General features: G+C 41.3%; 60 protein-coding genes (2 of these 60 only partly in view). 20 read left to right on the top strand and 40 right to left on the bottom strand.

Going from position 1 to position 57,050, the window contains the following annotated elements; all coding sequences use genetic code 11:
* The 6 genes from ACHUFA_RS03500 to tmk form a co-directional block, all read right to left on the bottom strand.
* Positions 1–341: the 5' portion of a GNAT family N-acetyltransferase gene (locus ACHUFA_RS03500; RefSeq protein WP_394404924.1), read on the bottom strand. The gene continues 241 nt to the left of window position 1, outside the view; the window shows 341 of its 582 coding nt (coding positions 1–341); it begins with the start codon at positions 339–341; its stop codon lies off the left edge, out of view.
* 2 nt (positions 342–343) lie between these two features.
* The gene (gene serC / locus ACHUFA_RS03495) at positions 344–1,435 is read right to left on the bottom strand and encodes a 3-phosphoserine/phosphohydroxythreonine transaminase (protein ID WP_222347428.1); all 1,092 of its coding nucleotides are present in this window, start codon (positions 1,433–1,435) and stop codon (positions 344–346) included.
* 197 nt (positions 1,436–1,632) lie between these two features.
* Complete coding sequence (gene rsmI, locus ACHUFA_RS03490; RefSeq protein WP_394404923.1) at positions 1,633–2,505, bottom strand: 16S rRNA (cytidine(1402)-2'-O)-methyltransferase; 873 nt, start codon at positions 2,503–2,505, stop codon at positions 1,633–1,635.
* A gap of 1 nt (position 2,506) precedes the next feature.
* A complete protein-coding gene (gene yabA, locus ACHUFA_RS03485) occupies positions 2,507–2,821 on the bottom strand; it encodes a DNA replication initiation control protein YabA (protein ID WP_222347362.1) in 315 nt (104 codons plus the stop codon).
* Positions 2,822–2,832: 11 nt separating this feature from the next.
* Positions 2,833–3,732 carry a DNA polymerase III subunit delta' gene (locus tag ACHUFA_RS03480; RefSeq protein ID WP_394404922.1) on the bottom strand — a complete coding sequence of 300 codons (900 nt, stop codon included), beginning with the start codon at positions 3,730–3,732 and terminating at the stop codon, positions 2,833–2,835.
* Positions 3,729–4,364: a dTMP kinase gene (gene tmk, locus ACHUFA_RS03475; protein ID WP_222347360.1), complete on the bottom strand. Its 636-nt coding sequence runs from the start codon at positions 4,362–4,364 to the stop codon at positions 3,729–3,731. The genes ACHUFA_RS03480 and tmk overlap by 4 nt, the downstream gene beginning before the upstream one ends.
* A gap of 164 nt (positions 4,365–4,528) precedes the next feature.
* Between tmk and ACHUFA_RS03470 the strand changes: the two genes are divergently transcribed.
* Positions 4,529–5,395 carry a YitT family protein gene (locus tag ACHUFA_RS03470; RefSeq protein WP_222347359.1) on the top strand — a complete coding sequence of 289 codons (867 nt, stop codon included), beginning with the start codon at positions 4,529–4,531 and terminating at the stop codon, positions 5,393–5,395.
* 15 nt (positions 5,396–5,410) lie between these two features.
* On the opposite strand, the gene argH is transcribed toward ACHUFA_RS03470, so the two are convergent.
* Positions 5,411–6,799, bottom strand: a complete 1,389-nt coding sequence (gene argH / locus ACHUFA_RS03465) for an argininosuccinate lyase (protein WP_394404921.1) — start codon at positions 6,797–6,799, stop codon at positions 5,411–5,413.
* 631 nt (positions 6,800–7,430) lie between these two features.
* Entirely contained in the window at positions 7,431–8,621 is a 1,191-nt protein-coding gene (locus ACHUFA_RS03460; protein ID WP_222347357.1) for an argininosuccinate synthase, read from the bottom strand.
* Positions 8,622–8,800: 179 nt separating this feature from the next.
* Here ACHUFA_RS03460 and ACHUFA_RS03455 point away from each other — a divergent pair, with 179 nt between their 5' ends.
* On the top strand, positions 8,801–9,610 hold the full coding sequence (locus tag ACHUFA_RS03455; protein ID WP_394404920.1) for a transporter substrate-binding domain-containing protein: 810 nt from the start codon (positions 8,801–8,803) through the stop codon (positions 9,608–9,610).
* A gap of 36 nt (positions 9,611–9,646) precedes the next feature.
* On the opposite strand, the gene ACHUFA_RS03450 is transcribed toward ACHUFA_RS03455, so the two are convergent.
* Positions 9,647–10,303, bottom strand: a complete 657-nt coding sequence (locus ACHUFA_RS03450) for a CBS domain-containing protein (RefSeq protein WP_222347355.1) — start codon at positions 10,301–10,303, stop codon at positions 9,647–9,649.
* Positions 10,304–10,511: 208 nt separating this feature from the next.
* Between ACHUFA_RS03450 and ACHUFA_RS03445 the strand changes: the two genes are divergently transcribed.
* The 4 genes from ACHUFA_RS03445 (at position 10,512) to ACHUFA_RS03430 (ending at position 13,115) form a co-directional block, all read left to right on the top strand.
* Entirely contained in the window at positions 10,512–10,901 is a 390-nt protein-coding gene (locus tag ACHUFA_RS03445; RefSeq protein ID WP_394404919.1) for a hypothetical protein, read from the top strand.
* Between the two features lie 6 nt (positions 10,902–10,907).
* Positions 10,908–11,231, top strand: coding sequence for a hypothetical protein (locus tag ACHUFA_RS03440; RefSeq protein ID WP_394404918.1), 324 nt, complete (start codon positions 10,908–10,910; stop codon positions 11,229–11,231).
* A gap of 38 nt (positions 11,232–11,269) precedes the next feature.
* Positions 11,270–11,959, top strand: a complete 690-nt coding sequence (locus ACHUFA_RS03435; RefSeq protein ID WP_394404917.1) for a response regulator transcription factor — start codon at positions 11,270–11,272, stop codon at positions 11,957–11,959.
* A 514-nt stretch (positions 11,960–12,473) separates the two neighbouring features.
* Positions 12,474–13,115, top strand: a complete 642-nt coding sequence (locus ACHUFA_RS03430) for a sensor histidine kinase (protein WP_394404916.1) — start codon at positions 12,474–12,476, stop codon at positions 13,113–13,115.
* Between the two features lie 48 nt (positions 13,116–13,163).
* Here the strand turns inward: ACHUFA_RS03430 and ACHUFA_RS03425 are convergent, their stop codons facing one another.
* From ACHUFA_RS03425 to ACHUFA_RS03395, 7 genes are all read right to left on the bottom strand, one after another.
* Complete coding sequence (locus tag ACHUFA_RS03425; RefSeq protein WP_394404915.1) at positions 13,164–13,874, bottom strand: ABC transporter ATP-binding protein; 711 nt, start codon at positions 13,872–13,874, stop codon at positions 13,164–13,166.
* Entirely contained in the window at positions 13,874–14,638 is a 765-nt protein-coding gene (locus tag ACHUFA_RS03420; RefSeq protein ID WP_394404914.1) for an ABC transporter ATP-binding protein, read from the bottom strand. The genes ACHUFA_RS03425 and ACHUFA_RS03420 overlap by 1 nt, the downstream gene beginning before the upstream one ends.
* On the bottom strand, positions 14,639–15,586 hold the full coding sequence (locus ACHUFA_RS03415; protein ID WP_394404913.1) for a branched-chain amino acid ABC transporter permease: 948 nt from the start codon (positions 15,584–15,586) through the stop codon (positions 14,639–14,641). It abuts the gene before it with no gap.
* Between the two features lie 2 nt (positions 15,587–15,588).
* Positions 15,589–16,476 (bottom strand): branched-chain amino acid ABC transporter permease, encoded by an 888-nt coding sequence (locus ACHUFA_RS03410; protein WP_222347348.1) that lies wholly within the window; start codon positions 16,474–16,476, stop codon positions 15,589–15,591.
* Between the two features lie 352 nt (positions 16,477–16,828).
* Entirely contained in the window at positions 16,829–18,007 is a 1,179-nt protein-coding gene (locus ACHUFA_RS03405; RefSeq protein WP_222347347.1) for an ABC transporter substrate-binding protein, read from the bottom strand.
* A 112-nt stretch (positions 18,008–18,119) separates the two neighbouring features.
* Positions 18,120–18,368 carry a DUF2129 domain-containing protein gene (locus ACHUFA_RS03400; protein WP_222347346.1) on the bottom strand — a complete coding sequence of 83 codons (249 nt, stop codon included), beginning with the start codon at positions 18,366–18,368 and terminating at the stop codon, positions 18,120–18,122.
* Between the two features lie 68 nt (positions 18,369–18,436).
* Entirely contained in the window at positions 18,437–19,039 is a 603-nt protein-coding gene (locus tag ACHUFA_RS03395; RefSeq protein WP_318530329.1) for an ATP-dependent Clp protease proteolytic subunit, read from the bottom strand.
* A gap of 186 nt (positions 19,040–19,225) precedes the next feature.
* Here ACHUFA_RS03395 and ACHUFA_RS03390 point away from each other — a divergent pair, with 186 nt between their 5' ends.
* From ACHUFA_RS03390 to ACHUFA_RS03380, 3 genes are read left to right on the top strand one after another with little or no spacing between them, the layout of a single operon-like run.
* The gene (locus tag ACHUFA_RS03390; protein WP_222347344.1) at positions 19,226–19,552 is read left to right on the top strand and encodes a PadR family transcriptional regulator; all 327 of its coding nucleotides are present in this window, start codon (positions 19,226–19,228) and stop codon (positions 19,550–19,552) included.
* Positions 19,539–20,306: a DUF1700 domain-containing protein gene (locus tag ACHUFA_RS03385; protein ID WP_394404912.1), complete on the top strand. Its 768-nt coding sequence runs from the start codon at positions 19,539–19,541 to the stop codon at positions 20,304–20,306. The genes ACHUFA_RS03390 and ACHUFA_RS03385 overlap by 14 nt, the downstream gene beginning before the upstream one ends.
* The gene (locus tag ACHUFA_RS03380) at positions 20,303–21,340 is read left to right on the top strand and encodes a DUF4097 family beta strand repeat-containing protein (protein WP_222347342.1); all 1,038 of its coding nucleotides are present in this window, start codon (positions 20,303–20,305) and stop codon (positions 21,338–21,340) included. The genes ACHUFA_RS03385 and ACHUFA_RS03380 overlap by 4 nt, the downstream gene beginning before the upstream one ends.
* 52 nt (positions 21,341–21,392) lie before the next feature.
* Here the strand turns inward: ACHUFA_RS03380 and upp are convergent, their stop codons facing one another.
* The 8 genes from upp to ACHUFA_RS03340 form a co-directional block, all read right to left on the bottom strand.
* Complete coding sequence (gene upp / locus ACHUFA_RS03375; protein ID WP_222347341.1) at positions 21,393–22,022, bottom strand: uracil phosphoribosyltransferase; 630 nt, start codon at positions 22,020–22,022, stop codon at positions 21,393–21,395.
* 75 nt (positions 22,023–22,097) lie between these two features.
* Complete coding sequence (locus ACHUFA_RS03370) at positions 22,098–23,696, bottom strand: glycoside hydrolase family 13 protein (protein WP_394404911.1); 1,599 nt, start codon at positions 23,694–23,696, stop codon at positions 22,098–22,100.
* Between the two features lie 4 nt (positions 23,697–23,700).
* Complete coding sequence (locus ACHUFA_RS03365) at positions 23,701–24,270, bottom strand: sugar O-acetyltransferase (RefSeq protein WP_222347339.1); 570 nt, start codon at positions 24,268–24,270, stop codon at positions 23,701–23,703.
* A gap of 149 nt (positions 24,271–24,419) precedes the next feature.
* Positions 24,420–25,868 (bottom strand): sucrose phosphorylase, encoded by a 1,449-nt coding sequence (gene gtfA / locus ACHUFA_RS03360; protein ID WP_222347338.1) that lies wholly within the window; start codon positions 25,866–25,868, stop codon positions 24,420–24,422.
* 106 nt (positions 25,869–25,974) lie between these two features.
* Positions 25,975–26,805: a carbohydrate ABC transporter permease gene (locus ACHUFA_RS03355; protein WP_222347337.1), complete on the bottom strand. Its 831-nt coding sequence runs from the start codon at positions 26,803–26,805 to the stop codon at positions 25,975–25,977.
* A gap of 10 nt (positions 26,806–26,815) precedes the next feature.
* Entirely contained in the window at positions 26,816–27,688 is an 873-nt protein-coding gene (locus tag ACHUFA_RS03350; protein ID WP_222347336.1) for a carbohydrate ABC transporter permease, read from the bottom strand.
* A 355-nt stretch (positions 27,689–28,043) separates the two neighbouring features.
* Entirely contained in the window at positions 28,044–29,288 is a 1,245-nt protein-coding gene (locus tag ACHUFA_RS03345; RefSeq protein WP_394404910.1) for an ABC transporter substrate-binding protein, read from the bottom strand.
* Between the two features lie 9 nt (positions 29,289–29,297).
* Positions 29,298–31,445: an alpha-galactosidase gene (locus ACHUFA_RS03340; protein WP_394404968.1), complete on the bottom strand. Its 2,148-nt coding sequence runs from the start codon at positions 31,443–31,445 to the stop codon at positions 29,298–29,300.
* 156 nt (positions 31,446–31,601) lie between these two features.
* Here ACHUFA_RS03340 and ACHUFA_RS03335 point away from each other — a divergent pair, with 156 nt between their 5' ends.
* The gene (locus ACHUFA_RS03335) at positions 31,602–32,441 is read left to right on the top strand and encodes an AraC family transcriptional regulator (protein WP_222347334.1); all 840 of its coding nucleotides are present in this window, start codon (positions 31,602–31,604) and stop codon (positions 32,439–32,441) included.
* 17 nt (positions 32,442–32,458) lie between these two features.
* On the opposite strand, the gene ACHUFA_RS03330 is transcribed toward ACHUFA_RS03335, so the two are convergent.
* The 4 genes from ACHUFA_RS03330 to ACHUFA_RS03315 all read right to left on the bottom strand — a co-directional run bounded on the left by ACHUFA_RS03330 (position 32,459) and on the right by ACHUFA_RS03315 (position 35,437).
* Positions 32,459–33,622 carry a MalY/PatB family protein gene (locus ACHUFA_RS03330; protein WP_222347333.1) on the bottom strand — a complete coding sequence of 388 codons (1,164 nt, stop codon included), beginning with the start codon at positions 33,620–33,622 and terminating at the stop codon, positions 32,459–32,461.
* Between the two features lies 1 nt (position 33,623).
* Positions 33,624–34,715 (bottom strand): cystathionine gamma-synthase, encoded by a 1,092-nt coding sequence (locus ACHUFA_RS03325; RefSeq protein ID WP_394404909.1) that lies wholly within the window; start codon positions 34,713–34,715, stop codon positions 33,624–33,626.
* A 132-nt stretch (positions 34,716–34,847) separates the two neighbouring features.
* Positions 34,848–35,102 carry a hypothetical protein gene (locus tag ACHUFA_RS03320; RefSeq protein ID WP_394404908.1) on the bottom strand — a complete coding sequence of 85 codons (255 nt, stop codon included), beginning with the start codon at positions 35,100–35,102 and terminating at the stop codon, positions 34,848–34,850.
* Positions 35,103–35,170: 68 nt separating this feature from the next.
* Entirely contained in the window at positions 35,171–35,437 is a 267-nt protein-coding gene (locus ACHUFA_RS03315; RefSeq protein ID WP_222347330.1) for a YiaA/YiaB family inner membrane protein, read from the bottom strand.
* A 149-nt stretch (positions 35,438–35,586) separates the two neighbouring features.
* Here ACHUFA_RS03315 and ACHUFA_RS03310 point away from each other — a divergent pair, with 149 nt between their 5' ends.
* The 5 genes from ACHUFA_RS03310 (at position 35,587) to ACHUFA_RS03290 (ending at position 40,912) form a co-directional block, all read left to right on the top strand.
* Positions 35,587–37,035, top strand: a complete 1,449-nt coding sequence (locus ACHUFA_RS03310; RefSeq protein ID WP_222347329.1) for a UDP-N-acetylmuramoyl-L-alanyl-D-glutamate--L-lysine ligase — start codon at positions 35,587–35,589, stop codon at positions 37,033–37,035.
* Between the two features lie 98 nt (positions 37,036–37,133).
* On the top strand, positions 37,134–37,922 hold the full coding sequence (locus tag ACHUFA_RS03305; protein ID WP_394404907.1) for an ABC transporter ATP-binding protein: 789 nt from the start codon (positions 37,134–37,136) through the stop codon (positions 37,920–37,922).
* 18 nt (positions 37,923–37,940) lie between these two features.
* Positions 37,941–38,867 (top strand): iron-hydroxamate ABC transporter substrate-binding protein, encoded by a 927-nt coding sequence (locus tag ACHUFA_RS03300; protein ID WP_222347327.1) that lies wholly within the window; start codon positions 37,941–37,943, stop codon positions 38,865–38,867.
* 24 nt (positions 38,868–38,891) lie between these two features.
* A complete protein-coding gene (locus ACHUFA_RS03295; protein ID WP_394404906.1) occupies positions 38,892–39,914 on the top strand; it encodes a FecCD family ABC transporter permease in 1,023 nt (340 codons plus the stop codon).
* Entirely contained in the window at positions 39,911–40,912 is a 1,002-nt protein-coding gene (locus tag ACHUFA_RS03290) for a FecCD family ABC transporter permease (RefSeq protein WP_394404905.1), read from the top strand. The genes ACHUFA_RS03295 and ACHUFA_RS03290 overlap by 4 nt, the downstream gene beginning before the upstream one ends.
* Positions 40,913–40,934: 22 nt before the next feature.
* Here ACHUFA_RS03290 and ACHUFA_RS03285 read toward each other — a convergent pair whose 3' ends face one another.
* A complete protein-coding gene (locus ACHUFA_RS03285) occupies positions 40,935–41,657 on the bottom strand; it encodes a pseudouridine synthase (protein WP_394404904.1) in 723 nt (240 codons plus the stop codon).
* Between the two features lie 421 nt (positions 41,658–42,078).
* Complete coding sequence (locus ACHUFA_RS03280; protein WP_222347324.1) at positions 42,079–42,780, bottom strand: glucosamine-6-phosphate deaminase; 702 nt, start codon at positions 42,778–42,780, stop codon at positions 42,079–42,081.
* 109 nt (positions 42,781–42,889) lie between these two features.
* Between ACHUFA_RS03280 and ACHUFA_RS03275 the strand changes: the two genes are divergently transcribed.
* Genes ACHUFA_RS03275 through ACHUFA_RS03265 form a run of 3 tightly spaced genes read left to right on the top strand, consistent with a single transcriptional unit; the run spans position 42,890 to position 44,582 of the window.
* Positions 42,890–43,060 (top strand): hypothetical protein, encoded by a 171-nt coding sequence (locus ACHUFA_RS03275; RefSeq protein WP_394404903.1) that lies wholly within the window; start codon positions 42,890–42,892, stop codon positions 43,058–43,060.
* An 8-nt stretch (positions 43,061–43,068) separates the two neighbouring features.
* A complete protein-coding gene (gene queA / locus ACHUFA_RS03270) occupies positions 43,069–44,097 on the top strand; it encodes a tRNA preQ1(34) S-adenosylmethionine ribosyltransferase-isomerase QueA (protein ID WP_222347322.1) in 1,029 nt (342 codons plus the stop codon).
* Between the two features lie 11 nt (positions 44,098–44,108).
* The gene (locus ACHUFA_RS03265; RefSeq protein WP_222347321.1) at positions 44,109–44,582 is read left to right on the top strand and encodes an arginine repressor; all 474 of its coding nucleotides are present in this window, start codon (positions 44,109–44,111) and stop codon (positions 44,580–44,582) included.
* A gap of 233 nt (positions 44,583–44,815) precedes the next feature.
* Here the strand turns inward: ACHUFA_RS03265 and ACHUFA_RS03260 are convergent, their stop codons facing one another.
* The 10 genes from ACHUFA_RS03260 to ACHUFA_RS03215 all read right to left on the bottom strand — a co-directional run bounded on the left by ACHUFA_RS03260 (position 44,816) and on the right by ACHUFA_RS03215 (position 55,959).
* On the bottom strand, positions 44,816–46,156 hold the full coding sequence (locus ACHUFA_RS03260) for a dipeptidase (RefSeq protein ID WP_394404902.1): 1,341 nt from the start codon (positions 46,154–46,156) through the stop codon (positions 44,816–44,818).
* 36 nt (positions 46,157–46,192) lie between these two features.
* Positions 46,193–47,698: a YfcC family protein gene (locus ACHUFA_RS03255; protein ID WP_222347319.1), complete on the bottom strand. Its 1,506-nt coding sequence runs from the start codon at positions 47,696–47,698 to the stop codon at positions 46,193–46,195.
* Between the two features lie 197 nt (positions 47,699–47,895).
* A complete protein-coding gene (gene arcC / locus ACHUFA_RS03250; protein ID WP_394404901.1) occupies positions 47,896–48,843 on the bottom strand; it encodes a carbamate kinase in 948 nt (315 codons plus the stop codon).
* A 183-nt stretch (positions 48,844–49,026) separates the two neighbouring features.
* A complete protein-coding gene (gene argF, locus ACHUFA_RS03245) occupies positions 49,027–50,040 on the bottom strand; it encodes an ornithine carbamoyltransferase (RefSeq protein ID WP_222347317.1) in 1,014 nt (337 codons plus the stop codon).
* A 50-nt stretch (positions 50,041–50,090) separates the two neighbouring features.
* Complete coding sequence (locus ACHUFA_RS03240; protein ID WP_222347316.1) at positions 50,091–50,522, bottom strand: GNAT family N-acetyltransferase; 432 nt, start codon at positions 50,520–50,522, stop codon at positions 50,091–50,093.
* A 2-nt stretch (positions 50,523–50,524) separates the two neighbouring features.
* Positions 50,525–51,754 carry an arginine deiminase gene (gene arcA, locus ACHUFA_RS03235; RefSeq protein ID WP_394404900.1) on the bottom strand — a complete coding sequence of 410 codons (1,230 nt, stop codon included), beginning with the start codon at positions 51,752–51,754 and terminating at the stop codon, positions 50,525–50,527.
* Positions 51,755–51,991: 237 nt separating this feature from the next.
* On the bottom strand, positions 51,992–52,687 hold the full coding sequence (locus ACHUFA_RS03230; protein ID WP_222347426.1) for a Crp/Fnr family transcriptional regulator: 696 nt from the start codon (positions 52,685–52,687) through the stop codon (positions 51,992–51,994).
* Between the two features lie 130 nt (positions 52,688–52,817).
* Complete coding sequence (gene sodA / locus ACHUFA_RS03225; protein WP_394404899.1) at positions 52,818–53,423, bottom strand: superoxide dismutase SodA; 606 nt, start codon at positions 53,421–53,423, stop codon at positions 52,818–52,820.
* Positions 53,424–53,499: 76 nt separating this feature from the next.
* Positions 53,500–54,534, bottom strand: coding sequence for a DNA polymerase III subunit delta (holA, locus tag ACHUFA_RS03220; protein WP_394404898.1), 1,035 nt, complete (start codon positions 54,532–54,534; stop codon positions 53,500–53,502).
* Positions 54,535–54,603: 69 nt separating this feature from the next.
* The gene (locus tag ACHUFA_RS03215; RefSeq protein ID WP_394404897.1) at positions 54,604–55,959 is read right to left on the bottom strand and encodes a DUF1958 domain-containing protein; all 1,356 of its coding nucleotides are present in this window, start codon (positions 55,957–55,959) and stop codon (positions 54,604–54,606) included.
* Between the two features lie 214 nt (positions 55,960–56,173).
* Between ACHUFA_RS03215 and ACHUFA_RS03210 the strand changes: the two genes are divergently transcribed.
* Both ACHUFA_RS03210 and ACHUFA_RS03205 read left to right on the top strand, forming a co-directional pair.
* Positions 56,174–56,767 carry an MptD family putative ECF transporter S component gene (locus tag ACHUFA_RS03210; protein ID WP_394404896.1) on the top strand — a complete coding sequence of 198 codons (594 nt, stop codon included), beginning with the start codon at positions 56,174–56,176 and terminating at the stop codon, positions 56,765–56,767.
* Positions 56,764–57,050 carry the 5' end (the start) of an energy-coupling factor transporter transmembrane component T gene (locus tag ACHUFA_RS03205; protein ID WP_394404895.1) on the top strand. It continues 412 nt past the right edge of the window, so only the first 287 of its 699 coding nucleotides appear in the window; it begins with the start codon at positions 56,764–56,766; its stop codon lies off the right edge, out of view. Before ACHUFA_RS03210 ends, ACHUFA_RS03205 begins: the two co-directional genes overlap by 4 nt.

Below are 57,050 nucleotides of genomic sequence, written 5' to 3'. Positions count from 1 at the left end.
CCTTCTAAAAATGCTTGCGCCAGCTGTTGGCCCGTAAACTCCTTAGCAACCGCCACACGGTGGAAGGTCACATAGAGATAATTATCATGTTTCCACTTGCCATCGTAAATGGCTGTGTACTCAGCTTGGTTGCCTAGGTAAACAGCTGCATAGGCTGCAATTTCCCCATCTACAATCCCAACATAAGCACGATTTTCCAAGATGTCTTCAATCACAATCTCTGAATTTGGATAGCCATTTTGCCACTGGGGACTTCCTGCTGCTGCAAGAGTTTTCTTGGCATCTTCTAGAATATCCATGATTGGCTCAACTTCATTTGGATGAGCTAGTCGTATGTCCATGTTTACTTGTTCTCCGCTTCAAATTTTTCCATAAAGGCAATGAGATCTACCACACCCTGACGTGGAAAGGCGTTGTAAAGACTTGCTCGCATACCACCTACACTGCGGTGTCCTTTGATGTTCTTGAAGCCAAGAGCATCTGCTTCTTTTACAAATTTTGCATCCAATTCCTTGCTTGGTGTCACAAATGGGATATTGGCAACAGAGCGATCAGCTGGATTTTTAACAGGACTAGTATAGAAATCAGATTTTTCAATAAAGTCATAGAGCAAACCAGACTTCTCACGGTTGATTTCTTCCGTCTTTTCTACACCGCCAAGTGCTTTCACATGTTCAAAGACCAATTTAGCCATGTAAATACCAAATGTTGGTGGAGTATTGTAGAGAGAGTCATTATCTGCTTGAATACGGTAATCCAACATGCTTGAAAGAACAGGTTCCTCATTAAGCAAGTCTTCGCGGATAATCACAATGGTCACACCAGCTGGACCAATATTCTTTTGAGCACCAGCATAAATCATGCCGAAATCTGCTACATTGTATTTGACTGCGAGAATGTTAGAAGACATATCCGCTACGATTGGCACACCATTTGTATCTGGCAAGCCATAGATAGATGTTCCTTCAATCGTATTATTGGTCGTGATGTGGACATAGGCTGCTTCAGGATCAATGTCTGCTGGATCAAAACTTGGAACATAATCATAGACTGATTCTTCAGATGAAGCCAAAAGAATTGGTTCAAAAGCAATGGTCTTAGACAGTTTTACAGCTTCAGTGTAGGCTTTTTTGCCCCATGAACCTGCCACCAGATAGTAGGCTTTCTTGCCAACTGCTAGATTGAGCGGAAGCATAGAAAATTGTGTCGATGCCCCACCTTGCAAGAAAAGAACCTTATAGTTATCTGGAATAGCCATCAGTTCACGCAAAAGATTTTCAGCATCTTTAATAATGTCATCAAATTCTTTGGAGCGATGGGACAATTCCATTACACTCATGCCGGAGTTGGCATAATCCAAAAATTCTGCTTGTGCTTTTTTGAGCACTTCTTGTGGCAATACTGCAGGTCCTGCAGAGAAATTGTAAATTGTCATCATTTACCTCCAAAATTTATTTTGTCCATTATAGCATAAAAATGACCGAATAACACACTTATTTACAATTTTCTGAATATTTATTCCAGTCACCTCTTTATATAGATATATATATACATGTTTTTATAAATCATATCAAAATGATTCCGCTTTCCTATAAACTATTGTCAAAAAAACTAATCCTGCACTGAGCAAGATTAGTCTTCTTTTATATTATGGTAGAGGGCATAAACCTCTTGGCGATTGAGACCAAATTCCTTGGCAACCTGTTTAATAGCCTGATTGGGCTTGAGACCACCAGCAATAGCTACTGCTACACGACTAGGAATATCAACTTCTTCGGCAGACAGGCTTTCCTCTTGACCATCATAGCCCGCTACGATGATCAGGCACTCGCCCTTGAGTGGATTTTCTTCGATATAAGCCAGAATCTCTGAGACGCTCCCGCGTTGGTACTCTTCATAAAGCTTGGTCAGTTCCCGTACTACCGTTACTTGACGGTCCCCGTAGACAGCCAATAGATTTTCCAAGGTATCCGCTACACGATAGGGAGATTCATAAAAAATCTGCGTTTCAGGATAGGATTTCTTTTTCTCGAAAAAACTGCGCTGTTGACCAGATTTTCGTGGTAAAAAACCATAGAAAACATGCGGTTGAGGCGCTAAACCACTGGCAATCAAAGCTGTAATCCCCGCAGAAGCTCCTGGCAAAGCCACTACCTGAATCTCCTCCGCAATGGCTGCCTTGACCAAGTCATGACCAGGGTCTGAAATAGAGGGCATGCCTGCATCTGATACCTGTGCCAAGGATTTTCCTTCACGCAACAAGTCTAGCAAATCAGGAATTTTTTCAAAAGCATTGTGCTCGTGGAAAGAAATTTGCTTGGTGTCTACCTCAAAATGTTTGAGAAGAACGCCTGTATTCCGTGTATCCTCTGCACAAATAAAATCAACTGTTTTCAGTATCTCAACTGCACGAAAGGTCATATCCTGCAGATTTCCAATTGGCGTCGGAACCAAATAAAGAGTTCCCGTCACCTTTTCTTCCTTAAATGATTTCTGTACTTGCATCTTACTCTCGATTCAATAGTTCTAAACAGAACATGCAGTCCTCGTCATTGTCACGACGTTGCCCATAAGAAAATGTACAAATATGGAAACCATCCTCATAGATATTCTCTAAATTGACTTTCCCAAAATTTGTCTTGGTATTTTCCTTGTCATCTTTTTCCAAACGCTCACGCAATTTGGAATTTTCTAATCTCAGTGCAGTATTTTCATCAATGACTGCTTGAAGATGCTTTTTAATCGCTTCAACCTCAGCCAAGGTCATTAAAATATTCTGTGAAAAATCTTCTAATGCGTCAAAAATCTCTTTCTTATCCATACTCGTCCCTTCTATTTTTTCTTAGTAAGCCTTAATACCCAACGTTCCAGCGCATTTTGAAAGCTAACATTACTCATCCACATCTGTCGAGCTTCAAGGAGACCTATCAGTGCCTTTCTTCCTTCTTCTTGGACCAAACTTTCTGACAAGTAGAGTCCTAAGAGATCAAACATCCTTCCCTGTTCAACCTTTTCACTTGCTAATTGAACCAAGCTCCCAACGGATAAGTAAGCTTTTGGGGGTTGTTGGAGGACGGTATCTGTAAATTTTTTAGCTACCGAAAGACTTTCCAATACACCTTTTTGTTGTGACAGCTCTTCCGCTTCTGTCAAACTAGTAGCCAACTGAGCCAAGAGACGAGCTTGCTTTTTCAGTAAGCCTTTTTCTTCTAAATAACGCTCCATGTAAGCCGTATTTTTAGGAAAAGTGATCAGTTGCGTCCGACTTTTTATGGTCGGCAACACCGCCTCTTCTTGGTTAGTTAACAGAAAAATATGAATATCTGATTGCGGTTCTTCAATTGCTTTCAAAAGGGAATTAGCCGCATTGGGATGCATTTTTTCCGCATCACGAATAATAAAAACCTGACGATTTGTTTCAAATCCAGACTGAGAAAAATCTTTGACAAGCCCACGCACCGTCTCTGTTTTAATCATATTCCCCTGAGGTGAAACGATGGTCATGTCTGGAAATTCTTCCTGTTCTATCAAGCGGCAATTACGGCATTGCCCACAAGGAAGCTGATGTTCATTTTCCTGACAAAAAACGGCTTGACTTAAAAATTTAGCCATTTCAAAGCTAGCAAAATTCCCAGAAAATAGATAGGCGTGACCTAAACGATTGGCTTCTAAAATATGGCTAAAGCGCTCAAAAAGCTGTGGTTGTATTTGTTTGAGTAGTTCTTGTTTCATTCTTCAAAAAAACGTTTCTTAATGACCGCTAGGGCATCTGACACAACGGCATCCAAGGTTTGACTGGCATCAATTTTGACCACTCGATTGCCCTCTTTTTCTAAAATTGACAGATAGCCCTGACGCACGCGCTGATGCATATCTACTGTTTCCATATCCAAGCGATCCACATCACGGTGTTTATTACGTGCAATACGCGCTAGCCCTTCTTCCACATCGATGTCAAAATAAAGGGTCAAATCTGGCTTTAGCCCATCTGTCGCAAAATCATTGAGCCAATCGATGTCTGCTGCATTTAAGCCGCGCCCAAAGCCTTGATAGGCTACTGATGAATCAATAAAACGGTCTACTAACAGTAGTTTGCCACTCTCCAAGGCAGGTAAAATACGCTCTTTCAAGTGCTGACGACGAGCTGCAATGTACAAAAGCAACTCTGTCTTGTCATCCATAGCTGTATTTTTGGGCTCCAAGATAACCTCACGAATAGACTCCGCAATCGCTACACCACCCGGTTCACGAGTGGTTACAATTTCTCGTCCCAATGCCTCTAATTGCGGTAGCAAAGCTTGTAATACTGACGTTTTACCTGCACCGTCAGGACCTTCAAATGTGATAAAAATACCTTTTTCCATGATTCCCTCGCACTTTCATATTCTATTTATTCTACCAAAAATTCATGGAAAAAGCACCCCAAAATCTGTTCCCCTCTCCTCACTAAACTGACTTTTCTAGAAAGTCTCTTGCTCCCCTATCTAGATTTTGATACAATAAATTGAAGAATTTACGAGGAATACACATGTTAAAATTTAAAAATATTGCTTTTATCTTGCTTGGAGCAGGATTGTTTTCTTTTGGCTTGAATTATCTGGTCATGCCCAATGGTCTTTATGAAGGTGGGGCAACTGGTCTAACCTTGGTCATCTACTACCTCTTTCATATTAAACCATCTATCATGAATATTGTGATCAATATCCCACTTTTCATCTTAAGTTGGAAACTTTTGGGAAAACGCATGCTCTATTATAGTCTTGTTGGAACATTTGCGGTTACAGGCTGGCTGGCAATCTTTGAACGGTTCCCCCTCAAGATTCATTTAGAAGGCGACCTCATGATTGTAGCTATTTTAGCTGGAATTTTTATCGGAACTGGTCTAGGCATTATTTTCAAAGCTGGAGGAACTACGGGAGGAAGTGACATAGTCGCCCGTATCGGACACAAATTTACTCCTTACACGATTGGTCAATGGATTTTAGTAGTAGATTTTATGGTGTTAGTCCTAATTGTTCTCGTATCAAAAGATTTACGTATCGTCCTCTATACCCTCATTGAAGTGACAATCGCTTCTCGGATGATTGACCTTGTCAGCGATGGTGGCTACGGCAGCAAAGGTGTCATGATTATTTCAGAAAAATCGCAAGAGCTAGCAACCGCCATCGATTCTCAAATCGAGCGTGGTGTGACCTTCATCAAGGCTCAAGGATTTTATACAAAAAAAGAGACCAACATGATCTACTCTGTTATCTATAAGAGTCAGCTACAAGAAATGAAAGATCTCATCCACAAAATTGATCCCCACGCCTTCATCACTATCGTAGATGCCCATGAGGTGCTAGGCGAAGGATTTACCCTCGATTCAAACAAACAACCACTGGAAAAAGACTAGGAAGCCCCTAGTCTTTTAGTATGCGCTCAATTCCTTTTTAGCCAAATCAATTTGCCAGTTGACCTGAGAAAAGCCAGTGCCACCCAATGAATTACGGCGCTCTACTGCTGTTTTAGATTGCAAGGTAACATAGATGTCCTCATCAATCAAGTCAGAAATTTCTTGGTAACGCTCAAGGGGCACGTCCTGTAAATAATAGCCTGCCTTAGTGCATTCCAAGACCAATTTCCCAACAATTTCATGGGCTTCACGGAAAGGAAGTCCTTTAGAAGCCAGATAGTCTGCCAACTCTGTCGCGTTTGAAAAATCTTTCTCCGTTGATTTCGCCATGTGCTTGTCATTGACAGTCATAGTGTTAATCATACCAGCCAAAATATCGATGGCCACCGTAATGGTCTCAGCCGTATCAAACATGCCTTCCTTGTCTTCTTGAAGATCTTTATTATAAGCCAAAGGTAGAGATTTCATAACCGTCAAAAGACCAATCAAGTTACCATAGACACGACCTGATTTCCCGCGGATGAGCTCAGCCATATCAGGATTTTTCTTCTGTGGCATAATTGATGAGCCCGTTGAGAAAGTATCAGAAAGCGTCACAAATTGATATTCATGGCTACACCAGTTGATGATTTCCTCACAGAGACGAGACATGTGCATCATCAGAATGCTGGCATTCGATAAGAATTCTAAGATAAAATCACGGTCAGATACCGCATCAAGGGAGTTACTATAGGGTTTGGCAAAGCCCATAAGCTGCGCTGTCATCTCACGGTCGATAGGGAAGGTTGTCCCTGCCAAAGCCGCCGCACCAAGCGGCGACATGTCTGCGTGTTTCACGTTAAACGCAAAACGTTCACTATCACGCGTAAACATGTTGTAGTAAGCCATCAAGTGATGCCCAAAAGAAATGGGTTGCGCATGCTGCAAATGCGTGTAGCCTGGCATAATGGTATGAACATGTTTATCAGCCAAGGTTACTAAAGAAGCACGGAGGTTATGCAATTTCTCAATCACTTCTTGCAACTTAGCCTTGAGATATAGGTGCATATCTGTTGCCACTTGGTCATTACGAGAACGAGCTGTGTGGAGCTTGCCTGCTACCGCACCAATTTCAGCGGTGAGGAGGCTTTCAATATTCATGTGAATATCTTCGTTGGAAATATCAAAGACTAACTCCCCAGCCTCATACTCCACCAGCAATTTTTCAAGACTAGCCTTAATGGTGTCTGCTTCTTCCTGGGCGATGATCCCTGTCGCTCCAAGCATGGTTACATGTGCAATCGAACCTTGAATATCAAATTTAGCCATTTTTTGGTCAAAGCTGATAGAAGCCCCAAATTCTTCAACCCATTTTTCAAGGCCAGCCTCAAAACGGCCTCCCCATAATTTGTGATTTTCTGCCATAATCTTATCTCTTTTCTTACTTTTTCTGAAACCATAAAAGCTGGGACCGTCGTCTCAGCTTTTCTAAATCGTCTCACTGGACGAATAACCCGCAGGTTTTCGAAGTGTCTCTCTGGGCACCTTATCGAGGTGTAGTGTAAGAAAAGAGTTTCAGATGGAGCTCGCTGACTCCTTTTATCTGAAGGTTTTTCTTACTAAAATTCTTTTGTAGTGATAGTTTCCTCAACGTAGCAAGTCTATCTAGCGACTAAAGTCACTGATAGACTACGGCAACCACTATTGTGGATTGCCTAGCAACCTTACTAATTCCAATTGCAATATAATATCGATTTTGCAATTTCCGTGTCATAGGTGGTGGCGGACGCAAGCGAAGCCTGAACGCTTGAGAAAAGCTGTACTTTTCTTATTTCCAATCTTTAACAGTCTCCAAGACTGTTAAAGCATCGCTAATTTTTGAGCCTAGGGGCTCAATCATGCCACCACGACGGGAACTATCGGTTTGTAGCTCACTTCGTTCGCCGTTTGGGGACTAATAATGGTTATGATGTTCTCTAAGTCTAGGCAATGCCTCGCTGGCATAACTTAAGTTAGGCAAGGAATATTAAGGACAAATGAAAACGCATCAAAGCCATTATTTGTTATTAACTTGTGAGTTAACTTGAGTTGGTAACCCCCAGAGTTTGATGAAGCCTACGGCTGCGTCTTGGTCGAAGCTGTCTGCTGCTGTGTAGGTTGCTAGGTTTTCGTCGTAGAGTGAGTTTGGTGATTTACGTGCAACAACTTTAGCTGAACCTTTATAGAGTTTCACTTTTGCAGTACCGTTAACGACTTTTTGGGTTTCTTTAATGTAGGCAATGATGGCTTTGGTTGCTGGGCTGAACCACAAGGCGTTATAGATAAGATTTGACAGTTCATTTTCAAGGATTGGTTTGAAGTGTGATACTTCACGTACCAAGGTCAAATCTTCGATTTCTTTGTGGGCTGTCAAAAGAACAGTTGCACCTGGGCATTCGTAGATTTCACGTGATTTGATACCGACAAGTCTGTTTTCAACGTGGTCGATACGTCCGATTCCGTGTTTACCAGCAATGACGTTCAATTCTTGGATAAGGTCTGCCAATTTCATTTCTTTGCCGTTGATGGCTACCGGTTTACCTGCTTCAAAAGTGATCTCAACGTATTCAGCTTCGTTTGGTGCTGCTTCTGGTGAATTTGTGATGCCAAAGGCTTCTTCTGGCGCTTCGTTCCATGGGTTTTCTAGGACACCACATTCGTTAGCGCGGCCCCAAAGGTTTTGGTCAACTGAATATGGGTTGTCAAGGTCCGCTGGGACGGGAACGCCATTTTCTTTTGCAAATTGAATTTCTTCTTCTCTATGCCATTTCCATTCACGTACTGGGGCAACCACTTTTAAGGATGGATCTAAGGCTGCGATCGCTACTTCAAAACGAACTTGGTCATTTCCTTTACCAGTACAGCCATGCGCAATGCTTATCGCACCGGTCTTATGGGCAATCTCCACTAATTTTTTAGAAATAATGGGACGGCTAAGGGCAGATACCAATGGGTATTTTTGTTCGTACATGGCGTGAGCTTGAAGAGCTGGAAGAACATACTCCTCAGCAAATTCATCTTTAACATCCAAGATGTATGATTCAATAGCACCAACTGCGAGGGCTTTATCATGAATAAAATCCAAATCTTTTCCTTCACCAACATCCATACATACTGCAATAACATCATAGTCTTTTTTAAGCCAAGCAATGGCTACAGATGTGTCTAAACCGCCAGAATATGCTAAAATCAATTTTTCCTTTGTCATGTTTACCACCCATTTTCTTTCTCTTTTCTTCCCTACCTCGTAGGGGATGTAGTGTATTTTAATGAATTATTATTTATTTGTCAAGTTTTTTTGTATATTTTTTCATTTTATTCTTGACTTATGTTTAACAATAACATAAAATGTATAAACATACAACAAAAAATAAAGGAGATTTTGATATGACATTCAAAAAAACAGCTTTAGAGCTTGCAACAATCGCTATTTCATTAACATTAGGAGCTTGTTCTTCTACTTCTACAGATGATGTCACACTTAATAATATTCAAAAAAATGATAAATTAGTCGTTGCGCTCAATCCTGAATTTGCTCCATTTGAATTCAAGACATTGGTCGATGGAAAAGATACTATTCTTGGTTCAGATGTAGCATTAGCCCAAGCCATTGCGGATGAACTCGATGTTGAATTAGAACTTTCTCCAATGAGTTTTGACAATGTTCTTTCCAGCCTGCAGAGCGGAAAAGCGGACATTGCCATTTCAGGAATTTCTGTCACAGAGGAAAGAAAAAAGACCTTTGATTTCTCAAATGCCTACTACCAGGCTAAAAATGTTCTCATCGTCAAAGAGGAGAATAGTGCCAAATTTTCCACTATAAAGAGTCTATCTGGAAAGAATATTGCCGCACAAAAAGGCTCTGTACAGGAAAACGTCATTAAAGAGCAAATTCCAGAAGCTAATCTTATTTCACTGACGTCTAACGGAAATATGATTACAGAACTAAAATCAGGAACCGTTGATGCCGTTATCTTAGAAAAACCAATTGCGCAAGGCTATATCCTGAACAATCCTGGACTGGTCCTCTCCACAATTGAATTGGATTCGTCTGCTACTGACTCTTACGCCGTTGCATTACCAAAGAACAATCGTACATTAAAAGAAAAAATCAACAGAGTCGTAAAAGATTTAGTCGATTCTGGAAAATACGAGGACTATGTCCAAGAAGCCTACCAAGCAAATACGAATGAATAAAGAAAATGGCCCTTCCCAATCGGAAGGGCTGATTTCTTATATTTTCTTAGCAACTGTAGGCTGGATACTGTCTACGTTGAAACCGGCAGTTGTCAAGCTAGCTTTCAAACGATCCACATCTACCTTGCCAGCGATTTGAATCTCAACGACGGCATGCTCTGCTCGATCTTCAATTTGTACCGTACGTTTAATATTGTAGCCTTCTTGAGCAATTAATTGAAGAATATTGCCTAGCACTCCTCGTTTATCGTCTACTAGCATACGGAGGCGAACACCTTCTTCTCCATAACCCGACACATGAAGGAAGGCTGCAAAGACATCACGGTCTGTGATAATACCATAGAGTTGCTCATCATCCACAACGGGCAAAATACCAACCTTATTTTTGTACATCAGGTAAACCGCATCTTCTAGGCTGGCAAATTGGGATACCGTAATGACATCCTTAATCATGACATCCTTAACTTTTGTCTTATTGAGAAGATAGTTCATTTCATAGATAGAAAGACTAGTTGCCTTTGAAGGACTGGCTTCTGCAATCGTTCCTTCTGTCACCAAACCAACTAATTTATCGTTTTCAATAACAGGCAAGCGATGAATCTGTTGATCACGCATGAGGTCGGCAGCGTGGGCAATTGTTGTATCTGGTGAAATATACACTACTTTACGAGTCATAAAATCTTTAACAGCCATAGAAATTCCTCCATTCTTTTCTTATTCTATTATAGCACATTTCAGAAAACGATTACAGTAGTCCTATGAAAAAGTCTTTTTCTTTTTCCATTTTTTGTGACCTTTTTGTGGCATTTCTAACACAAAATTACGGAGATTTCCTTTTCAAAGTCCTGTATACTTTAGACATAGTAAAAGATGACTAAATAAAAGAAACGAGGACACTCTCATGAAAAACAAAAAACAATCTCTCAAACTTATCTTTGTTAGCTTTGCAGCAGCTGCTACTGTAGCCGTTGTCCCACTCAGCCAAACAGCTGTTTTTGCAAATGAAAATGCCGCACAAAAAACAACCATTGAAACAATCGATTGCAGCAATCTACCTGCACCTGATCTTTCAGACTACAAAACACTCACAGATGCTGAGCGAACAAAATTGATTGAAGCAGATAAAAAAGCCCAAGACATCACCGCTCAAATGGACAAACTCCTCGGTGAAGATGGCAAGGTGACGGATCAAGCAAAATTGGATCAGCTGCAAACTAAATTAGACGACCTTTATAAATCAGTTGAATCCATTCCAGCTAAGGTCGATGCTGGAAATGCCAGCAAAGCCTAAGAAGAATTGAAAGACTACCTCAATCAATCTGGCTTGACGGATAAGGAAAAAGCGGACTACCTTTCAAAATCTGAAACAATTCGCAACTTGGAAGGACAATTGGAGGCATTATTTGATAAAAATGGTCATGTAACAGACCAAGCCAAAGCAGATGCCTTGGAAAAAGAATTGAATGGTCTCTACGATGTCATTGATGCCTTAGATACTAAAGTGGAAGCTGAGCAAATCAAAGCTAACAAAAACTTGACGGACAAGGAAAAAGATACTCTCATCACGACGCTCTTATTTCTAGACAAAACTTGCCTAATCGCTCAAAATACGATACAGTAAAATCACATGATTTTACTGTATTACTTTAGAAAAAATAGATGAAAAAAAGAATTTATGCTGCGGATGATGATACCAGTATCCGTGAAATTTTAGCAACCTTTTTAGAAGATGCCGGCTATCTGGTGTCTGTTTTTGAAACAGGCGATGACCTTCTTGTTGCCTTTGAAAAAGAGCCCTGCGACTTGATTTTGCTGGATATTATGATGCTTGGACGGTCAGGATTAGAATTGACCAAGGAAATTCGCCAACTTTCCACCGTTCCTATCATTCTACTGACCGCAAAAGATACGGATATGGACTATATTTTAGGCATCAACTCTGGTAGTGACGACTACATGATCAAACCCTTCCGACCTTCCATTCTCATGAGTCGTATCACGGCCCTCTTTCGTCGGATTGATATGGAACAAGGGCAGAGCAAGGCAGATGATTTCCACTTTGGAGACCTGACTTACTCAGACAAAGATCATGCTTTCTATGTCTCTGAGGAAAATTTACATTTGACAGAAACTGAGCTGCAAGTCATGATTTATAGGATAAAAGGAGCAGGTAAGGCCGTTTCCCGCGATGAATTATTGGATACTGTTTGGGGGATGTCAGCAGATTTTGAGACACGAGTCACAGATGAAACTGTCCGACGTATCCGCAAAAAATTAGCTGGCGCCAACAGCCAAGTCTCTCTAAAAACTGTTTGGGACTATGGCTATAAGTTAGGGGTACTCCAATGAAACCAGTCAAAAAAAACGATTGTCTCCCTCTTTGTCCTAACAGCGGTCCTGATCTCTCTCGTGGGTCTTCTTGTCTTTCACATGACCATGGGTAGTTACATTGCCAATCAAGCTAAAGAAGCAATTGAAACCTCTCAAGCTATCTATTCTGGACAAGATTTGTAGCAAAATGAGGATGAAAATCGACTCTTTGCTGAGATGATTGAATTAAATCCAGACTATTCCCGATATTCCTGTTTCCGAAGAAAGCAGTGACAAAACTGACCTCTCCTATTATTACTACGGTGATCAAAAAAAATGGTCAACTGGGCTAAAAAATGGCAAAGAAAATAAGATACTACAGACCAAAATCGGTAAAAAATTCTACTTTGTAAAAGTTGTCACTGTCAAAAAACAACTTCTCCTTCTCTATGTCAATGCCAGCTTAGAGCACAATCTTGTAGAGAATATTTCTCTTATTCTGCTGCTTTCACTGCCTATTAGCCTCATTGGTGCAGGTTTGCTGGGTCTAAGCATGGGAAGTCGTCTTGAGAAAGACCAACAAAAACAGAAAGAATTTTTCGAGAATGCCTCCCACGAACTCAAGACTCCTCTCATGGTCATTCAAGGCTACGCGGACGGACTTTTACAAAATCTTGTCGCTCCAAAATCAGCCAGTTCTGCTATTTTACGAGAAACCACTAAAATAGCCAACCTAGTGGACGAAATTCTCCATCTTTCGCGCCTAGAAAATGGAAGTCTCAAAGTAGAAAAAATAAACCTATCGCTGGAAGAATTTCTAGAAAATATCCTCTATCAAAGCCAATTTCAAGCCAAGAAACAGGGATTAGACCTCACTATTGATGTATCCGATTACCAGATTTCTGCCAATCCTCAGCTATTAGAACGTGCCATTACCAATATCGTCGCCAATAGTTTGCGCTACGCAAAAACTTCCATTGCTGTTCAAGCAGATCAGCAACAAATCGTCATTGAAAACGATGGCCCTCTCCTCTCCGCCGACGACCTACAGCATACTTTTGACCGATTCTATACAGGAAAAAATGGTCAATCAGGTATTGGCATGGCCCTCACCAAGGAAATTATTGAGCAACATGGCTGGAAAATTACAGCGCAGAACATTGAAAACGGCGTTCAATTTCGAATTACATTTTAGGAAAAAGATAAAAGGTGCTGAACCAATGCGTTCAACACCTTTTTTCATTTATCCCCCAAGATAGGCTTTGCGGACTTCATCAGAAGCGAGGAGTTCTTGTCCTGTACCAGACAAGACAACACTACCTGTTTCCAATACATAACCACGGTCTGCGATAGCAAGTGCCTTATTAGCATTTTGCTCAATCAAGAGAACCGTCGTCCCTTGTTTCTGGATATCTTGAATAATATCAAAAATTTCTTGAATAAAGATTGGCGCAAGCCCCATTGATGGCTCATCTAAGAGCAACAGTTTCGGTTGGCTCATCAGTGCTCGCCCCATCGCCAACATCTGCTGCTCCCCACCTGATAGGGTAGCTGCATCCTGACCTTTTCGTTCTTCCAAACGTGGAAAACGATCGAAGATCTTCTTGAGATTTTTCTGGTTTTCATCACGATTTGTTTTAAGAAAAGCACCCATTTCCAAGTTTTCCATAACCGTTAAACCTGGGAAAACGTGACGTCCTTCTGGTACCTGAGCAAGTCCAGATGCTACTATTTTACGGGCTGGGACTTTTTGAATTTCATTTCCAAGGTAAGAAATCGTTCCTGACGACGGACGAACTAAGCCAGAAATGGTGCGTAGAATGGAGGTTTTACCAGCTCCATTGGCCCCAATCAAGGTAACAACTTCACCTTCATTGACTTCAAAGGAAACATTTTTCACAGCTTCGATGACGCCGTAATGCACTGATAGGTTGTCAACTTTTAACATAGACATTAGGCTTCACCTCCTAGATAAGCTTCAATTACACGTTTGTTTTGCTTGATTTCATCTGGCGTTCCATGGGCAATCAAGCGACCATATTCCAACACATAGACACGCTCAGTTACTTCCATAACTAGGCTCATATCGTGCTCAATCAACATAATCGTAATCTTGAAATCATCCTTGATTTGGCGAATCAACTGAGTCAATTCAGCCGTTTCCTGTGGGTTCATACCAGCAGCAGGCTCATCAAGGAAGAGGATTTTTGGTTCTGTCGCCAAGGCGCGGACAATCTCCAAGCGACGTTGTTGTCCGTATGGAAGATTCTTAGCAAGCGTATCTGCATCCTTGTCCAAGTTGAAAATTTTCAAGAGTTTCAAAGCCTTTTCTTTAAGTGTTACTTCATTTTTATAGAAGATAGGTAAGCGGCAGAAACTAGCAAAGACATGCGGTTTGTGATGATTACCAAAAGCAATCAAGACATTTTCCAGCACTGTCATATCCTTGAATAAGCGGATATTTTGGAAGGTACGAGAGAGGCCGAGAGCAGCAATCTTAGACGGCGCTTTGCCATTCAAGAGTGTATCATCTAGGGTAATCGAACCTTCACTTGGTTCGTAGACCCCTGTCAAAAGGTTGAAAAGTGTTGTTTTACCAGCACCATTTGGTCCGATTAGGCCGACTAATTCGCCTGTTTCCAATTCCATGGTAACATCGCCAACGGCTGTCAACCCACCGAAATGCTTGGTTAATTTTTTTACTTCAAGAAGTGCCATTTACTTGTCCTCCTTCTTTTTGAAGAACGCTGACAGGGCAAGTTCTTTGGTCCCCAAAAGTCCACCTGGACGGAAAATCATGATGAGAATCAAGGCCAGCGAGTAAATAATCATACTAATATCTGAGTAGTTTTTAAGGAATACATTGAGCACGCCCAAGACGATAGCTGCCAAGAAAGTTCCCGTAATCGAGCCCAAACCACCCAAAACGATAATAATCAAGATGTTCACAGAAGTCATAAAGGCAAAGTCTTTTGGCACAACAGTTCCGACATACCCAGCCTGCAAGCCTCCAGCAATCGCTGCCGTCATGGCACCAATCACAAAGGCTACGACCTTCATCTTGGTTGGATTTACCCCAACAGACTCCGCAGCAATTTCATCTTCACGAACCGAAATCACTGCACGTCCCATAGGACTACGCAAGAAATTGAGCGTCAAAATAGTCGTAATCACTACAAAAGCATAAACGATTTGCCAGTTGGTGAAAAGCGGAATGTTCATAATCCCTGCCGCACCATTGGTCAAGTCACCTCCGTTGATGATGAGAATACGGATAATTTCCGCTACACCCAGAGTGGCGATGGCAAGGTAGTCCCCTTTAAGACGAAGAGTAGGAATACCAACCAAGAGAGCTACTCCACCCGCCAAGAGCATTCCGACTACAATCGCCAAAATGAAACCACCGTATGTTGGTACTTGTGAGCCAAGAATAGCCACAGCATAGGCACCGATTGCCATAAAACCAGCGTGTCCTAGTGAAAATTGACCAGAGAACCCGACAACTAAGTTAAGACCGACAGCCAAAATAATATTGACACCGATTTGCTCTACAATTTGAATGTAGTAAAAATTAAAGATACCTGCTGCTACCAAGCCATCAATCAAAAGAAAGCCTGCTACAAGAATGGCAAACCAGATGAGATTGATTTTCAAATTTTGTTTCATGGTTACACCTTCTCTTTCACATTTTTACCGAGGATACCACTTGGACGCACCAAGAGGATGAGAATGAGGACGATATAGACAACCGCATCGCGGAAGTCTGACAGACCAACTGCAGTAGCCATTGTCTCCAAAATCCCGATTACAAAGCCACCAAGAGCCGCACCAGGGATAATTCCGATACCACCAAGCACCGCCGCAACAAAGGCTTTAATACCAGGAGTCATTCCCATAAGAGGTTCAATAGAGTTGTAGTAAAGACCGATGAGAACACCACCTGCCCCAGCCAAAGCAGAACCCAGGGCGAAGGTAAAGCTGATGGTACGGTCAACATTGATCCCCATGAGTTGCGCCGCATCACTGTCTACAGAAACCGCACGCATGGCTTTCCCCATTTTTGTCTTGGTAACGATAAATTGCAAGGCCACCATCAACACCAAGGAAATGCCTAGAATCAAGAGCTGAATATTGGTCACGCTAATTGGACCAAGGCTAAACTTGATGGTTTCAACGGCTTGTGGGAAGGGACGAACATTCGCCGAGAAGAAATAAACCATGGTGTATTCCAAGAAGAAGGATACACCGATAGCCGTAATCAAGGCTGCAATCCGTGTTGAATTGCGCAAAGGACGATAAGCCAAGAACTCAATGACAACTCCCAATACCGCTGTCAGTGCCATCGCAATTGGCAAAGCCACAAAGAAACGGACGGCCATATTGTCAATCATCGTCAAATTATTGATAAGGTAATAACCCAGAAAGGCACCAATCATATAAATGTCCCCGTGGGCAAAGTTAATGAGTTTGATAATCCCGTATACCATGGTATAACCAAGTGCCAGCAAGGCATATACAGAACCCAGAATCAAACCATTGACAAGTTGTTGAAGCATAAGTTCACCAAATCTTTCTAAATATTTTTCAAATACAGTACATTATACAAAATTTTCTGACAATTTTCAAGTGATATTGTCTGACAATTCGAAAAAATTTCTATTTTCCAACTGTAAAGAGGGAGTGGGAAAGAACTCCTGGCAAGTAATAAAGAGTTCCCTTCGCTCCCGTATTTTCAGCTCAGGCAGAAAACGTCCACTGGACCTTTTCTCTCCCACCCCCGCACAATTGATTAGGCTATCTTTGAAGCTTGAAAGCGAACAAAGATGTCAATCAACCACTGCGTCTTGCAATTCTAGCTCAAATAAAATTAGGAGTTGGACTTTTTGCCCAGCTCCATCATTCTTTTGATTAATCTACAGAAACTGTATCAACTGTAGCTTGTTGCCCATCTTTCAAGCCCACAACGTAAACAGATTTCACTACATTGTGTTCTTTGTCGATAGACATTGTACCTGTTACACCTTCAAAATCAGCCAATTTAGCCAAGTTATCTTTGATGTCAACAGATGTTTTCGCACCTTCTGCTGCTTTAGCTGCCATATAAACTGAGTCATATGCCAACGCAGAGAACATAGATGGCTCTTCACCGTATTCTGCTTTATAGGCATCGTAGAAAGCTTTTGCCTTTTCACTTGCAGATGTTACAAATGCTGAAAGGTAGTAAACATTGTTAGCTGCTGACGTTGTCGCCAATTCCGCATATTGTGGTGAGTCAAAACCATCTGAACCAAGGATTGGTTGGTTGAGACCAAGTTCACGCGCTTGTTTTGTAATCGTACCTGTTTCATTATAGTAACCAGGCATGATGATGGCATCAAACTTTTGGTCTTTGATTTTTGTTAAAGCTGCTTGGAAGTCTTTGTCACCTGAAGCAAACGTTACTTCTGCAACAATTTCTCCTTTGAAGGCTTTTTTGAATGCCTTAGCTACACCTTTACCATAGTCAGATGAGTTATCGTAGTAAAGAACAACTTTTTTAGCGCTCAATTTTTCTGTTGCATACTTAGACATGATTTCACCTTGGTATCCGTCTGTAAAGGTTGTACGGAAGAAGTACTCTTGTGTATTTCCTTTGCTATCTACGACCAAGTCTGTTTGTGTACCTGAAGGTGTGATCATTGGAACAGCTGCTTTTGTAACGCTTGAAGTTGAAGCACCTGACGCACCTGAAGTCGCAGGACCTACGATGACATTGACACCTTCACTAGCCAAGCTGGTTGCAACTGTTGCTGCTTCTGCTGTTTCAGACTTGTTGTCTTTTGAGACAATTTCAAGTTTTTTACCATCTACACCACCATTGGCATTGATTTCTTTAGCAGCCAATTTCGCACCATTTGCTTCTGTTTGACCATAAGAAGAAACTGCACCTGACAATTCTAAGTTAAGTCCTACTTTAACTGTGTCACCAATTTTTGTACCAGTTGCGTTCGCACCTGCACCACCCGTGCTCGAAACACTTGAACAAGCTACAAGCATGGCAGCCGAGGCAAGACTCACAAGAGCCACAGCAAATTTACTTTTTTTCATAAGATTTTTCCTAAACTTTCCTTATAAATTTAATGATGTAACTAATATACTGAATTATCAGAAAATTGTCAACAAAAAAAGAAAAAGAATTTCTTGAAAACCTTTTCCTTTTTTATCGATATAAAGAACCCACAAAATCCTTGTCAATTTCCTTGAAATAAGATGGAACAACCTTCTTAACAAACTTCTCTTTTTTCAAACTAGCCATGATTTCTTCTGCCTGTTCTTGACGGACATATAAAATAGCATAACGCAGACGACGTGAATGATAGGTCAAATCTCCGTACTGGTTCAATTTACGCGCATCACGATTATAGTGCAAATAAACGGCTAAACTCAAACGTTCTTCTCTCTCAAACATGCTCTTCTCCTTTCTTTTCATTATAACACAAAAGAGAAGTCGGCTTCAACTTCTCTTTTTTTCACTGCTTATTTTAGTTCCGTATTTTTCATGATTTTGTCAATGAAGCCGTAAGCCAATGTTTCTTCAGCACTCATCCAGTAATCGCGTTCTGCGTCTTTGTGGATTTGCTTAACAGTTTTACCAGAGTTTTCTGCCAAGATTTGCTCCAAATTGTTACGTGTTTTCAAGAGGTGTTCTGCTGCAATCGCCATATCTGTTTGCTGCGTACCGCCACCAGTACCCCCCATTGGTTGGTGAATCATGTATTCAGCATTTGGCAACATGAAACGTTTACCTTTAGCACCAGATGAAGCAATGATTGTTCCCATTGAAGCTGCCATCCCCATGACAATTGTTTGCACATCAGCCTTGATGAAATTCATGGTGTCCACAATGGCAAGACCTGCTGATACAGAACCGCCAGGTGTATTGACATAAAGATAGATGTCTTTGGTTGGGTCTTGGGCATCCAAGAATAAGAGCTGGGCAATGACAGAGTTTGCCATATTGTCCTCAACAGGACCTGTCAACATGATAATACGGTCTTTTAATAAACGAGAATAAATATCGTAAGAACGTTCCCCACGACTAGTTTGTTCGATAACTACTGGAATCATACATTTCTCCATTTCTCTATTTCAATAGTTTTATTATAATTTTTTGGTCAAGAAAGGTCAAATAAAAAGTTCATTCTCTCTTTTATATAATTTCTTGACAGTGGTCATTTATAGGGTTATAATTTATATATAACAAATTTCGATATATAAACCATAAAAACATATATCCAAAAAATATATAACAAAGGAGGGAGACAGATGCATTTTCCTGTTCCAGCAGCGCTGACAGAATTTCTCATTATGAGCATATTAGAGTCCAGTGACTCTTACGGATACGAGATTTGCCAAACGATCAAATTAGTTTCTAATATCAAAGAGTCCGCTCTCTATCCCATTCTCAAACGCTTAGAGCAAGGCGATTTATTAGCCACCTATTCGCGAGAATACCAAGGAAGGATGAGAAAATACTACAGCTTAACCCAATTAGGTCATGAGGAACTAGTCCGACTCAAAGATGATTGGGATACTTATACAAGTACCATTAACGGCATTATAGAAGGGAGCATCCGCCATGACAAAAACTGAATACTTGGCCCAATTGGAAAAACATCTGAAAAAATTACCACATAAAGAATTTCAAGAGGCCCTCACTTTCTTTCACGAATACTTTGACGAAGCCGGTCCAGATCAGGAAGAGAGAATTATGGAAGAATTAGGTACTCCAAAAGAAGCAGCCAGCGAACTCATTAACAACATCCTTGACCGTCACATTCAGGGAGAGGATGATGAGGTTGCTGCTGAGAAAGTTGCCTTAGGGAAGCGGCATCTCTATACACTGATCGGTATCGGTATTTGCCTCTTATTCTCATTTTTCCTAGTGTTCGTCTTTCATTCCTTACTCGGAGTCCTAACTTTCTTCCTACTATCTTGCTTCGCTGCCTTTGCCTTCTATATTGGAAAAAACTGGCAAGAAATCCGCGAAACTAAAAAGACCGTTTGGCTGTCAACCCTCGCCATCATTTCTCTACCGATTGCCATTCCTGCTCTCTTTTTCTTAATTGGAGGTTTGCTATTTCTTATCCTCTTAATAATCGGTTTTCTTCTTGCCGGAGTTATATCTGGGCTTGCTGCTTTCATTGCGAGTTTCTATTTTATCTGGGAAGCCTTCACGCTACTTACTCAAGGTGGACATGTTTTCCTTATGGGATTGGGAATTGGACTCTGTCTTTTTGGCGGCGCCGTCCTTCTCTACTTGCTGACTGGCTTTTTCGCCTATTGGGCTTGGCAGTTTGTCAAATTCTGTTTCCACTGGATTTTGAAAAGAGGTAAACGAGCATGAAAAAGAAATTAACTATTAGTATTATTGTCGGTTTCGCCAGTGTGATTTTGGGCTTGGTTCTAGCAGGAATTGGCTTTTTCTCAGGCGGACTCGAAAAGTTAGAAAACATCAGCCAACCGCAAGAAATTCACAAATCCTATGCTAACTTAAGTAGCTTAACCTTTGAATATCTTCCGCAAAGTGTCCTTATCCAAGAATCACCAGACAATCGTTACCATGTCTCCTACTACAATTCCCCCAACAACCTTCACTCTTCTATTCGGTTAAACAAAGACAAAGATAATCTGAGCTTGTCCATCCGAAGCAGTCAGATTAGAATAAAAGGCTTCTTACAAGTCTTTGGCGAAGTTCTTGCAGAAAGAAATCTAAATAGTCAAATCATCACCATCCAAATCCCTAAAAATAAATCTCTCAAAAAATTGAAAGGGTTTAATGGGAATTCAATAACGATAGAAAATAGCAAGATTGAGACCATTGACTTTGATGGCAATATCAATCTTATGAACAGCGAAATCGCAGGAGGAAACATCAATGGCTATAGTCTCAATATCCAACAGTCCAAACTGAAGAATCTGACTATCTCTTCACCGTCTTCACCCAACTATATTTCCAACTCTACTTTAGAAAACGTGACTATTTCAGACTATCACCAATTAGACGCGCAGCAAGTGACACTTTTAGGTGAAAATACCTTCAAGCCTATTTCGGAATCTCTAACCCTGACCAATCTTGACCTGACGGATAAAAATCTTGCAGAGCTCTCCCTCAATATCAGTAATAAGATTGATAAAGCAGCCTTTGCCAAAGAATTCGGCTATACCTATGAAGGGGAAGAAAATCCAGACTACGAAGACAGCAGGGATTTCCAAAACCAAGTCGAAAACATGGGTATTTTCATAAGAGACAAGTATGCGAACCTCCCTATTACTGCTACAGATACGGAGGTCAAGCTGACTACACAGGTAGCAAATAGCAAAAATAAACTAACCATCAACACCACTAATGCAACCATTAACTTGCGAACACCGCAGTAAGATTAGAAGACACTAAAAAAGGCAGGAACATTTTCCTTGCCTTTTTAATAATTTATTTTGTACCAAACAAACGGTCACCAGCGTCACCCAAACCTGGGACGATGTAGCCATGCTCATTGAGTTTTTCATCAAGCGCTGCTGTATAGATGTCGATATCTGGATGTGCTTCTTGAAGAGCCTTAACACCCTCTGGTGCTGCTACAAGAGCAACAAATTTGATGTTTGAAGCACCACGTTTTTTCAATGACTCAATGGCCAAAATAGCTGAACCACCAGTTGCAAGCATTGGATCAACAACAAAGATGTGACGGCGGTCAATATCTTCTGGTAATTTTACCAAGTACTCAACAGGTTGCAATGTTGTTTCATCACGATACATACCGATGTGACCAACCTTGGCAGCTGGTACCAAGCTCAAGAGACCATCAACCATCCCGATACCTGCACGAAGAATTGGTACAATCGCTAATTTTTTACCAGCAATTTGTTTTTGAACCGTTGTCGTAATTGGTGTTTCAATTTCCACGTCTTCCAGTGGCAAGTCACGCAAAACTTCATAACCCATCAACATAGCAATTTCATCAACCAATTCGCGGAAATCTTTTGTAGACGTATCCTTGCGACGCAGGATTGACAATTTATGTTGAATAAGCGGATGTGAGATGACTTGGAATTTTCCCATGATAAGACTCCTTTTGGTGTTTTTTCTATTTTACCAAAAATCCTCAAAAAAAGCTTGCCAAAAATGACAAGTCTTTTATTTTTTGAAAACAAGGGCTTCGTAAGGGCGAAGAGAATCTTGTTTCTCTTCTGCTGTAGGGTAATTGTACATGAAGACTGGTGCTTCTGCTACAGGGGTATAGGTCTGTTCTTGGTCGCTGAAGTTAACGACGACTATAAATTCATCTTGCTCATCAAATTTTCGATAGGCTAATACCAGGTCATTTCCTGTTTCCAATGCCTCATACTGACCTTCCGCCATAACTGGATACTGACCACGAAGGGCTACCAATTTTTGATAAGTATAGAAGATGGAATTTTCATCTGCTAAGGCTGCATCCACATTGAGCCAGCTGTAATTCTCATTCAAACTCAACCATGGTTTGCCAGTTGTGAAACCACCATTGTCTTCACTTGACCAAGCCATCGGACGGCGAGCATTGTCACGACCTTTGACATTAATAGAGTAGATAATGTCGTCTTTTGTGTATCCTTCTTCAAGACGCTCTGCATACATGCGACGGCTTTCAATATCATCTGCCTCAGAAATATCTGTAATCGGTGTGTTAACCATACCGATTTCTTCCCCTTGGTAAATGTAAGGTGTACCAGACATGAAGTGAAGGTAGATAGCCAGCATTTTACCACTGATTTCGCGGAATTCTGGACTATCGCTGGCAAATCGAGAAATGGCACGTGGGAGGTCATGGTTATTCCAGAAGAGAGAATTCCACCCTTTACCAACCAAACCAGTCTGCCATTTGGTCATGACTTTGTGAAGGTCAGCTGGATTGAGCGGTGCCAAGTCCCACTTCTCTTTACCTGCTTGCTGGTCCAAAAGAACGTGTTCAAACTGGAAGACCATTGAAAACTCGCTTCCATCTGGATTGGAATAAAGAGGGGCATTGTCAAGATTAGCAGACCAAGTTTCACCAACTGTTACCACATCGTGTGAGCCGAAGGTATGCTGGTTGAGTTCCTTGATCAGAGAATGAAGAGTTGGTCCGTCAGCTGTGATTTCTCTCTCAGGCTCTTTCCCAATCAAGTCAATCACATCCAAGCGGAAGCCACCGACTCCCTTGTCCAACCAGAAATTGATCATCTTATAAATCTCTTCTTTCACCGCTGAATTTTTCCAGTTCAAATCAGGTTGTTTCTTGGAGAAGAGGTGAAGATAATACTTATTGAGATGAGGGACATATTCCCAGGCAGATCCTGAGAAGCTAGACTTGAGGCTGTTCGGCTGATCTGCCCATACATAATAATCATGGTAAGGATTTTCAGGTCCTTTGAGGGCTTCTTGGAACCAGAAATGTTCATCGGAAGTATGATTGAGGACCAAATCCATGACCATTTTAATGCCATATTTGTGTCCTTCAGTAATCAATTCTTCCATATCTGCCATAGTTCCGAATTCAGGTGCAATGGCTTGGTAATCACTGATATCATAGCCATTGTCATCCATAGGTGACTGGTAAACAGGGCTGAGCCAGATAGCATTAATCCCTAGTTTTGCCAAGTAAGGCAAGCGTTGGGTAATCCCTTTAAGGTCACCGACACCGTCTCCATTTGAATCTTGGAAACTACGTGGATAAACTTGATAGAGTACCGCTTTTTTCCACCAATCTGTTTTCATTTCTTTACTCCTCATCTTCTTTTTTATCTAAATAACGAATAATACGAGCTGGATTTCCAGCAATAACAACATTATCACCAAAGGACTTGGTCACAACAGAACCTGCACCAACAACTACGTTATCGCCAAGGGTCACACCTGCTAAAATCATAGCTCCTCCGCCAATCCAGACACGGTCACCAATGGTAATGGGGGCTCCGTATTCAGGACCTGCGATTCGCTCATAGGCATCCAAAGGGTGCAGGGCAGTGTAAAATTGAACATTTGGCCCTAACATGGCATTCTTACCAATAGTCACAGGGCAGGTATCTAAGACTGTCCAGTTAAAATTAGCATAAAAGTCTTCGCCTACATGGATATTACAGCCGTAGTCCAAAGTCACAGGTGTTTCCACATAAATGCGCTCACCTGTAGTACCCAACCAGTCCTTCATCAAATCAGACCGCTTAGCGCCGTCCATTTCTTGATTAACAGTCTGGCGTTTGACACGCGCAGCTTCTCTCAGAGCAACCAATTCTGGGTCACCAGCATTGTAAAGTTGACCTGCCAACATTTTTTCTTTTTCTGTTGTCATCTGTTTATCCTTTGTATTTTTCTACTATTATAAATGAACCGCTTTCATTAGTCAAACGTTTGCATGCCCTTTGTAGGGTAAGACGGAAAGTTTTGAGGTTTTAAGAAGCTTACAGGAGAAAAGAGAAGAAAAACTTTCCCCTTCTATCTCTATAATGCAATCTGAGCTGAACCTTCTTCATCAGTTTCGATAATTTCAAAACTGTGATCTTTGAGGTTGGCTGAAAGCTGAGCTGTCACACCTGCATCCTCATTGGTCCAAGTGATTTGAAGGTTGTGCTCATCCACCATCTTAACAGCAAATTCTCCATCAAATGCTGGGCTAGTATTGCGGAACTTCAAAAGGTTGAAGAGAGATTGAACCACTGGGCGCTCAACTTCACGCTCGATTTCATCCAAATCATAGTAATGACGGTTGATATTGCGACCTTCTTTTGAAGATTCAAGGAGTTCAATATCATTTTCACCCGCCAAGAGACCAACATAGTAAATCTGTGGAATACCTGGTGCAAAGCATTGGAGAACACGCGATAAGAGATATGCTTGATCATTGTTTCCAAGAGCTGAATAATAAGTACAGTTGATTTGGTAGATGTCCAAGTTATTGTAAGCTTCTGTACTGTAAATCCTCTTAACATTGGCACCTTGAGCATAGAGGGCTTCACGAGTTTCTTCTGTTTCCTCATCGGTCAGCAAGTCTTTGACATCCACTACTCCGATACCATCGTGAGTATCTAAGGTCGTGAATTGCTTGCGCGGACAAATTTCCATCCAGTGAACCAGACGGTTAACATTTCCGCTATAAAGAGCATGAAGAACCAACATTGGCAAGGCAAAGTCGTAAACATAGTAGTCCTGCTCTGCAATTTTTTGCTGAATAGTGTAATGTTCATGAATTTCTGGCAAAATTTCAATTCCTTGTGGCGCCAAAAGTTTGCGTGGGAAGTGCAACATTTCCCAAATATCTGGCTCTACAAAGAAGCAGTTTGTGCCGATTTTCTTATTAGCATAGGCAAAGGCGTCCAAACGGATAATCGACGCACCATGTTTAGCAAGATTTTCCAGATTTTCCTTGATAAAGGTGCGCGTCGTTTCCGTCGTCACATCTAGGTCAATCTGCTGTTCATCAAAGGTACACCAAACCTTTTCTTCTGTACCGTCCGAAAATTGCGCAATACGGTAAGGTGCACGTGGCTTCCGTTTGTAAATCAAATCCACATCTTCCTGAGTTGGCTCACCACCAGGCCAGAAATTTTTGTATCGGATAAAAAGGTCTGCATATTTTGACTCATCCTTCTTTTCCAAGAAATCCAAGAAATAAGGTGACTTGGCTGAAATATGGTTGATCATGAAGTCAAACATAAGGTAGTAATCCTTACTAAGCGCTTCTACATCTTCCCAATCACCAAAGGCAGGATCCACTTTTGTATAGTCCATTGGGGCAAATCCACGGTCACCAGATGATGGGAAGAAAGGCAAAATATGCACTCCACCAACGGTATCCTTCAGCGGACCTTCCAAGGCCTTTTTCAAATCTTTCAGGTTTTTCCCTAAACTGTCTGAATAGGTAATCAACATCGCTTGATTTTTAATTTTCATATCGATTCACTTTCTAAAATCTACTCTATACTCCATCTGTCTAGTCAGCCAATAATTGGAGTTTCTAATGTAGAGCTTTGACCGACTGGACAGACTTTGTAGCAATTTACTTGACGGATCCGTTTGTCATACCTGAAATGATATTCTTTTGGAAGATGAGGTAGACAATCAAGATTGGGATAATGCCGACAACGTAAGAGGCAAAGGAGGGACCATAGTCACTGAAATATTGTCCTTGGTAGTTGTATTGGAAAAGAGGCATTGTCCAGAGACTATTGTCACGGTTAAGTACCAAGAGTGGCATGAGGAAGTCATTCCATACCCAGAGGGCATTGATTATGAGAACAGTCGCATGCATTGGCTTCATGAGTGGGAAAATGATTTTCCAGTACATAGTGAACTTGCCGGCACCGTCAATAGCTGCTGCTTCATCCATTTCAACTGGCACGATGGTCTTGATATAGCCCACGTAGAGAAAGAGCGTCTGTGGAATAGCATAGGTCAAGTACAAGATTGTCAAACCTGGCAAGTTGGTCATGTTTAGATCACTCATGAGTTTGGACATTGGAAGCATAATCACTTGGAAAGGTACGAACATCCCGATAATGAGGAGGGTGTACATAATAGAAAAGATTTTCTTGCGATCCATATGACGAGCAATAGAGAAGGCTGCCATTGGAATGACCAAGATAATCAAGCCCACACTGACTACTGTCAAGAAGCTTGAATTCATGAAGTAGGTACTGATACCGTCTGTAAAGAGACGCTCATAGTTGGAAAATGTCCATTCTTCCGGCAATCCAAAGAAGTTCCCTGTAATGTCCTTGGTTGTCTTGAAAGAAGACATCAGCGTCACCGCAAGCGGAATCAACATCAAGAGAATTCCCGCAATAAGGACTGTATAAGCTAAAAGATGATTTTGTTTTTTGGCTTTCATTTTCTAATCCTCACACTTCAAATTTTCTTGACATGGTAATTTGTACGACTGAAATAATCGTAATAATGATAAAGAGTACAACTGCTACTGCATTGGCATAACCAAATTGGTTATTGGTAAAGGCATTCTTGAACACCATCAATCCCAAGGTTTCCGTCTTGCCGTCCGGCCCACCCTTGGTCAATGAATAAATCAGGTCAAAGGCTGTCAAACCAGATTTCATCGCCATGATGAAGACCATGCTGATAGACGGCAAAAGGAAGGGTACTTCGATTTGGAAGAATTGTTGACGAGGTGTTGCGCCGTCAATCTGTGCTGCTTCTTTGATATCTTCTGGAATAGATTGGAAACCTGCCAAGAAAATAACAACTGGCATTGCCAACGCTTGCCACAAGGCAACAAAGAGAACAGACCAGAATACTGATTTTTCGTTGAAAAGCAAGTTTGAGCTTAGCCATTTGATGCCTAAAGCTTCACCAATTTGTGGAAGACCATAGTTAAAGAGCTGGCTAAAAATCAAACCGATTGTCACTGTTGACAGCACTGCTGGGAAGAAATACCAAGTACGGAAGAAACCAACCGCACGGATTTTCCGATTGAGCAAGCTGGCAAGCCAAATTCCCAAGACAATTTCCCCAACTACCAATCCGATAGTGAAGAGAATAGTAAAACCTAAACTATGATAGAAGGCCTTGTCATGGAAAATATTGACATAGTTTTCAAGTCCGATAAAGTTGAAAGAGCGTGTCAAACCAGTCCAGTCAGTTAGTGAATAAATCACCCCATTTACCATCGGGTAAAAGAAGAAAACCAACTGCAAGATAACGGGAATAGCCACGAAAAGATAAGCCCAGTATTGACTGATAAAGCTTTTTTTGTTCATATTCAAGTTTCTCCATAAGATAGGAGGGCGTGTAGAAATCCATAGGAAAATAGGAACACTAACGAAGAAACAAGGTTTCTAGGAAGTTTTATCTTTTTCACTAGGATTTTAGCCCGAGTTCAATTCTAAGATAGGAGGGCGTATAGAATGCAAAGAGAAAATAGGTAATCTGATGACGAGTCCAAAGACTCTAAGAAGATTCATCTTTTTCTCACAGCATTTAGCCCGAGTTCAATTACTAAGATACGAAGGCATATAGAATTTTATTTCTATACTGCCTAGTCTTTTTGTCCTGCAATTTATAAGAGAAAGAGGCTCGGACAAGGTCCTTGCCTCTTATTTCTTATGGACAGATTTATTTTTTCATTGTATCCAAGAAAGTATTCAAATCTGCTGCGTAATTTTTCAAGTCTTTGCTCTTGAGGTAGCTTACGTTTGCATTCCAGAAGTCTTCTTCTGAATCCCAATCAGCATGCAACCAGATGGCTTGTTGGTCAGTAAAGGCAAGTGAAGCAACGTCTGCGATTTGCTCGAATTTACCTTCTGTCTCAATGCCTTTAACAGATGTTGGTGAACCATCTACATCATAGTATTTTTGCATTACTTTAGCTGAGCTCAAGTATTTCACGAAGTCTTTAGAAGCTTTCACATCTTTAGAATCTTTTGAAACAGATACAGCCATGTCTGCTGCTCCGACTGTCATTGGTTTGCTGTCAGCGGTCAAGCCAGGCATTGCAAACATACCAACTTCAAAGTCCGGATCTTGTTGGAGAATAACTGGGAGTGCCCATGAACCGTTGGCCATCATGAGGGCGTCACCTTTAGCAAATGCTGCAACAGTATCTGCATAAAGAGCACCATCAGCGTTCTTTTGACCATTTCCAGCCATCAAATCAAGGTATTGACCAACTGTTTTTGTCAATTCATCACTAGCTGAGATTTTACCTTTTTCGCTGTAGCGGAGATAATCTTCAACCACTTGACGGTCACCTTTTGCGGCTTGAATCCATGCTAATTGAGCATAGCCATTGAATGTCCAAGCATCACCTAGTGCTTCTGCAAATGGAGTTTTACCAGCTGCTTTGATTTTTTCTACTGCTGCTTTAAATTCGTCCAATGATTTTGGAACTTCAATGCCTAATTTTTCAAAAGCAGTTTTGTTATAGTAGACACCTGAAACGTTGGTTGTCAATGGAATATTGTAAATTTTTCCGTCAACAGCGTAGCTTTGTGCAGCGCCATCATTCAAGTTTGCAAGGAGGTCTTTTTCGTCTGTCAAGTCAACAAATTGGCCATCTGCAGCCCAACCCTTGAAGTCTGCATTTTGTGGATAGATGTTGATTACATCAGGAGTTTCGCCATTTGCGATACGTGTTTTCAATACAGTACCAGCATCTGGAACACTTGTCAATTTCACTTTCACATCATCTTGAGACTTGTTGTAATCATCAATGATTTCTTGCAAAGTTGCTTGCATTTCTTTCTTTTGAGAGAAAAATTCAATCTCTGTTTTTCCGCCTGATTGTGAATTTCCACAACCAACGAGAAGGCTTGCAAATGCGCATACTGATGCGGCTTTAAGGAATGTATTGACTTTCATAAAATCCTCCTAGATTTTGTTAAAAATATATTGTACACTAAAATAATCTTTTTGAACATGTGGCATGGTCAAGCCAATGTTCATAAGCTCATCACCGTAGAAGCTTTCACCGAGCACTTCACAGTGATACTGAGCATCTGGGTCCAACCCCTTCAAACGGACTTGGATCAAAGGTGCCTCTGGCTGCGCCAATACTTTCACGTAGGTAAAGACTGCCTGTGACTGGTCTTGGTTGACATAGATACCAGCCTGCGTATTGGCTGTTTTCTTGAGACGATAGTAATCTCCATACTGAACAGTTGAGCGAATGTCTTTGTAGGTTTTAACCTGCTCTGCTACTTCTTGAATTTCCTCTTCTGATAATTGATTGAGGTCCAATTCGTAACCGAAGGCCCCCCCCATCATGGCAACATTTCCACGAGTTGCCAGCGGTGTGATCCGACCAACTTGGTGGTTAGGTACAGCTGATACGTGGGCTCCAATGGAGCTAACTGGGTAAATCAAGCTGGTTCCTTCTTGGATAGACAGGCGACCGATGGCATCTGTATTATCACTAGCCCAAGCCTGTGGCATGTAGTACATGAGACCTAAGTCATTGCGGCCACCGCCCCCTGAGCAAGACTCAAAGAGTACCTGCGGGAAGCGCGTTACCAAGCGCTCCAAGGCATTGTAGAGGCCTAGGATATAACGGTGGTAAAATTCATGCTTGTCATCATTTGCCAAATCTTCTGGAATGGCTGTGATATTGCGGTTCATATCCCATTTGACATAGGTAATATTGGCTGATTCCAAGATAGCGGCTACCGAGTCAACAATGTAATCCACCACTTCTGGCTTAGCAAGGTTGAGTACCAACTGCTCACGGCTGTAAATATGGTCACGATCTGAAATCTGAATTGCCCAGTCAGGATTCGCTCGGTAGAGGTCACTGTCCACCGAAATCATTTCTGGCTCAAACCAGAGTCCGAATTCCATGCCCAAATCATTAATAGACTGAGCCAGACCACCGAGACCATTTGGCAATTTTTCTGGATTGACGAACCAGTCTCCTAGAGAAGACTCATCATTATTTCGCTTACCAAACCAACCGTCATCAAGGACGAAGAGCTCAATACCAGTCTTGCTGGCTGTTTTTGCGATGTCCAGAATTTTATCTTCATTAAAGTCAAAGTAGGTTGCTTCCCAGTTATTGATGAGAATAGGACGTTCCTTGCGAGCAAATTCCCCACGACAGATATGATCACGGATAAAATTGTGACTATCACGTGTCATTCCTGTCAATCCTTTATCTGTGTAAGAAATCAAGGCCTCTGGCGTTTGGAAGGATTGACCTGCTTCTAGTTTCCAGCTAAAGGCTTGGTCATTGATTCCCATGCCCCAACGAGTTGTGTCAAGTGCTGTCGTTTCCGCAAAGGCTGTGAAATTCCCACTATAAATCAAGTGAGCGGAATAAACTTGCCCGCTATCTTCTGTCACATCCTTGTCTGCCAAGGCAATGAAAGGTGTGCGCGAATGGCTTGAAGCACCCCGAATACTGCCAATAGAATAGTTACCATTTGGAAGCGGTGTGACTGTCCACTCTTTTTCATAGGCATAGCGACCTGTCAAGGTATGAACATTGAAGTCACGATGAGGAAGGTCAATGGTGAAGCTATAGGCTTTTTCGACCTTTGTCACATGCTTACCAGCTGAGATAACTGCTGAACGCGTCATAAAGTTAAGCTGGTCAAAAATGCTATAGCTAATAGTTACAGTCACATCTGTCAGTTCATCGTAGAGGTCAATTTCCAACGTTTCAACTTCTTCCTCTGTACCAAAACTTTGTGGTAGACCTTCTAGGACCTTCTTGCCTTTGAAGATGCGGTGAGCCTTGTATTTCAAATCAAGAGCCGTTCCAAATTCATTTCGTAACTCAAGGGCTGCTGTTCTAAAATCTCCCAGACCATTGCTGCTGTATTCCAACTGCAAGGTATCAATCGAAAATGTTCGGTTCCCTGTGATAGGACTTGGTGAAAAAGCTCGGTCAAGGTATGTGATTTTGTTTCCTAGGCTAAATCGATTGATTTTTTTCCCAAAGTAACGGTTTACCAGCTGTCCGTTTTCCAAGACTTGCATGACATAGGAAAATTCCCTTGTTTGCAGGTGGAAAAGCTGCATTTCTTCTTGATAATGAATCACTTTTTTTCTCCTGTATCTGTTTTACAAGACTTATTTTAACAAATGGATGCGTTTTCAAGAATGGGATTTTGTAGCTTCCATATGGTATAATGTTTCCAAACAGACTTGGACATATGTTGAAAAAGGAGCGACTAGATGAATATTCTCAATACTTATCACGAACTAGACAGCCATCATTTTGACCTCAATGTTGACCACTTTGGGTCTGAAATTTGTGATAAAGACTACTCTTTTGGTCCTGCCGTTCGAGATAATTATGTCCTTCATTTTATCTTAGAAGGTCAGGGAACTTTTACCATTGACGGGAAAACAACCCAACTGACACAAGGAGATATGTTTCTTCTACCCAAGGGAAAGGTAACCTTCTATCAAGCCGATGCAGAAAATCCTTGGTCCTATATTTGGGTGGGTTTTAGCGGTTCACGAGTAGATGCTATTCTGCGTCAAACACAACTCTTTGACCACTACTACCTTCGTTCCAGCCTCCAGTCTGCCGTTCTCGACCAGATGAAAGCCATTACGCAAATCACTCCCCACAAATACCTTCCCATTACTGAGCTCCAACTCATCGGTCACTTAAATATCCTGCTGGCTGCTCTCATGGAGGAATTCCCTAAAAAAGAATTAGATGAATCTACCAATCTAGCCAAAACCTATGTCAAAACAGCTCTTAATCTCATCCATAGCCAGTACGAAAAACCTATCAAGGTCAGCTATCTAGCGGAACACCTCTGCCTCAGCCGCTCCTATCTCTATAAGATTTTCAAACAAGAAACAGGCTACTCTATCAAAGACTATATTCTCCAAGTGAAGATGAATCGCTCTTGCGAACTCTTGGAAAATCCAGACCTGTCCATCACAGAAATTGCCCTGTCTGTCGGCTATCCAGATCCCTTGAATTTTTCGACAGCCTTCAAAAATTACTTCCACATGAGCCCTACAGATTACCGAAAAAGATCTATCGAAAAGGATTAGCACCCGCTAATCCTTCTTTATTTACCAAATACACCAGCAATCCGTTGACAAGCTTCTTTAACGGTTGCAAGCGGCGTCGCTGCATTAAAGCGGGCACAATATTTGCCTTCTCGTCCAAAAGCTAAACCATTATTGAGAACGACTTTGGCTTCTGTCAGCAGTTTTTCTTGGATGTCTTCATTAGACAAGCCATAGGCCGAAAAATCCAACCAAATCAAATAAGTCCCTTCTGGCTTCATGACCTTAATCTTGGTCTCCCGCTCCAAAAAATCAACTGTATAGTTGATATTTTCTTCCAATACAGTCTTGAGTTCTTTCAACCACGCTTTTCCATGACGGAGGGCAACTTCTGTCGTAATCAGCCCCACTGTCGGTACTTCGTGCTGATTATTAGCCAGCTGTCTTTGGGCAAATAGCTTGCGCAGGTCAGCATTTTCAATAATAGCAAAACTATTTTTAGTCCCTGCAATATTAAAGGTCTTGGTAGCTGACGCAAGGACAATGGTAAAGTCCTTAAAGTCTGGATGCAGGGTGTTAAAACTATGGTGCTTGTTGCCAAACAGTGCAAAATCTTGATGAATTTCATCTGACACCAGGAGGACTCCGTATTTTTGACAGAGCTGACCAATTCGTGTTAACTCCTCAGCTGACCACACACGACCACCAGGATTGTGAGGGCTACAAAGAATGTAAAGCTTAACGTCATTGTCTACAAAGTCCCGTTCCAACTGGTCAAAGTCAATCTCGAAATGTCCATTTTTCTCGACCAGAGAATTTGTCACCAACTTACGGTTATTGAGCTTGACTGAGCGAGCAAAAGGTGGGTAGACAGGTGTGTTGATGACTACTGCTTCCCCTTCCTTTGTAAAAGCCTGAATAGCGATTGAAATAGCGGGCACCACGCCTTCAATCAAGACAATATCTTCTCTCTTAACCTTGTAGCCGTGCTCCACTTCTTCCCAGTCAAGAATGGCTTGATAAAGACTATCGCTAGCATAAGGATAGCCAAAAATATGCTGACTAGCATAGTCCAGCAAGGCTTCCTTTACCTCAGGTAAGGGCAAAAAATCCATATCAGCAATCCACATCTGCAAGAGTTCTGGATCATTTTCTGTCTTCCGCCACTTTTCACTGTGTTGACCGAGGCGATTGGGCCGTGTGGCAAAATCATATCTTGTCATATCAACCCTCCAAGGCTTGTTTTAAGTCAGCGATCAAGTCTTCCGCATCTTCGATACCAATAGACAAACGAAGCAAGTCATCTGTCAACCCATATGAATGGCGAACTTCCGCTGGAATATCTGCATGGGTCTGAGTAGCTGGGTAGGTAATGAGACTTTCCACCCCACCCAAACTTTCTGCAAAGGTAAAAATTTGTAAGCTATTGAGAATATGACCAATTTTTGCTGCATCTGTGACCTTCACCGAAATCATTCCTCCTTTACCAGTGTAGAGAACATCCTTGACAGCAGGTGATGTCCACAAATAATTCACAATCTTCTGCGCATTCTCCGTTGCACGTTCCATACGAAGCGAAAGAGTCTTGAGACCACGCATGAGAAGATAAGAGTCGATTGGAGATAGAGTTGGTCCTGTCGTGTTTTGATCGTAGAAGAGTTTGTCATATATTGCCTGATTGCTGGTGACCAAGACACCTGCTAGGACATCATTATGACCTGATAAATATTTTGTCGCAGAATGCAGGACAACATCTGCTCCTAGAGGAATTGGATTTTGATACATCGGACTGTAGAATGTATTGTCTACAATGACTACTGCTCCGTGCTGATGTGCCAGCTCAGCAATTTTTTTAATATCAAACTCCACCATGAGCGGATTAGTCGGAGTCTCGATGTAAACATAGTCCGTCTCATCCGAAATGGCCGCAATCATCTCTTCTTCTGTATTGGTATAGGTAAAGTTAAAGCGTCCATTGGCCTCTTGCTCATTGAACCAACGGAAGGAACCACCGTACAGGTCACGCGCAGCTACGACCTTGCTCCCAACTGGAAAGCCACTAAAAAGCAAGACCAAGGCTGATACACCTGAGCTCGTCACTAGAGCGTAATCTGCTTTCTCAATCGCCGCCAAGGTCTTTTCCAAGGTCAAACGAGTCGGATTTTTGGTCCGAGTATAGTCAAAACCAGTGGATTTACCAAACTCAGGATGTTGATAAGTTGTAGAAAGATGAATAGGAGAAATAAGAGCCCCCGTCTTCTCATCCGTATTAATACCCGCATGGGCTAAAATCGTATCTAATTTGAAATCTGTCATCGCTATCTCTCCTTGATTTACTTATCTATCATTGTAGCATTTCCTGTACCAGATAAAGACCACTTTCCCACATATAAATATTAAAAGCCCCTCATAAAGAAAGGCTATCATATTTTATAAAAGAAGAAAAAATTACAGCATTATCCAGACAAACAAGACCGACACCAAGAGGGTTAAGCCTGCAACAATCCAGACATTCTTATTTTCTTTGATTTGATTTTTATCATTAAAAAGAGCAAGAGCAAAGGTTGCTAGAACAAAAGAAGCAATCAGACATTTCAATAAAATGGATCGTTCCCACACAAGTGAGCCAAAGACAATCGAATTAAAAATGGCTTGGTAAAAATATTTTGACTTGTAAAATGCTTTATTAAAGGTAAATTTCATAAGATCCTCGAATTTTTCTTCTATTATATCAAAAAAAGAGAGGGAATAAAACCACTCTCTTCCTAGAATTATGCTTCGTCTTTCACACCAGCTTCTTGGAGTAACTTGCTATAATTATCCTCATCTTCCTGGTTATCACGTACAACTTTTGAAACTGTAAAAGAAGATGAAACCAATCCTACAGATCCCATAAGGTAGTAACCTTTTACCATCAAAGGCTCTTTAAGAGTATAAAGTCCAATCAAAATCAAGGCTGCAAAGAAGAGAAATGAGCCCCAAGCCATAGCTGTAAAAGCAGGGGTGTTACGATAAACTTTCTTTTTCATCTTATTCATAAAAAACTCCTTTAGGTTAATAAAACTATCATATCATACCAAAAATTATAAGGCAATTTCTTTCGTGTTACAGCCGATTGGACAATGCTATTAGCCATCTGTCTCCTACTTATGATATAATAATCAAAACTAGATAAGGAAGAGATACCATGATTCGTATTGAAAATGTACTTGCCCTACTAAAAAAAGATAAGAACTTCCGTGAGATTTTGTCTGACGAAAACTACCACTATAATTGGGAAAATGTGACCTTCACAAAGATTAGCTATGATAGCCGAGATACAGACTTGGATACTCTTTTCTTTGTCAAAGGAGCTGCCTTTAAAAAAGAATTTTTAGAGCAAGCCGTGGAGAATGGCTTGCGCTTCTATGTGGCAGAGAACGATTATGAAGTCGGCATTCCTGCCATTATTGTCACTGATATTAAAAAAGCCATGAGCTTGCTGGCCATGGAATTTTACGGCAGTCCCCAAGATAAGCTGAAAATCCTTGCCTTTACAGGAACAAAAGGGAAGACGACGGCCGCTTACTTTGCCTACAACATCCTCAAGCAAAATCACAAGCCCGCCATGTTTTCTACCATGAATACCACCTTGGACGGCCAGACCTTCTTCAAGTCCCAGCTGACAACACCTGAGAGCCTAGACCTCTTCAAGATGATGGCGCAGGCTGTTGAAAATGGCATGACCCACCTTATCATGGAAGTTTCAAGCCAAGCCTATTTAACCAAGCGTGTCTATGGTCTAACTTTTGACGTGGGCGTCTTCCTCAACATTAGTCCCGACCACATTGGTCCTATTGAGCACCCGACCTTCGAGGACTACTTCTTCCACAAGCGTCTTTTGATGGAAAATAGCAGAGCTGTGGTGGTCAATAGCCAGATGGACCATTTCCAAGTAGTTAAAGAACAAGTAGAAAACATCCCTCATGATATTTACGGGAAATTCTCAGATAACCAAATAACCAAGTCACAAGCCTTTAGCTTCACAGCTACTGGTAAACTAGCTGGTGATTACGATATCCAGCTCATCGGCTCTTTCAACCAAGAAAATGCTATCGCAGCTGGTCTTACCTGCCTCCGTCTAGGAGCAAACCTATCTGATGTCCAGAAAGGAATCGCTCAAACAACTGTCCCAGGTCGTATGGAAGTCTTAACTCAAGTAAATAGTGCTAAAATTTTTGTAGACTATGCTCATAATGGCGATAGCCTGCAAAAACTACTAGATGTGGTCTTGGAACACCAGACTGGACAAGTAACCCTTCTCATCGGCGCACCTGGTAATAAGGGTGAAAGTCGTCGGAAAGACTTCGGTCTCCTCCTCAACCACTATCCAGGGGTCAAGGTGATTCTGACTGCTGATGATCCAAACTTTGAAGATCCTGAAAAAATTTGCCAAGAAATCGCCCAGTACATGACACGAGACTATGAGATTATCATCGACCGTGAACAAGCTATTCAAACAGCTATGTCAAAAACTGAGACAGCAAGTGACGCTGTTATCATCGCTGGAAAAGGGGCCGATGCCTATCAGATTGTGAACGGACAGAAGGATCCTTCCTATCTTGGAGACTTAGAAATTGCTAAAAAATATCTCTAAAACAGGTCTAGCACCTGTTTTAATTTTCGTTAAATTGTCAGAAAACTATTGAAAAATTAAAACTTGTGCTGTATACTATAATCTGTAGAAACTGGAGGATGGATTTGTCACATATTGAAGCTCAGGCAATTCAAGTTGCCTATGAAGAAAAGATCATAATTGATGAGTTATCTGTTCAGATCCCTCAAGGAAAAATGACGACAATTATCGGAGCAAATGGTTGTGGAAAATCTACTCTCCTGAAGGCTTTGACACGGATTTTACCCCTTAAACAAGGAAGTATCTATTTGGATGGTCAAGCAATCGCTAGTCTTCCCACTAAACAGATTGCGAAAAAATTAGCGCTTCTCCCCCAAGTATTAGAGGTAACAGAGGGAATTACTGTCTATGAGTTAGTGTCATACGGGCGATTCCCACATCAATCTGGACTTGGGCGGCTAACTGCTTCAGATAAAGAAAAAATCAATTGGGCTTTGGAAGTCACCCAGACCAGTTCTTATGCAGACATGATGGTGGATAGTCTTTCAGGTGGCCAACGACAACGTGTCTGGATTGCTATGGCACTAGCTCAGGATACGGATACCATTTTCCTAGATGAGCCAACCACCTATTTAGACCTCAATCATCAATTAGAAATTTTAGAATTGCTCCAGGAACTCAATCAAAAGAGGGACAAAACTATTGTCATGGTCCTACATGATCTCAATCTTTCTGCCCGTTTTTCCAATCACTTGATTGCCATGAAACAAGGAAAAATCTGCCATCAAGGCAGCCCTCAAACAATCATGACAAAAGAAATCTTAAGAGAAGTCTTTCAGATTGATGCAGAAATTATCCAAAGTCCATCAGGTTCCCCAGTTCTACTCAACTATTCCTTATGTAAATAAAATTTTTAGGAGATTTTTATGAAAAAGATTCTTTCATTTCTGTCACTTGCAATGGCAGTGATGTTGCTTGTCGCCTGCTCTTCTGCTACTTCTCATTCAACTGAAGAGAAACAACTATCTAGCATGCCCAAAATTGAGGGATTCAGCTATAAGGGAGACATCCCTGAAAAGCCTAAAAAGGTCATTAGTCTGACCTCATCCTACACAGGTCACCTCTTGAAGTTAGACCTTCCATTGATTGGAGTGACTTCTTACGACAAAAAGAATCCTGTCTTAAAAGACCTGGTCAAGGACGCCAAGGAAGTAACAAGTGAAGACTTGGAAGCTGTAGCGGCTCTTGAACCCGATCTGATCGTTGTCGGTTCGACAGATGAAAATATTGATCAACTTGCTGCTATCGCTCCAACCATTGTTGTCGAATATGGAAAACAGGATTATCTCGAAATTCTTTCTAGCTGGGGAAAAATTTTCGGTCAAGAGAAAAAAGCTGAAAAATGGTTAACAGATTGGAAAGAAAAAACAGCTAAAGTCGCTAAGGAAGTAAAAGCTGTCACTGGAGAAAATGCTAGCTTCACTGTTATGGGACTTTACGAAAAAGAAATCTATCTATTCGGTAACAACTGGGGACGCGGTGGGGAAGTTATTCACCAAGATTTAGGATATACAGCTTCTGACAAAGTCTTAAAAGAAGTATTTCCAACTGGTTACTTAGCTATCTCTCAAGAAGTTGTAGCAGACTATGCTGGAGATTATATCATTGTTGCTGCAGAAGATGACCAAACAGGTTCTGCCCTCTACGAAAGCGATGTTTGGAAAAATCTACCAGCTGTGAAAAACGGCCATGTGATTCGCGTAGATGCCAATGCTTTCTACTTCAATGATCCATTCACCTTAGAATATGAATTAAATACGCTACGGGATGCCATTCTTGCAACTGCAAAATAATTCTCAACTATCAAAGGAAGTTATATGACTATTCATTCTTCACAATTTGATACAAAAACGAAGCCAAAATCTTTTTGGCTTGTTTTTTGTATCTTCCTCTTCTCACTTATCCTAGGACTCTATCTCAGTCTTCGTTTTGGGGCTGTTTCCTATTCCCATCAGGAAGTCATGGCTGTACTGAAGCAACCTTTCAAACCGTCAGATGCCCAAGATATCATCATTGATCTACGTATTCCACGAATCATAGGGGCTCTATTAGTTGGGGCTGCCTTTGCAGTAGCTGGGGCAATTATGCAAGGTGTTACTCGAAATCCTATTGCCGATCCTGGTTTATTGGGAATCAATGCTGGTGCAGGCTTAGCTTTAGTCGCTGGCTATGCGATTTTTCCCCATCTTCATTATCTGCAAATACTCCTTTTTTGCCTACTGGGTGCTTTTTTAGCCGCACTCATCGTATTCAGCCTTGCCTATACCCGACGCGGTTACCATCAAATTCGGTTGGTATTAGCTGGGGCAATGGTTGCAACACTCTTACAATCTATTGGCCAAGCCATTACCATTTATTTTCATCTATCTAGTGCCGTTATTGGTTGGCAGGCTGGCGGTCTCATCGCTCTCAACTGGAAAATGCTTGCCATTATTGCCCCCTTTATTCTCCTTGGATTAGTGCTGGCACAATTGTTTTCACACCAACTAACCATTCTCAGCCTAGATGACACGGTAGCAAAGTCCTTAGGACAAAAAACAGGGATTATTTCTCTTATCTTCTTAGGAATTGTCCTTCTCCTCTCCTCTGCTGCAGTTGCTTTAGTAGGTTCTATGGCTTTTGTCGGACTGATTATTCCTCATATGATCCGTTCTTTGACCAAGCAAAACTATCAGAAACTCCTTCCCCTGTCTGCCTTGGCTGGTGCTTCTTTTATCCTCTATGTTGATTTGATTTGTCGGACGATCAACCCTCCCTATGAAACGCCACTGAATGCCATTGTAAGTTTTATAGGATTACCTTGCTTTATTTGGCTACTTAGAAAAGGACGTCACCTATGATAAAAGGAAAAAAACTCTTCGTCTACTTTAGCCTAGCTATCCTGCTCACCTTTTTTTGCTTCATTCTCTCTTTATCACTTGGATATAGTAAATTAGATTTGCTAGATGTCCTAAAAGTATTGACAGGACAAGCTCCTTCTGGGACAGTTCTTATTATCCGTAACATTCGTCTGCCTCGAATCCTTGTCTGCCTATTCGCTGGGGCATCCTTGGCCATTAGTGGGCAACTTCTTCAGACCTTGACACGAAATCCTTTAGCAGACTCAGGTATTCTTGGTATCAATACGGGTGCTGGTATGGTGGTAGCTCTCATGATTTCCTATACTGACCTGCTAAAACTAAGCTTTCTAAACTTTATGCCTTTTCTGGCTACTCTAGGTGGTATAGCCACCATCCTATTTGTTTACTTGATTTCCTTCAAAAAAGGGCAAGGGACCCGTCCAAATCGATTGATTGTAGCAGGTATTGGAGTTTCTACCATGCTATCCAGTACCATGGTGGCTATTGTTGGAAATCTCGACCGTTATAAAGTAGACTACATTGCAAGTTGGTTGTCTGGGCGCATTACTGGTGATAATTGGCAAACCATTTGGGTCATTTCTCCATTCTTCTTTGTTCTCTGGCTTCTTGTCTACCTACGCAGCAATCAACTCAATATTCTCAATCTAAATGAACAGACAGCCCTAGGGCTAGGAATTGCACTGCAAAAGGAACGAATCCTCATCCTTCTACTCTCGACAGGTCTGGCAGCTCTCAGTGTGTTGTTGGTAGGCAATGTTACCTTTGTAGGACTAGTAGCTGGCCATATCACACGCAAACTGGTTGGAAGCAATCATCGTATTTCCCTTCCTTTTGCCATGTTAGTTGGCATGATGCTATTACTGATAGCTGATACTATTGGTCGTGTCCTCCTAGTCGGAACAGGAATTCCCACAGGAATTGTGGTCTCCATCATTGGTGCTCCCTACTTCCTCTATCTGATGAGACAAACAAAATAAACTTGAGACCCTTGTCTCAAGTTTATTTTTTCTTAAAATATCGTTTCAATATCTGCAATTCTTCTGTGTTCAACGGTCGATAGGCACCAACGGGTAAATCACCTAGATGAAATTCACCAAAGCGTATTCGTCTCAGATAGGTCACCTTGACACCATAGGCTAAGAACATTTTCTTGACTTGATGAAATTTTCCCTCAGAGATGGTGATTTCAGCGCAACTTTTTTCCACCCCAGAAGAAAGAACTTCTAAATGAGCAGGGTTACAAACTGTTCCATCGAGAAAGGTCACTCCACGCGCAAAAAAATCCGGTGCATCTGGTTCCAGCGGGCCATTGACCTCCACATAATAGGTCTTGTCAATATGATACTGGGGATGAAGGAGGCGAAAGCCTAGCGGACCATTGTTGGTCAAGAGAACCAGCCCTTCTGTATCTCGATCCAAGCGCCCAACAGGATAGAGGCCTGTTGCACGATCTTCAGCTGCTAAGCAATCTAAGACTGTCTCATGTTCCTGATCACTAACTGCTGTCACAACTCCTGCAGGCTTATTGAGCAAAAGATAGGTACTGGCTAGCCCCTCAACCTTTTTATCAGCCACCCGAATATCCTGCAAATCCATATCCACAATATGGTTAATCGCTGTCACAATCTCCCCGTCAATCCGCACCTGGCGACCACGCAACAATTTCTTTATCTGATTGCGCGAACCAAAGCCCGCCTGTCCTAAACACTTATCTAATCGCATAAGAATAGTATAGCAAAAATCAACCTATAAAACCGATTTCTCCGCATAAAAAGAAGCTGGGTAAAAAGTCCAACTTCTAATTTTATTTGAGCTAGAATTACAAGACGCAGTGGTTGGGAGAAATCCTTGCTATTTTAATAGCATAGTCTTTCCCCTGCACAGTTGACGCGGTGCTTTAGCACCCGACAACCACTGCTGATTGGCATCTTTGTTCGCTTTTCAAGCTTCAAAGATGCCTATGTTGACGCGAAAATTTCGCTTCATTTCCAGCCTCAAACGGTTCACTGAACCTTTTGAGCTATGCGGGGGTGGGAGAGAAAAGGTCCAGTGGACGTTTTCTGCCTGAGCTAAAAATATAGGAGCGAAGGGAACTCTTTGTTGATTGCTATGAGTTCTTTCCCACTCCCATAATCTAGGAGCATTATAATTTTAAAGCTGCTGCTTCATCCACAATCACAACAACGTCTGCGTGGTTTTGAAGGACAGAAGCTGGAAGTTCTTCCGTCACTGGACCATTGACCATGCCGTAAACTGCGTCAGCTTTTTCAACACCGTAAGCCATTAGAACAATGGTTTTTGAAGCCATAATGTTGGCAATTCCCATTGAGAAAGCTTGTTTTGGCACTTGACTTTCATCTTCAAAGAAACGAGCATTGGCTTCAATAGTAGATGGTGTCAAATCAACCACTCGAGTCACACCTTCAAATGAAGAACCTGGTTCATTGAAACCAATATGCCCATTGCGACCAATTCCCAAAATTTGGAAATCAATTGGATTTTCAGCCAAGATTTGGTTGTAACGGAGGGCTTCTTCTGCTGGATTTTCAGCCAAGCCATTTGGAAGATAGCTAGCTTTCAATGGTTTTGCCGCAAAGAGATTTTCTTTCATAAAGTAAGCGTAAGATTGCTCATCATCTGCTGACAAACCTACATACTCATCCAAGTTGACAGATACCAAGTTAGATAAGTCAAGGTCGCTAGCAACCACTTCCTTGTAAAATTCAATCGGTGTTGATCCTGTTGCCAAGCCTAGTACACTAGCCCCAGCCGCTAACTTTTCTTTCAATACATCAAAGGCAACCTTTCCGCCTTCCACTTGGTCTTTTACAGTAATGACTTTCATGAGTCTCTCCTTTTTCTTTGTATGGTCTATACCAATATTTCTATATTTTCATTATAAGGTCTATACCAATTTTTGTCAAGCAAAATCTTTTTTATGGTATAATATTTTCATGACAACACAATTAATCATTATTTTTTTATGTGGTGCAGCGCTTTGCCTGGCCGCCTATTTTTTGAAACAATATAAAACCTGGAGAAATGTCCTAACTAGCCTCGGTATTCTCCTCTTGTTGGCACCTCTTGCCCTCATCCTCTACTTCCTCATTATCATTTTTGCTTAAGGAGATTTATGAATACTGCTGATTTTGATTTTTATTTACCTGAAGAATTGATTGCTCAAACCCCCTTGGAACAGCGTGATAGCTCCAAATTATTGGTGATTGACCGAGAAAATCACACCATGAAAGACACCCACTTTGACCACATCCTAGATGAGTTGAATGAAGGAGACGCACTTGTCATGAACAATACGCGCGTTCTTCCTGCCCGACTTTATGGTGAAAAACCTGATACTCATGGACATGTTGAATTTCTTCTTTTGAAAGACAAGGGAGACAACCAGTGGGAAGTTCTTGCTAAACCAGCCAAACGACTCAAAGTTGGCACCAAGGTTTCTTTTGGGGATGGCCGTTTGACAGCTACCATCATGGAAGAATTGGAACACGGTGGACGGATTGTGGAGTTCCATTATGAAGGTATTTTCTTAGAAGTCTTGGAAAGTCTAGGTGAAATGCCACTTCCGCCTTATATCCATGAAAAACTTGAAGACAAGGAACGTTACCAAACTGTCTATGCCAAGGAAAATGGCTCTGCAGCTGCACCGACAGCTGGCCTGCATTTTACCAAGGAACTCTTGGAAAAAATCGAAGCCAAAGGTGTCAAATTAGTGTACCTGACCCTCCATGTTGGCCTCGGAACCTTCCGTCCAGTTTCAGTCGATAATGTGGACGAACACGAGATGCACTCTGAATTTTACAATCTCAGTCAAGAAGCCGCAGATACGTTAAACAGTGTCAAGGCTGCTAGTGGTCGCGTGGTCGCTGTCGGCACGACTTCTATCCGAACTCTTGAAACCATCGGGAATAAATTTGATGGTCAACTCCAAGCTGACTCTGGTTGGACCAATATTTTTATCAAACCAGGCTATGAGTTCAAGATTGTGGATGCCTTCTCAACGAATTTCCACCTACCAAAATCAACTCTCGTCATGCTGGTATCCGCTTTTGCAGGACGTAAATTTGTCCTCGATGCATACAAACATGCTGTTGAGGAACATTACCGCTTCTTTAGCTTTGGCGATGCCATGTTTGTCAAATAGGAGACCTATCCATGAATAAAATCGAAAGTCGTCACCAAGTTATCCGCTCCTTGGTATCCGAACAGAAAATTCATACCCAACAAGAACTCCAAGATTTACTGGAATTAAACGGTATTTCTGTCACTCAATCTACCCTATCACGTGATATCAAACTGCTCAATCTCGTGAAAATCAACGAAGACGACACCTCCTATTATGTCATCAATAGCATTGCACCTGCTCGTTGGGAAAAACGTCTTCGCTTTTACATGGAGGATGCCTTGGTCATGCTGCGTCCTGTTCAGCACCAAGTTGTCCTAAAAACCTTGCCCGGTCTGGCTCAGTCCTTTGGGTCTATCTTGGATGCCATGGAATTGCCTCAAATCGTTGCAACCGTCTGCGGAGATGACGTTTGTTTGATCATCTGCGAGGACAATGATGCTGCGCAAGCTTGTTTTGAAAAGCTAAAGGAATATACTCCACCCTTCTTCTTCAGCAAACGCTAATCTAAGAACCTGTATTCACTAGTGAAATAGTTTGATGTAGATGATCATTTTCCGATCATCAAGGCAGTTTTTGAAAGAATACTGACTGTATTTTGAAAAAAACTAACGATGAGTAACGGTGAATGCCCCCCCAATAAATGGATTGAACTGTGAATACAAGTTCTAAAACAAAATACATACGAAAAAAGGCTCTAGGAAATCCTAGGGCCTTTTTAAGAGAAAGAAGGAGCGAATTAAAGTGGATTACCTGCCAAGCGATAAATTGCTTCGGCATAGATGTCCATTGCTCGATACAAATCTTCTAACGGTGCGTGTTCATTTTCCTGATGCTCGGTCTGTGGTGTTGTTGGGAAACAAGCTCCAAAGGCCACACAATTCGGCATGGTCCGAGCAAAGGTTGCTCCACCTGATGATTTAGCAGGTGTCATATCACCAGTCTTATCCTGGTAGACAGACACGAGCGTTGAAACTAATTGACTGTCCAAAGGTACATAAAGTGGTTTGAGGTAGTCAAATTCTTCATAGACAAGCTGATAGGCTGCTGCTTTTTCTGTTAAAACAGCTACCAACTCATCCTTATCCGCCAAAACAGGAATACGAATATCCAAACGAATTTCAGATTTTTCTTCTGTCAAGGTAATGCCTGCAATATTAAAGCTCAATTTACCAGACGGTTCATCCTCAACAGGACCAAATAAGCTAGCCCCTGTCGCATCTTCACCAACGGCTTGTGCAATAAATTGAAGAGCTGGGTGGTCTGTACATGTAAGCAAGGCTTTAGCCAAACGAATAATGGCATTGATCCCTTTGGCGGCATCCTTAGAGTGCTTGGATAGACCCAAAACAGTCACAGAGTCGGCTGTTTTTTCGTAGTCAAATCCCAAGGAATCCAATTCGGCTACCACATCATCCAACCAATCACCGCTGTAGCTAGCTTTAGCTGGAACGACATTGTAGGCTTGACCAGCTTCCAAGACTAAATCCTTAACTCCTGACCCTACTAATTTTGCCTGAAGTAAACCTTTTTCAGCATAAGTTAATGGGAAGGAAGAATCTGGGGCAAAACCCATGGTGGCTGTTTCTTCTAGTTCGTTGTAACGATTGAGACAGCGCCAGAGAGTTTCCTCGTCCGTTCCAAAGATAAAGCGAATACGTTTGTTAAAGGTTACTCCTGCTTCCACCAAAGCTTTGACAGCGTAGAGTGCCAACATGGTTGGTCCCTTGTCATCTTGGACACCTCGTCCGTAGAGTTTTCCCTCACGCACGACGGCTTCAAATGGGTCTGACTCCCATTTTTCCAAATCACCAGCTGGTACGACATCCAAGTGACAGAGGATTGCCAGTGTTTCTTCCCCCTGTCCCAAGTCGGCATAGCCGTAATAGCCTTGCGGATCTAGATAAGTTGTGTAACCCAAACTTTCTGTTAATTTCAGTGTGTGTTCAAGGACATCTTGAATGGCTTGTCCAAACGGAGTACCATTTTCTCCTTCCTGACAAACAGAAGGAATGGCTACAATTTCCTTAATAGCAGTGACGACCTCTGCTTTATGTGTTTCAGTAATAAAATTCTTCATCGATCCTGCTCCTTTCTTCTCTCCATTGTAAAACTTTTAGAAGAAGGTTGCAATGACCAAAATAGCAATACTTGCAAGAATAATAGCAGCAATTAATTTACCAACAAACTTGTACCAAGTACCAAGTTCGATACGTCCGAGAGCCAAGGCACCCATTACGATACCTGATGTTGGAGTAATCAAGTTCAAGACACCAGAAGCTGCTTGGTAGGCAGTGATAATCAAGCTTGGTTTGACATTGACAAATTCACCCATTGGAGCCATGATCCCCATTGTTGCGCTAGCAAGACCTGATGTTGAAGGAATCAAGAAGGACATTGGCAAGTAGAAAATGTAAGTCAAAACGATGAAGATTTGAGAAGACAAGCCTTGCAATCCTTCTTCACCCCAGTGAAGAATAGTACCTGTAATCAAGCCATCATTCATGATAACTTGGATACCACGCGCTACGGCACAGATAAGGGCAACACTAAGCAAATCAGCCGCACCATTCATGAAGGCTTTAATCAAGCGTTCTTCTGAAAGGTGATACATGATACCAATTAAGATACCTGCAAAGGCAAAGAGCATTGCTCCTTCTGGGAAGTACCAAGTACCAAGCGCACCAGTTGAGCTACCAACAATTTTACCAATAATAGGAAGGCCAATGAGCCAGCTATTGAAGTCTGAGAAAATGTTAATTTGCAAGTCAGTCCATGGGATGAAGCTACAAATCATCAAGACAAAGGTCAAGAAGAAAACCCAGAGAACATGTTTTTGAGAAGATGTTAATTGGTCATTAACTGTATCTTGGTTTTTAGAAACGTTAAAGTAGGCCATGTCGGCTTCACGGTTTTTGTAAACCAAAGATTTAGTTGGATCTTTTTGAATTTTTTCAGCGTAACGGCCTACATAGAACATAGCCATCGCCAAAATCACAATCAAGAATACAATACGCCATAGCATACCATCTGCCACAGATACACCAGCCGCCGCTGACGCTACCCCGGTTGCAAATGGGTTAACTGTTGAAGCCAAGCAACCAATTTGTGAACCAAGCAAAACAATAGCTACCGCAGTCAAGCTATCAAAACCAACTGCCATCATAACAGGTACGAGGAGTGGATAGAAGGCCATTGTTTCTTCCCCCATACCATAGGTAGATCCACCTAGAGCAAAAAGTGGCATAAGGATGTAAATCAACCATTTTTCTTTGCCCTTAAATTTCTTCACAATAGACGCAATACCTGTATCCAAGGCACCTGTTTCATTGACGACACCAAGAAAGGCACCTACCATTAAAATGAAGAAGGCAACATCAATTGCTGCAGATGTTGGTCCATGACCAAGCATGGCACGAATTGGTGCCATCAGTACATCCCACAAACCTTGGGGATTCTGTGCAACGCGTTCATAAGTCCCCTTAATCAAGTTTCCGCCGTCATCCATTTGATATTGGCCAGCAGGAATAATCCATGTCATCACTGCCATCAAGGCAATAATGATCATCAAGATAGTATAAGAACTAGGCATCTTAAAGCCTTTTTTCTCTTTTTGAGCCATGTCAAAAGACCTCCTAAATAAAATATTAATCGTGTCCAAATGGACCTTGTCTCCGTTATGATATTTCCCTGAATGTTCCTATATGTATTATAGCACATCTACCGTTTTTTTGTAATCGTTTTCAAAAACATTTATATAAAAAGGGAACTCGGAGTTGATCTCCCAGCTCCCCTATCTTTTTCCATATCTACTGAAAATCAGCCTTTAGAAATAATTGTGCCACTTTCAGACTCAATCAAGGCACCCAAGTTTTCAAGTGATGTAATAACAGCTCTTGATTCTGGCTTGTTGTTAACAAATGCAATCGCTGCTTGTACTTTTGGTAACATAGAACCTGGAGCGAATTGGTTTTGACCAATGTATTCTTCCAACTCAGCAACTGTTACATGTTCCAATTTTGCTTGATCTGGTTTGTTAAAGTTCACAAATACATAATCTACACCTGTCAAGACAATAAATAAATCTGCATCAACTAATTCTGCCAATGTTTGTGATGCAAAGTCCTTATCAATAACAGCTTCTACACCAGTGAGAGTACCGTCAGCTTCTTTGATGACTGGAATACCGCCACCACCAGCTGCAACGACCACTTCTCCTGCATTTAGCAAGGTGCGAATGGTCCCAATTTCTTTAATGCCAACAGGTTTAGGAGAGGCAACTACTTTACGCCAACCACGACCTGCATCTTCTTTGAAAGTTGCACCTGTCTTTTCAGCTTCTGCCTTAGCTTCTTCTTCTGTATAGAAAGGACCGATTGGCTTGGTCAAGTTGGCAAAGGCTGGATCATCTTTGTCTACAATGACTTGTGTCACAACAGATGCCACTTCTTTGTCAATACCTTCTTTCGCCAATTCATTTTCCAAAGCATTTTGCAACCAGAAGCCGATAGAACCTTCTGTCATTGCCACCAATGAATCTAGCGGAAAGGCAGGATTTTTTTCTGAATCTGCTGCTAAGTTTTGGAGCAAGAGATTTCCAACTTGAGGACCATTTCCATGAGTGATAATCAAGTCATCTCCATTTTTAATCAATTTTACCAAATGCTTAGCAGTTTGAACCAAGGCTTCTTTTTGTGCTTTTGCTGATGGGTCTGATGAGAGAATGGCATTTCCTCCCAAGGCAACTACGATTTTACGATGTGTCATATTTTCTCCTTTTCAATCATAAAATTTGGATAGTGGATTTCTTTCGTTTTCAAACGAATCTTGTAAAATCAAAGAAACTCACTATCAGTTCTTCATAAAAAATGGAGGACTGGGCTCTTGCCTCAGCCCTCCAGCTGTTTGTCAGAAGGTCAATCTGACTGTCTCCTTAAATTTGGTAACAAATTAAACTTTTGGAATGAAGAGATCGCCAAGAGTTGCTGCCATAACTGCTTTAATAGTGTGCATACGGTTTTCAGCTTGGTCAAAATGACGAGCGTATTTGCTGCGGAAGACTTCATCTGTTACTTCCATTTCTTCTACACCAAATTTGTCTGCTACATCTTTACCATAAACAGTGTTTGTATCATGGAAAGCTGGCAAGCAGTGCAAGAAGATCAAGTTTTCATTTTCAGCTTTTTTAACAAGCTCCATGTTTACTTGATATGGTTTCAACATCGCAACACGCTCTGCAAATTTGTCTTCTTCACCCATTGACACCCAAACATCTGTGTAAAGTACGTCAGCGCCTTTAACCGCTTCATCAGCGTCTTCTGTTACAAGGATGTGAGCACCAGATTCTTTTGCAAAACCTTCAGCAAGAGCTACAACATCTTCTGCTGGGAAGAGTTCCTTTGGAGAGAAGATATGAACATTGACACCAAGGATAGCACCTGTTACCAAAAGGCTGTTTGCCACGTTGTTGCGACCATCACCGCAATAAACCAATGTCAAACCTTCTAATTTGCCAAAGTTTTCTTTGACAGTCAAGTAGTCAGCCAACATTTGAGTTGGGTGCCATGCATCTGTCAAACCATTCCAAACTGGTACACCTGAGTATTCTGCCAATTCTTCAACCATTTTTTGGCTGAAACCACGGAATTCAATACCATCAAACATACGACCAAGAACTTTAGCAGTATCTTCAGTAGATTCTTTTTTACCAAGTTGGATATCGTTTGCACCAAGGTATTCTGGGTGAGCACCTAGGTCAATAGAAGCTGTTGTGAAGGCTGCACGAGTACGTGTAGATGTTTTTTCAAACAAGAGGGCAATATTTTTTCCTTCAAGGTAACGGTGTGAAATATTGCGTTTTTTCAAATCTTTCAAGTGTGCTGCAAAGTCAATCAAATATTCCAACTCTGCACGAGTAAAATCTTTTTCCGCTAAGAAATGTCTACCTTTAAATACTGATGTCATATGAATCTTCTCCTTTTTTGAGTACAGACTGGATGTCCGTCCTCGACTTTCTACTTAATTTTTTCTAATGATTGACATGGAACGCCATCTTCCATGTAGACTTCCCCATAAGCCTGATAACCAATACTTTCATAGAAGGATTTAGCTGCTAACTCACTGTGGATAATCAAACGGTGTATCCCATGTTGTACAGCATAATCTTCTAAAGCAGTCACGACTTCTCCAGCATAGCCTAAACCTCTTTGTTTTTTACAAGTAGCTACACGGGTGATACGCGCTTCCTGATTGTTCAGTGGGAGAAACCGAGCAGTTGAGACAGGGTTCTCCCCTTCATACATGACAGCATAGATGGTATCTTCATGGTCATTTTGATCAAACTCTTCTTCTTTTGGAATACTTCCTTCTAGAACAAAAACCTGATAACGAACATGGATACTAGCCGCACGCTGATAGGCTCCTGCCCCAACTACTAGTTTTTTCATGTCTACACTTCCTCACGTTCAAATGGCATTGACATACAACGTGGTCCACCACGACCGCGAACCAATTCACTTCCTGAGATTTTAATCAAACGAAGTCCTTTGGATTCAAGAATAGCATTGGTAATCGTATTACGTTTGTAAACAACTACTACACCAGGTGCGATTGTCAATGTGTTAGAACCATCGTTCCATTGTTCACGACCAGCAGCAACGTTATCGCCACCACCACAACGAATCAATTCAACTTTTTCTACACCGAGATTAACAGCCAAGAGTTCTGCCAAATCTCCATGTTCTTCTTCAATATGAAGTGTTTCATTTTCATAAGTAACAGAGTAAACACGAAGGTCGCCTTCAATTTCTGGGTGGATCGTAAATTTATCATAGTCTACCATTGTGAAGACTGTATCCAAGTGCATGAATTTACGGTTGTTTGCAAATTCAAATGCCAATACTTTCTTGAAGCCAACACCTTGTTTGAAGATGTTTACCAAGAGTTTTTCAATTGAAGCTGCATCTGTACGTTGTGAAATGCCTACCGCAAGCACATCTTTTGAAAGAACAAGTTCGTCACCACCTTCGATACGAGTAGTTTCTTCGCGATTATAAACGAATGGAACTTTTCCTGCATAATCTGGGTGATAAGTGAAGATATATTTACCGTAAAGTGTTTCACGATTCCGTGTTTCAGAATACATGTGGTTGAGTGACACTGAGTTACCAATTGTTGCAAATGGATCACGTGTGAAGTAAAGGTTTGGCATTGGATCAATAGCAAATGGATAGCTAGATTCTACCAAGTCTGTCAAGCCTTTATCGCAAGCTGGAATTTCTGGAAGTTCCGCTTTTTGAACACCTGCCATTGTCTTTTCAATCAATTCTTGATTGTCTTCGATACCCATCAAGAGTTCACGAATCGCTTTTTTAGTTGCACGACCGCGAATGTTAGCTTCGCTCAAATATTCATCAATGAATTGTTCACGAATTTCTGGTGTAATCAATGATTCAGCAGCTAATTTTTCTAAATAGAGAACTTCTACACCTTCATCCCGAAGAGCTTGTGCAAATGCATCGTGTTCTTTTTGAGCATCTTCTAAGAATGGAATATCATCGAACAAGAGACGTTCGAGATAATCAGGCATAAGGTTTTCAATTTCCTTACCTGGGCGGTGAAGCAAAACTTTTTTCAGCTTACCAATTTCTGAAAAAACATGAATAGGATGTTGTGACATCTTAATACCTCCTTTTGACGTGTTGTAAGTTTCCTTACCTTTTGTTGATACTACTATATCATATTTTAAAAGCGCTTACATGAAATATTTGTCAAACTTAACGCCAAATATTTCACATTTTTAAGATTAGTATTTGATATTTATAAAAATGGCAACGCTTTCTTTAGTTATTTCTTTTGTTTTACCAATTTTATGGATATTTATTTTTTGAACTTTTTAAAAAAAATAACCAAAACTCTAATGAGTTTCGGTTAAATGCTCTAGAAAATAGTCTTTATCTACAAAAGTTAGGGTTTTATGGGCATAGGTAATCCTTTTTTCCTGCTTGAGTTTTTTGATTACTTGGCTAGCTGTTTCACGCGTTGTGGCAGAGAGGCGAGAAATTTCTTGGATGTGAATCGTAAAAGGCAAGGCATCCAACTTAGCTGGCAGACAGATATCCCAATACATGAGCGCTAGGACTTGTTCCACTCGATCACTGGCACGTGAAATCATGGCATTGCGTAACCGCAACTCTTCAAAGCGCAAAATTTTTGATAGTTTCTTAGCAATAAAGAGCATCTGACGAGGATTAATCTTAGAAAATTCTTCATAATCTTCCATTGGAATCATAAAATATTCCAAGTCAGTCTCTGCTACTGCCGTATAATGGTAAAGACCATCATTGAACATATCTCCAAAAGGAAAAGCTTCTCCCTGTCGGATATAATCTAGATAAGTATAGGTCCCCGTCTGGTCATATTGCTCAATCCGCGCATAACCATGAAACAACACAAAGAGGTAATCACGTCGATCTCCTCCGAAGAAAAAAATCTGTCCCTTTGAAACTTTACGGAAACGAATCTCTTTAGCTATTTGATCAAAATGCTCAACAGGAAAATGTTGAAAAATAGGATTATTCCTTAAATACCGATATTGTTCCTTGGTGATCATTCCGTTCAATATGCCTTCCACTTTCTTTTTTAATATATTATAGCATATTTTAAACCACTTTAAAACGCTTTCTTTTTTCTGTAAAAGGATACAAAAAAGCCGGGAATTACTTCCCAGACTTTATCTGATATTATTTTGCTGCTGCGTAAAGTTCTGCTACTTTATTCCAGTTGATGATTTCAAAGAAGGCTTTGATGTAGTTTGGACGTACGTTACGGTAGTTCAGGTAGTAAGCGTGTTCCCAAACGTCAAGGGCCAAGATTGGTTTTTTACCGTCCATGATTGGTGTGTCTTGGTTAGCTGTTGAAAGGACGTCCAATTTGCCTTCTGCATTGACAACAAGCCAAGCCCAACCTGAACCAAAGCGAGTTGTTGCTGCTGCTGTAAATACTGCTTGGAATTCTTCAAATGAACCGAAAGCTTCATTAATAGCTGCTGCTACGTCTTCAGTGATTTCCGTTTTTTCAGGTGAAAGGAGTTCCCAGAAGAGGGCATGGTTGAGGTGACCACCACCATTGTTGATAACAGCTTGACGGATGTCAGCAGGAATTGACTCAACATTTGACAAAAGTGCTTCAAGGTCTTCACCAATTTCTGGGTGTTTTTCAAGAGCAGCATTGACATTCGCCACATAAGTTGCGTGGTGTTTGTCATGGTGAAGGGTCATTGTTTCTGTATCAAAAACTGGCTCAAGTGCATCATATGCGTATGGAAGATCTGGTAAAATAATTGCCATTTTGGTTTCCTCTTTTCATTTGTATGACTGTATTATATCGAATTCTGAGAGAGCTTTCAAAAAATTTGTTTGTGATTTACACTAGACTAGCAATCTTAAGCAGAGTCACATCAAAGAGGTAGTCCTTGTCATAAACACCCGTTTTGATCTGGTAATCCGTCTCAACCAATAGACAAACGACCTCCTGCAAAAATCCAATAGACAGACCTCGCGAGTCTCTGAGGGCAAATTTGACCTGATAAGGATTCACCTTCCGCCCTTGAATAGCTGACAAGTCTGCCACTATCTGCTGCTCACCGCGCCCTTCCTTTGCTAAAAGTTGCACCTGCAAGTAAGTCCGAAATTGTGTTAACAAAACTGCTAGCAACTTAATCTCGTCCTCTCCCTGCAAACGCAAATCACGCACCAAGGACTGAGCCTGATCCATTTTTTTTGCCAAAATGAGCTGGGTCAAGTCAAAAAGATTGTCCTGTAAGGTCTTAGGAATTGCGAGAGCGATATCTTCATGAGAAATGACCTCTCCAGCCTTATAGGACTGCAAGAAGGCTATATTTTTGGTCACTTCTGCAAAGTCAAAATTGGACTTAAGCAAGAGTTCTTCAAAGACACCTGTTTCCATTTGAAGCCCTTGGCGAGCCACTTCTTTCTGGAAATAGATTCGCAGATCCGCTTCCTTCATCTCATTGGCTTCAAAAATCTGCGCATCTCGTTTCAGGAGTTTTATCATGCGACGCTTACTGTCAAACTTCCCTTGGGCAAAAATAACCAAGCGTGTTGTCTCCACTGGATTTTCTAAATAAGCTTCAAACTTCTTGAGCTCTTCATCCGTCAAGTAACGCTTTTTAGCCGTCGTCAAATCAGTAAAATAATCCAAAATTACAATCTTCTCATCGGAGAAAAAAGGAAGTGAAACCAAGTCCAAATCCACCTGGGCGTAATCCGACTCTGACATATCAAAATAAGCATAGGCCAAGTCACTCGCATCAAAGGCAATTTGCTGCAAAAAAGCCGACTTAGCCAGTTGAAATTGGCCTGGATCATCACCAGTCAATACTGTTATCAGACCCAATTTTTCTTTCTTTAGTTTCTGAATTTCTTCTATCGTATTCATGGATTCCTCGCATTCTTGAAACCTTATTATACCATTTTTGCTAGCAAAAAACCGCTTATCGCGGTTTCCTTATCTTCTATGACGGCGACTATATCCCTGACTTTGTGAACGAGCTAGTCGACGACGTTTTTGCGCCTTATTTCTAAAATAAAGAATAGTAGCTAAGAACAGGACCAGTACTCCTGCCATGCTCAATCCAGCAATCACTGGTAAGCTAAGAAGTTTGTTTTCTTTGGTAGATTTATCCTTGGTACCAGTTACGGCTGAAGCCTCTTCCTTATTGACTGCTGCTTCTCTAAAGGCTACACCAGCTGCGGCATCAACACTTCCTGCCACTTGTACCATTTGTCCATTCAGAGTAAGCTGTGGCAACTCACCGACTTTGGCTAAACCGTAGAGATTCTCTTTCAGAATAATCTTTTTACCATCAATCTCCTGTTGACCTGCTGGCGCCAAAATTTGACGTTTATAATCTGCAAAAGTCTTGTCTAGCAAGGTATTGATGAAATAATGACGATAGTACTCACCATTTTGATCAGACCAATCTCCAACCCCCATGACAACTGTAATCAAGCGAGTATCATTTCGCTTGGCTGTGACAATAGCATTAAAAGCTGCACTTGGGCTTGAGCCTGTCTTCAAACCGTCTACACCTTCATACCCATAGTCCAAACCTGGCAAAGAGTAGTTATAGGCTTCAAAGGTTTCTTCCAAAGGAGTGCCTGCTTTGACTGTTACTTTTGGGTCTTTGGTAAATTCCAAAACATCTGGATGTTTCTTCAGCAAATGGTAGGCCAAAATCGCCAAATCTTTAGCTGTGGTATCATTTGGTAAATTGTGATCGTAGCCCACAGGAGCATAATAGCCATTAAATGCAACAACAACTGCACCAGATGCATTATTAAAATGCGTATTGGTCATGCCCAAATCTTTTGCAGTCTGGTTCATCAAGTCTAGGAAACTAGCATCATCACCATCATGAATCAAGTGAGCCAACATCAAAGTGGTTACATTAGAAGATGGCACCAGGGTCATGGTCAACAATTCGCGAACTGTATAGGTTTCCCCAGCTACAATTTTATTATTACTAAGAGCGTAAATACCGGCAATAGCTTGATCATTCTCTGTCGCTACTACCTGTGTATCCATATTGATTTTACCCGCAGCAATGGCTTCAAAGGTTAGATAAACCACCATTGTTTTGGTTGTGCTAGCTGGATCTCGAATGACATCTTCATTTTCTGCCCAAAGCACCTGACCGTTCTCCGCATTTAGGACAATGGAAGCTTTTGGAGTCATAGCCTCTGTTGCTGGATAGCCTGCTTTTTGAGTCATTGTCAATAAATCTTCTTGGGCTGAGGCAGTCGTCATTCCCACCAAGAAGCTCAATGCCACTGTTCCCATTGCTAATAATATCTTTTTCATATTCCCTCCTTTTTTGTAATCATTTTCATTTTATCATAGACGATTTCATTTTTCTAGCATTTTTCCAGTAAAAAGGACTCGAAATCATACATTTTGTTCATTTTGGATTCTTACAGTTCTTTCTAGCAAGATAGACCAACAAAAAATGGTACAATAGAAAGAATTGAACGTTAGAGCTCGCTCCATGGAGAGCAAGCCGACACCTGGAGGATTTATGAAAAACTTACAAATGAAGGACATTATTTTAACAGGAGCACTATCTGCTCTTTATTTTATTGGCGTTGGATTAGGAACACTACTAGCCTTTCTGACCACGCGCTCTGTTAGCACCGAATTAGCACCTGCTTTTGCGGCTCTTCTTTGTGGCACCATCTACATGCTCCTCATTGCCAAAATTCAAAAGTTTGGAGCTATCAGCCTAATGGGCTTTGTCATGTCCCTCTTCTTCTTTTTCTCAGGACACTTTCTGTTAGCCTTTGTTCCGAGTATCCTCTGCGCTCTCTTAGCAGACGGAATCGCCAATAGCCGGCGCTACCATAGCTCGATTTTCAACCTTCTTTCTTATATCGTCTTTTCCTTTAGCAATCTCGGACCAATCTTTCTCATGTGGGGTGTTCGTGAAGCCTATATTGAAAAATTACTAGAAAGAGGCAAGGATTTGGCTTATGTCAACAAAGTCATGATTGATTTTAATCTGGCAAATGTCAGCTATATTTGTGGAAGCATTGTGCTCTGTGCACTGATTGGTGGAGTGATTGGGCAAAAATTAGTACAGCGCCACTTCCTGCATTCTGGTTTAGTCAAATGACACTTGATATTCGAAGTAAAATCTTGCTCCTTCTTCTCACCAACTGGGTCCTCCTTTACCATATAGAGGGCTGGATTTACTGGGGAGAAATCAGCCTTATACTTGGTTTACTCTTGTTTGTCTATGGGCAATGGAAACGAGCTAGTCTCTACCTGCTCTATTTTCTTCTCGCCAACAGTTACGCTTATTGGAGTGAAAGTATCAGCTTCACAAACGAAAATGAATTCTTCTCCCTGCTGTTTATAGGGTTTCGTCAACTGCTTCCTTGCTTTATGGTAGGTGG

The organism is Streptococcus hepaticus (genome assembly GCF_043656315.1).
GTDB lineage: Bacteria > Bacillota > Bacilli > Lactobacillales > Streptococcaceae > Streptococcus > Streptococcus hepaticus.
Note: the sequence above shows the minus strand (reverse complement) of the source record. Positions and strands in the feature narration are given on the sequence as shown.

Coding starts and splice junctions, on each gene's coding strand:
- ACHUFA_RS03300 (WP_222347327.1), top strand. CDS start 37,941: ATGAAAAAGATTCTTTCATTTCTGTCACTTGCAATGGCAGTGATGTTG.
- ACHUFA_RS03290 (WP_394404905.1), top strand. CDS start 39,911: ATGATAAAAGGAAAAAAACTCTTCGTCTACTTTAGCCTAGCTATCCTG.
- tmk (WP_222347360.1), bottom strand. CDS start 4,364: ATGGAAAAAGGTATTTTTATCACATTTGAAGGTCCTGACGGTGCAGGT.
- ACHUFA_RS03405 (WP_222347347.1), bottom strand. CDS start 18,007: ATGAAAAAAAGTAAATTTGCTGTGGCTCTTGTGAGTCTTGCCTCGGCT.
- ACHUFA_RS03435 (WP_394404917.1), top strand. CDS start 11,270: ATGAAAAAAAGAATTTATGCTGCGGATGATGATACCAGTATCCGTGAA.
- ACHUFA_RS03275 (WP_394404903.1), top strand. CDS start 42,890: ATGACAACACAATTAATCATTATTTTTTTATGTGGTGCAGCGCTTTGC.
- ACHUFA_RS03470 (WP_222347359.1), top strand. CDS start 4,529: ATGTTAAAATTTAAAAATATTGCTTTTATCTTGCTTGGAGCAGGATTG.
- ACHUFA_RS03350 (WP_222347336.1), bottom strand. CDS start 27,688: ATGAACAAAAAAAGCTTTATCAGTCAATACTGGGCTTATCTTTTCGTG.
- ACHUFA_RS03370 (WP_394404911.1), bottom strand. CDS start 23,696: ATGAAAACAGATTGGTGGAAAAAAGCGGTACTCTATCAAGTTTATCCA.
- ACHUFA_RS03210 (WP_394404896.1), top strand. CDS start 56,174: ATGAAAAACTTACAAATGAAGGACATTATTTTAACAGGAGCACTATCT.
- ACHUFA_RS03345 (WP_394404910.1), bottom strand. CDS start 29,288: ATGAAAGTCAATACATTCCTTAAAGCCGCATCAGTATGCGCATTTGCA.
- ACHUFA_RS03415 (WP_394404913.1), bottom strand. CDS start 15,586: ATGAAACAAAATTTGAAAATCAATCTCATCTGGTTTGCCATTCTTGTA.
- arcA (WP_394404900.1), bottom strand. CDS start 51,754: ATGTCACAACATCCTATTCATGTTTTTTCAGAAATTGGTAAGCTGAAA.
- argH (WP_394404921.1), bottom strand. CDS start 6,799: ATGGCAGAAAATCACAAATTATGGGGAGGCCGTTTTGAGGCTGGCCTT.
- ACHUFA_RS03295 (WP_394404906.1), top strand. CDS start 38,892: ATGACTATTCATTCTTCACAATTTGATACAAAAACGAAGCCAAAATCT.
- argF (WP_222347317.1), bottom strand. CDS start 50,040: ATGACATCAGTATTTAAAGGTAGACATTTCTTAGCGGAAAAAGATTTT.
- ACHUFA_RS03240 (WP_222347316.1), bottom strand. CDS start 50,522: ATGAAAAAACTAGTAGTTGGGGCAGGAGCCTATCAGCGTGCGGCTAGT.
- ACHUFA_RS03365 (WP_222347339.1), bottom strand. CDS start 24,270: ATGACAACAGAAAAAGAAAAAATGTTGGCAGGTCAACTTTACAATGCT.
- ACHUFA_RS03425 (WP_394404915.1), bottom strand. CDS start 13,874: ATGTCTATGTTAAAAGTTGACAACCTATCAGTGCATTACGGCGTCATC.
- ACHUFA_RS03315 (WP_222347330.1), bottom strand. CDS start 35,437: ATGAATAAGATGAAAAAGAAAGTTTATCGTAACACCCCTGCTTTTACA.
- ACHUFA_RS03445 (WP_394404919.1), top strand. CDS start 10,512: ATGAAAAACAAAAAACAATCTCTCAAACTTATCTTTGTTAGCTTTGCA.
- serC (WP_222347428.1), bottom strand. CDS start 1,435: ATGACAATTTACAATTTCTCTGCAGGACCTGCAGTATTGCCACAAGAA.
- sodA (WP_394404899.1), bottom strand. CDS start 53,423: ATGGCAATTATTTTACCAGATCTTCCATACGCATATGATGCACTTGAG.
- ACHUFA_RS03395 (WP_318530329.1), bottom strand. CDS start 19,039: ATGGAGAAATGTATGATTCCAGTAGTTATCGAACAAACTAGTCGTGGG.
- ACHUFA_RS03325 (WP_394404909.1), bottom strand. CDS start 34,715: ATGACAGATTTCAAATTAGATACGATTTTAGCCCATGCGGGTATTAAT.
- ACHUFA_RS03385 (WP_394404912.1), top strand. CDS start 19,539: ATGACAAAAACTGAATACTTGGCCCAATTGGAAAAACATCTGAAAAAA.
- upp (WP_222347341.1), bottom strand. CDS start 22,022: ATGGGAAAATTCCAAGTCATCTCACATCCGCTTATTCAACATAAATTG.
- ACHUFA_RS03450 (WP_222347355.1), bottom strand. CDS start 10,303: ATGGCTGTTAAAGATTTTATGACTCGTAAAGTAGTGTATATTTCACCA.
- gtfA (WP_222347338.1), bottom strand. CDS start 25,868: ATGAAAATTAAAAATCAAGCGATGTTGATTACCTATTCAGACAGTTTA.
- holA (WP_394404898.1), bottom strand. CDS start 54,534: ATGAATACGATAGAAGAAATTCAGAAACTAAAGAAAGAAAAATTGGGT.
- ACHUFA_RS03410 (WP_222347348.1), bottom strand. CDS start 16,476: ATGCTTCAACAACTTGTCAATGGTTTGATTCTGGGTTCTGTATATGCC.
- ACHUFA_RS03280 (WP_222347324.1), bottom strand. CDS start 42,780: ATGAAAGTCATTACTGTAAAAGACCAAGTGGAAGGCGGAAAGGTTGCC.
- ACHUFA_RS03340 (WP_394404968.1), bottom strand. CDS start 31,445: ATGCAGCTTTTCCACCTGCAAACAAGGGAATTTTCCTATGTCATGCAA.
- ACHUFA_RS03215 (WP_394404897.1), bottom strand. CDS start 55,959: ATGAAAAAGATATTATTAGCAATGGGAACAGTGGCATTGAGCTTCTTG.
- ACHUFA_RS03335 (WP_222347334.1), top strand. CDS start 31,602: ATGAATATTCTCAATACTTATCACGAACTAGACAGCCATCATTTTGAC.
- ACHUFA_RS03355 (WP_222347337.1), bottom strand. CDS start 26,805: ATGAAAGCCAAAAAACAAAATCATCTTTTAGCTTATACAGTCCTTATT.
- ACHUFA_RS03460 (WP_222347357.1), bottom strand. CDS start 8,621: ATGACAAAGGAAAAATTGATTTTAGCATATTCTGGCGGTTTAGACACA.
- ACHUFA_RS03420 (WP_394404914.1), bottom strand. CDS start 14,638: ATGGCACTTCTTGAAGTAAAAAAATTAACCAAGCATTTCGGTGGGTTG.
- ACHUFA_RS03390 (WP_222347344.1), top strand. CDS start 19,226: ATGCATTTTCCTGTTCCAGCAGCGCTGACAGAATTTCTCATTATGAGC.
- ACHUFA_RS03305 (WP_394404907.1), top strand. CDS start 37,134: ATGGATTTGTCACATATTGAAGCTCAGGCAATTCAAGTTGCCTATGAA.
- ACHUFA_RS03285 (WP_394404904.1), bottom strand. CDS start 41,657: ATGCGATTAGATAAGTGTTTAGGACAGGCGGGCTTTGGTTCGCGCAAT.
- ACHUFA_RS03430 (WP_394404916.1), top strand. CDS start 12,474: ATGGGAAGTCGTCTTGAGAAAGACCAACAAAAACAGAAAGAATTTTTC.
- arcC (WP_394404901.1), bottom strand. CDS start 48,843: ATGACACATCGTAAAATCGTAGTTGCCTTGGGAGGAAATGCCATTCTC.
- ACHUFA_RS03480 (WP_394404922.1), bottom strand. CDS start 3,732: ATGAAACAAGAACTACTCAAACAAATACAACCACAGCTTTTTGAGCGC.
- yabA (WP_222347362.1), bottom strand. CDS start 2,821: ATGGATAAGAAAGAGATTTTTGACGCATTAGAAGATTTTTCACAGAAT.
- rsmI (WP_394404923.1), bottom strand. CDS start 2,505: ATGCAAGTACAGAAATCATTTAAGGAAGAAAAGGTGACGGGAACTCTT.
- ACHUFA_RS03330 (WP_222347333.1), bottom strand. CDS start 33,622: ATGACAAGATATGATTTTGCCACACGGCCCAATCGCCTCGGTCAACAC.
- ACHUFA_RS03230 (WP_222347426.1), bottom strand. CDS start 52,687: ATGATCACCAAGGAACAATATCGGTATTTAAGGAATAATCCTATTTTT.
- ACHUFA_RS03455 (WP_394404920.1), top strand. CDS start 8,801: ATGACATTCAAAAAAACAGCTTTAGAGCTTGCAACAATCGCTATTTCA.
- ACHUFA_RS03310 (WP_222347329.1), top strand. CDS start 35,587: ATGATTCGTATTGAAAATGTACTTGCCCTACTAAAAAAAGATAAGAAC.
- ACHUFA_RS03380 (WP_222347342.1), top strand. CDS start 20,303: ATGAAAAAGAAATTAACTATTAGTATTATTGTCGGTTTCGCCAGTGTG.
- ACHUFA_RS03320 (WP_394404908.1), bottom strand. CDS start 35,102: ATGAAATTTACCTTTAATAAAGCATTTTACAAGTCAAAATATTTTTAC.
- ACHUFA_RS03265 (WP_222347321.1), top strand. CDS start 44,109: ATGAATAAAATCGAAAGTCGTCACCAAGTTATCCGCTCCTTGGTATCC.
- ACHUFA_RS03400 (WP_222347346.1), bottom strand. CDS start 18,368: ATGTTTGAGAGAGAAGAACGTTTGAGTTTAGCCGTTTATTTGCACTAT.
- ACHUFA_RS03255 (WP_222347319.1), bottom strand. CDS start 47,698: ATGGCTCAAAAAGAGAAAAAAGGCTTTAAGATGCCTAGTTCTTATACT.
- ACHUFA_RS03260 (WP_394404902.1), bottom strand. CDS start 46,156: ATGAAGAATTTTATTACTGAAACACATAAAGCAGAGGTCGTCACTGCT.
- queA (WP_222347322.1), top strand. CDS start 43,069: ATGAATACTGCTGATTTTGATTTTTATTTACCTGAAGAATTGATTGCT.